At 54.5% G+C, this 57671-nt stretch carries 51 protein-coding genes and 1 pseudogene (1 of these 52 running past the window's edge); 13 read left to right on the top strand and 39 right to left on the bottom strand.

Going from position 1 to position 57671, the window contains the following annotated elements; translation table 11 throughout:
• The 10 genes from sucD to dnaB all read right to left on the bottom strand — a co-directional run.
• Nucleotides 1–283: the 5' end (the start) of a succinate--CoA ligase subunit alpha gene (gene sucD, locus AC07UY_RS15575; RefSeq protein WP_162381770.1), read on the bottom strand. The gene continues 590 nt to the left of window position 1, outside the view; only the first 283 of its 873 coding nucleotides appear in the window; its start codon is at nucleotides 281–283; its stop codon lies beyond the left edge, outside the window.
• A 12-nt stretch (nucleotides 284–295) separates the two neighbouring features.
• Nucleotides 296–1465 carry an ADP-forming succinate--CoA ligase subunit beta gene (sucC, locus tag AC07UY_RS15570; RefSeq protein ID WP_494701508.1) on the bottom strand — a complete coding sequence of 390 codons (1170 nt, stop codon included), beginning with the start codon at nucleotides 1463–1465 and terminating at the stop codon, nucleotides 296–298.
• A 24-nt stretch (nucleotides 1466–1489) separates the two neighbouring features.
• Nucleotides 1490–2908, bottom strand: a complete 1419-nt coding sequence (gene lpdA, locus AC07UY_RS15565) for a dihydrolipoyl dehydrogenase (RefSeq protein WP_494660385.1) — start codon at nucleotides 2906–2908, stop codon at nucleotides 1490–1492.
• 11 nt (nucleotides 2909–2919) lie between these two features.
• Entirely contained in the window at nucleotides 2920–4089 is a 1170-nt protein-coding gene (gene odhB / locus AC07UY_RS15560) for a 2-oxoglutarate dehydrogenase complex dihydrolipoyllysine-residue succinyltransferase (protein WP_494701507.1), read from the bottom strand.
• A gap of 23 nt (nucleotides 4090–4112) precedes the next feature.
• Entirely contained in the window at nucleotides 4113–6857 is a 2745-nt protein-coding gene (locus tag AC07UY_RS15555) for a 2-oxoglutarate dehydrogenase E1 component (RefSeq protein ID WP_494660383.1), read from the bottom strand.
• Between the two features lie 200 nt (nucleotides 6858–7057).
• The gene (gene tyrB, locus AC07UY_RS15550) at nucleotides 7058–8251 is read right to left on the bottom strand and encodes an aromatic amino acid transaminase (RefSeq protein WP_494701506.1); all 1194 of its coding nucleotides are present in this window, start codon (nucleotides 8249–8251) and stop codon (nucleotides 7058–7060) included.
• Nucleotides 8252–8326: 75 nt separating this feature from the next.
• Nucleotides 8327–9337 (bottom strand): AAA family ATPase, encoded by a 1011-nt coding sequence (locus tag AC07UY_RS15545; RefSeq protein WP_494701540.1) that lies wholly within the window; start codon nucleotides 9335–9337, stop codon nucleotides 8327–8329.
• Entirely contained in the window at nucleotides 9334–9891 is a 558-nt protein-coding gene (pnuC, locus tag AC07UY_RS15540; protein WP_494701505.1) for a nicotinamide riboside transporter PnuC, read from the bottom strand. The genes AC07UY_RS15545 and pnuC overlap by 4 nt, the downstream gene beginning before the upstream one ends.
• Nucleotides 9892–9913: 22 nt before the next feature.
• Entirely contained in the window at nucleotides 9914–10993 is a 1080-nt protein-coding gene (alr, locus tag AC07UY_RS15535; RefSeq protein WP_494701504.1) for an alanine racemase, read from the bottom strand.
• Between the two features lie 146 nt (nucleotides 10994–11139).
• Complete coding sequence (gene dnaB, locus AC07UY_RS15530) at nucleotides 11140–12555, bottom strand: replicative DNA helicase (protein ID WP_192613774.1); 1416 nt, start codon at nucleotides 12553–12555, stop codon at nucleotides 11140–11142.
• 81 nt (nucleotides 12556–12636) lie between these two features.
• Here dnaB and AC07UY_RS15525 point away from each other — a divergent pair, with 81 nt between their 5' ends.
• Nucleotides 12637–13620: a quinone oxidoreductase gene (locus tag AC07UY_RS15525; RefSeq protein WP_203359293.1), complete on the top strand. Its 984-nt coding sequence runs from the start codon at nucleotides 12637–12639 to the stop codon at nucleotides 13618–13620.
• Between the two features lie 174 nt (nucleotides 13621–13794).
• Here the strand turns inward: AC07UY_RS15525 and pspG are convergent, their stop codons facing one another.
• From pspG to AC07UY_RS15510, 3 genes are all read right to left on the bottom strand, one after another.
• Nucleotides 13795–14037 (bottom strand): envelope stress response protein PspG, encoded by a 243-nt coding sequence (pspG, locus tag AC07UY_RS15520; RefSeq protein WP_494701503.1) that lies wholly within the window; start codon nucleotides 14035–14037, stop codon nucleotides 13795–13797.
• Nucleotides 14038–14170: 133 nt separating this feature from the next.
• Complete coding sequence (gene dusA, locus AC07UY_RS15515) at nucleotides 14171–15166, bottom strand: tRNA dihydrouridine(20/20a) synthase DusA (RefSeq protein WP_494701502.1); 996 nt, start codon at nucleotides 15164–15166, stop codon at nucleotides 14171–14173.
• A 151-nt stretch (nucleotides 15167–15317) separates the two neighbouring features.
• On the bottom strand, nucleotides 15318–15806 hold the full coding sequence (locus AC07UY_RS15510; RefSeq protein ID WP_203359296.1) for a cupin domain-containing protein: 489 nt from the start codon (nucleotides 15804–15806) through the stop codon (nucleotides 15318–15320).
• Between the two features lie 114 nt (nucleotides 15807–15920).
• On the opposite strand from AC07UY_RS15510, the gene zur reads away from it, so the two are divergent.
• Nucleotides 15921–16436: a zinc uptake transcriptional repressor Zur gene (zur, locus tag AC07UY_RS15505; RefSeq protein ID WP_494701501.1), complete on the top strand. Its 516-nt coding sequence runs from the start codon at nucleotides 15921–15923 to the stop codon at nucleotides 16434–16436.
• A 66-nt stretch (nucleotides 16437–16502) separates the two neighbouring features.
• Here the strand turns inward: zur and AC07UY_RS15500 are convergent, their stop codons facing one another.
• From AC07UY_RS15500 to AC07UY_RS15485, 4 genes are all read right to left on the bottom strand, one after another.
• Nucleotides 16503–16712 (bottom strand): CsbD family protein, encoded by a 210-nt coding sequence (locus tag AC07UY_RS15500; RefSeq protein ID WP_192614421.1) that lies wholly within the window; start codon nucleotides 16710–16712, stop codon nucleotides 16503–16505.
• 130 nt (nucleotides 16713–16842) lie between these two features.
• The gene (dinF, locus tag AC07UY_RS15495; protein WP_494701500.1) at nucleotides 16843–18168 is read right to left on the bottom strand and encodes an MATE family efflux transporter DinF; all 1326 of its coding nucleotides are present in this window, start codon (nucleotides 18166–18168) and stop codon (nucleotides 16843–16845) included.
• A gap of 67 nt (nucleotides 18169–18235) precedes the next feature.
• A complete protein-coding gene (lexA, locus tag AC07UY_RS15490; protein WP_162381749.1) occupies nucleotides 18236–18844 on the bottom strand; it encodes a transcriptional repressor LexA in 609 nt (202 codons plus the stop codon).
• A 109-nt stretch (nucleotides 18845–18953) separates the two neighbouring features.
• On the bottom strand, nucleotides 18954–19322 hold the full coding sequence (locus AC07UY_RS15485) for a diacylglycerol kinase (protein WP_203359298.1): 369 nt from the start codon (nucleotides 19320–19322) through the stop codon (nucleotides 18954–18956).
• A 165-nt stretch (nucleotides 19323–19487) separates the two neighbouring features.
• Between AC07UY_RS15485 and plsB the strand changes: the two genes are divergently transcribed.
• Nucleotides 19488–21908 (top strand): glycerol-3-phosphate 1-O-acyltransferase PlsB, encoded by a 2421-nt coding sequence (plsB, locus tag AC07UY_RS15480; RefSeq protein ID WP_203359299.1) that lies wholly within the window; start codon nucleotides 19488–19490, stop codon nucleotides 21906–21908.
• Between the two features lie 95 nt (nucleotides 21909–22003).
• Here the strand turns inward: plsB and ubiA are convergent, their stop codons facing one another.
• From ubiA to malK, 5 genes are all read right to left on the bottom strand, one after another.
• Nucleotides 22004–22876 (bottom strand): 4-hydroxybenzoate octaprenyltransferase, encoded by an 873-nt coding sequence (ubiA, locus tag AC07UY_RS15475; protein ID WP_203359300.1) that lies wholly within the window; start codon nucleotides 22874–22876, stop codon nucleotides 22004–22006.
• An 11-nt stretch (nucleotides 22877–22887) separates the two neighbouring features.
• Nucleotides 22888–23385 carry a chorismate lyase gene (ubiC, locus tag AC07UY_RS15470; RefSeq protein WP_203359301.1) on the bottom strand — a complete coding sequence of 166 codons (498 nt, stop codon included), beginning with the start codon at nucleotides 23383–23385 and terminating at the stop codon, nucleotides 22888–22890.
• A 180-nt stretch (nucleotides 23386–23565) separates the two neighbouring features.
• Nucleotides 23566–24519, bottom strand: a complete 954-nt coding sequence (gene malM / locus AC07UY_RS15465; protein WP_494701499.1) for a maltose operon protein MalM — start codon at nucleotides 24517–24519, stop codon at nucleotides 23566–23568.
• Between the two features lie 113 nt (nucleotides 24520–24632).
• Nucleotides 24633–25949 carry a maltoporin gene (locus tag AC07UY_RS15460; protein WP_203359303.1) on the bottom strand — a complete coding sequence of 439 codons (1317 nt, stop codon included), beginning with the start codon at nucleotides 25947–25949 and terminating at the stop codon, nucleotides 24633–24635.
• Between the two features lie 75 nt (nucleotides 25950–26024).
• A complete protein-coding gene (gene malK, locus AC07UY_RS15455) occupies nucleotides 26025–27134 on the bottom strand; it encodes a maltose/maltodextrin ABC transporter ATP-binding protein MalK (protein WP_203359304.1) in 1110 nt (369 codons plus the stop codon).
• Between the two features lie 371 nt (nucleotides 27135–27505).
• On the opposite strand from malK, the gene malE reads away from it, so the two are divergent.
• From malE to malG, 3 genes are all read left to right on the top strand, one after another.
• Nucleotides 27506–28696, top strand: a complete 1191-nt coding sequence (gene malE, locus AC07UY_RS15450; RefSeq protein WP_192613788.1) for a maltose/maltodextrin ABC transporter substrate-binding protein MalE — start codon at nucleotides 27506–27508, stop codon at nucleotides 28694–28696.
• Between the two features lie 126 nt (nucleotides 28697–28822).
• Nucleotides 28823–30367, top strand: coding sequence for a maltose ABC transporter permease MalF (gene malF, locus AC07UY_RS15445; RefSeq protein ID WP_494660372.1), 1545 nt, complete (start codon nucleotides 28823–28825; stop codon nucleotides 30365–30367).
• 156 nt (nucleotides 30368–30523) lie between these two features.
• Nucleotides 30524–31414, top strand: a complete 891-nt coding sequence (gene malG / locus AC07UY_RS15440; RefSeq protein WP_494660371.1) for a maltose ABC transporter permease MalG — start codon at nucleotides 30524–30526, stop codon at nucleotides 31412–31414.
• 118 nt (nucleotides 31415–31532) lie between these two features.
• Here malG and psiE read toward each other — a convergent pair whose 3' ends face one another.
• The gene (gene psiE / locus AC07UY_RS15435) at nucleotides 31533–31943 is read right to left on the bottom strand and encodes a phosphate-starvation-inducible protein PsiE (RefSeq protein ID WP_276293176.1); all 411 of its coding nucleotides are present in this window, start codon (nucleotides 31941–31943) and stop codon (nucleotides 31533–31535) included.
• Between the two features lie 141 nt (nucleotides 31944–32084).
• Between psiE and AC07UY_RS15430 the strand changes: the two genes are divergently transcribed.
• Complete coding sequence (locus AC07UY_RS15430; RefSeq protein ID WP_494701498.1) at nucleotides 32085–32537, top strand: acyltransferase; 453 nt, start codon at nucleotides 32085–32087, stop codon at nucleotides 32535–32537.
• 78 nt (nucleotides 32538–32615) lie between these two features.
• Here the strand turns inward: AC07UY_RS15430 and AC07UY_RS15425 are convergent, their stop codons facing one another.
• From AC07UY_RS15425 to pgi, 5 genes are all read right to left on the bottom strand, one after another.
• Nucleotides 32616–34712 (bottom strand): YjbH domain-containing protein, encoded by a 2097-nt coding sequence (locus AC07UY_RS15425; RefSeq protein WP_494701497.1) that lies wholly within the window; start codon nucleotides 34710–34712, stop codon nucleotides 32616–32618.
• Nucleotides 34712–35449, bottom strand: a complete 738-nt coding sequence (locus AC07UY_RS15420) for a capsule biosynthesis GfcC family protein (RefSeq protein WP_494701496.1) — start codon at nucleotides 35447–35449, stop codon at nucleotides 34712–34714. The genes AC07UY_RS15425 and AC07UY_RS15420 overlap by 1 nt, the downstream gene beginning before the upstream one ends.
• Nucleotides 35446–36084 carry a YjbF family lipoprotein gene (locus AC07UY_RS15415; protein ID WP_494701495.1) on the bottom strand — a complete coding sequence of 213 codons (639 nt, stop codon included), beginning with the start codon at nucleotides 36082–36084 and terminating at the stop codon, nucleotides 35446–35448. Before AC07UY_RS15415 ends, AC07UY_RS15420 begins: the two co-directional genes overlap by 4 nt.
• Nucleotides 36085–36147: 63 nt before the next feature.
• Nucleotides 36148–36390 (bottom strand): exopolysaccharide production protein YjbE, encoded by a 243-nt coding sequence (gene yjbE / locus AC07UY_RS15410; protein WP_494660366.1) that lies wholly within the window; start codon nucleotides 36388–36390, stop codon nucleotides 36148–36150.
• A 364-nt stretch (nucleotides 36391–36754) separates the two neighbouring features.
• Nucleotides 36755–38404 carry a glucose-6-phosphate isomerase gene (pgi, locus tag AC07UY_RS15405; RefSeq protein ID WP_494701494.1) on the bottom strand — a complete coding sequence of 550 codons (1650 nt, stop codon included), beginning with the start codon at nucleotides 38402–38404 and terminating at the stop codon, nucleotides 36755–36757.
• A gap of 407 nt (nucleotides 38405–38811) precedes the next feature.
• Between pgi and lysC the strand changes: the two genes are divergently transcribed.
• Complete coding sequence (gene lysC / locus AC07UY_RS15400; protein ID WP_203359314.1) at nucleotides 38812–40161, top strand: lysine-sensitive aspartokinase 3; 1350 nt, start codon at nucleotides 38812–38814, stop codon at nucleotides 40159–40161.
• Between the two features lie 92 nt (nucleotides 40162–40253).
• Entirely contained in the window at nucleotides 40254–41195 is a 942-nt protein-coding gene (gene panS, locus AC07UY_RS15395) for a ketopantoate/pantoate/pantothenate transporter PanS (protein ID WP_494701493.1), read from the top strand.
• A gap of 29 nt (nucleotides 41196–41224) precedes the next feature.
• Here the strand turns inward: panS and AC07UY_RS15390 are convergent, their stop codons facing one another.
• Both AC07UY_RS15390 and AC07UY_RS15385 read right to left on the bottom strand, forming a co-directional pair.
• Nucleotides 41225–41563: a helix-turn-helix domain-containing protein gene (locus tag AC07UY_RS15390; RefSeq protein ID WP_494701492.1), complete on the bottom strand. Its 339-nt coding sequence runs from the start codon at nucleotides 41561–41563 to the stop codon at nucleotides 41225–41227.
• Nucleotides 41560–41916, bottom strand: a complete 357-nt coding sequence (locus tag AC07UY_RS15385) for a type II toxin-antitoxin system RelE/ParE family toxin (protein ID WP_494660363.1) — start codon at nucleotides 41914–41916, stop codon at nucleotides 41560–41562. Before AC07UY_RS15385 ends, AC07UY_RS15390 begins: the two co-directional genes overlap by 4 nt.
• A 197-nt stretch (nucleotides 41917–42113) precedes the next feature.
• Here AC07UY_RS15385 and AC07UY_RS15380 point away from each other — a divergent pair, with 197 nt between their 5' ends.
• On the top strand, nucleotides 42114–42386 hold the full coding sequence (locus AC07UY_RS15380) for a YjbD family protein (RefSeq protein WP_494660438.1): 273 nt from the start codon (nucleotides 42114–42116) through the stop codon (nucleotides 42384–42386).
• Here AC07UY_RS15380 and rluF read toward each other — a convergent pair whose 3' ends face one another.
• Together rluF and AC07UY_RS15370 are read right to left on the bottom strand one after the other, a co-directional pair.
• Entirely contained in the window at nucleotides 42387–43256 is an 870-nt protein-coding gene (gene rluF, locus AC07UY_RS15375; RefSeq protein ID WP_203359318.1) for a 23S rRNA pseudouridine(2604) synthase RluF, read from the bottom strand.
• 168 nt (nucleotides 43257–43424) lie between these two features.
• Nucleotides 43425–45056 (bottom strand): Na/Pi cotransporter family protein, encoded by a 1632-nt coding sequence (locus AC07UY_RS15370; protein WP_494660362.1) that lies wholly within the window; start codon nucleotides 45054–45056, stop codon nucleotides 43425–43427.
• A 51-nt stretch (nucleotides 45057–45107) separates the two neighbouring features.
• Here AC07UY_RS15370 and AC07UY_RS15365 point away from each other — a divergent pair.
• A pseudogene (locus AC07UY_RS15365) lies at nucleotides 45108–45203 on the top strand (hypothetical protein); the annotation flags it as partial.
• A gap of 93 nt (nucleotides 45204–45296) precedes the next feature.
• Here AC07UY_RS15365 and metH read toward each other — a convergent pair.
• Nucleotides 45297–48980, bottom strand: a complete 3684-nt coding sequence (gene metH / locus AC07UY_RS15360; RefSeq protein WP_494660361.1) for a methionine synthase — start codon at nucleotides 48978–48980, stop codon at nucleotides 45297–45299.
• 195 nt (nucleotides 48981–49175) lie between these two features.
• On the opposite strand from metH, the gene iclR reads away from it, so the two are divergent.
• The gene (iclR, locus tag AC07UY_RS15355; RefSeq protein WP_203359321.1) at nucleotides 49176–50000 is read left to right on the top strand and encodes a glyoxylate bypass operon transcriptional repressor IclR; all 825 of its coding nucleotides are present in this window, start codon (nucleotides 49176–49178) and stop codon (nucleotides 49998–50000) included.
• Between the two features lie 16 nt (nucleotides 50001–50016).
• Here iclR and AC07UY_RS15350 read toward each other — a convergent pair whose 3' ends face one another.
• The 6 genes from AC07UY_RS15350 to metA form a co-directional block, all read right to left on the bottom strand.
• Nucleotides 50017–50310 carry a type II toxin-antitoxin system RelE/ParE family toxin gene (locus AC07UY_RS15350; protein WP_494701491.1) on the bottom strand — a complete coding sequence of 98 codons (294 nt, stop codon included), beginning with the start codon at nucleotides 50308–50310 and terminating at the stop codon, nucleotides 50017–50019.
• A 15-nt stretch (nucleotides 50311–50325) separates the two neighbouring features.
• Nucleotides 50326–50592: a type II toxin-antitoxin system Phd/YefM family antitoxin gene (locus AC07UY_RS15345; RefSeq protein WP_494701490.1), complete on the bottom strand. Its 267-nt coding sequence runs from the start codon at nucleotides 50590–50592 to the stop codon at nucleotides 50326–50328.
• A gap of 185 nt (nucleotides 50593–50777) precedes the next feature.
• Entirely contained in the window at nucleotides 50778–52508 is a 1731-nt protein-coding gene (gene aceK, locus AC07UY_RS15340; protein WP_494701489.1) for a bifunctional isocitrate dehydrogenase kinase/phosphatase, read from the bottom strand.
• Between the two features lie 105 nt (nucleotides 52509–52613).
• Entirely contained in the window at nucleotides 52614–53918 is a 1305-nt protein-coding gene (aceA, locus tag AC07UY_RS15335) for an isocitrate lyase (RefSeq protein ID WP_494660437.1), read from the bottom strand.
• A gap of 118 nt (nucleotides 53919–54036) precedes the next feature.
• Nucleotides 54037–55638 carry a malate synthase A gene (aceB, locus tag AC07UY_RS15330; protein ID WP_494660359.1) on the bottom strand — a complete coding sequence of 534 codons (1602 nt, stop codon included), beginning with the start codon at nucleotides 55636–55638 and terminating at the stop codon, nucleotides 54037–54039.
• Between the two features lie 269 nt (nucleotides 55639–55907).
• On the bottom strand, nucleotides 55908–56837 hold the full coding sequence (metA, locus tag AC07UY_RS15325) for a homoserine O-succinyltransferase MetA (RefSeq protein ID WP_494660358.1): 930 nt from the start codon (nucleotides 56835–56837) through the stop codon (nucleotides 55908–55910).
• 156 nt (nucleotides 56838–56993) lie between these two features.
• On the opposite strand from metA, the gene AC07UY_RS15320 reads away from it, so the two are divergent.
• Complete coding sequence (locus tag AC07UY_RS15320) at nucleotides 56994–57437, top strand: acetyltransferase (protein WP_494701488.1); 444 nt, start codon at nucleotides 56994–56996, stop codon at nucleotides 57435–57437.
• The last annotated feature ends 234 nt before the right edge of the window (nucleotides 57438–57671 follow it).

The raw sequence follows: 57671 nt of genomic DNA, 5'->3' as shown, positions 1-57671 counted from the left end.
CCACAATCAATTTAACGCCAGCCTCAACGGCCTCAACAACCGAATCCAGAACAAACGGCGCAGGCACATAAATCACGCTGGCATCCGCTTCTGTCTGTTTCATCGCCTCTTTCATCGAATTGAAAACGGGGCGATCCAGATGCAGTTGCCCGCCTTTCCCTGGCGTGATGCCGCCGACGATGTTTGTGCCATACGCGATCGCCTGCTCGGTATGAAACGTCCCATTTTTACCGGTAATGCCCTGCACCAGAACCCGGGTATGCTTATCAATCAAAACGCTCACGCTAACCTCCAGTTAATTCAGTAATGCGATAATGCGCTTAGCGGCATCATCCAGAGAGCCAACGGCTTCCACCGCGAGGCCGCTTTCCGCCAGCAAACGTTGCCCTTCAGCCGCATTATTGCCAGACAGACGTACAACGACCGGTAAGGTAATTTCCGTTTCCCGCAGGGAGTGAATGATGGCGCGGGCGATCATGTCGCAACGCACAATCCCACCGAAAATGTTGACCAGAATGGCCTGTACTTTGTCGTCAGAGACAATCAGCCTGAACGCTTCGCTGACGCGTTCCTGCGTCGCGCCGCCGCCCACATCAAGGAAGTTAGCCGGTTGCTCGCCATAGAGTTTGATGATGTCCATGGTCGCCATCGCAAGCCCAGCGCCATTGACCATGCAGCCGATATTGCCGTCCAGCGAGACGTAGTTGAGATCGAGTTTTGCCGCCTGGCTTTCGCGAGGATCTTCCTGCGTTTCATCGCGCATCGCCTGCAATTCCGGGTGGCGATAGAGTGCGTTGTCATCTAACGACACTTTCGCGTCAGCGCACATAAATCCACCGTCTTCACGCAGCACCAGCGGGTTAATTTCCAGCAGGGCAAAATCCAGCTCGTTAAAGGCCTTCCAGGCCTGGTTCGCTAAACGACTGAACGCCGGGAACAACGTATTTTCAAGGTTCAAAACCGTGAACATCTCCCGAATATGGCAGGGTTGAATGCCCGTCAGCGGATCCACGCTGACGCTGCCGATTTTCTCAGGCGTCTCATGAGCGACTTTTTCAATCTCGACCCCACCTTCCGCGCTGACAATAAACGTCACACACTGACTTTCACGATCCACCACCATGCCAAAGTAGAGTTCCTGGCGTACCGGGTAGATGTTTTCACACACCAGGATGCTGCTGACATACTGGCCTTCGGGTCCGGTCTGATAGGTGACCAGCTGCGAGCCGAGCATTTGCTCAGCAAAGGCTTCAGCCTGCTGGAACTGCGTCAGCACCTTCACGCCGCCCGCTTTGCCGCGTCCTCCGGCATGTACCTGCGCTTTCAGCACGGCGCCTTTGCTTTCGCTGGCGATGCGGCTCCACGCCTCTGGCAACTCCGTAATATGTTGAATAGCAACTTCTTTCGGGCATGGCATTCCCATGCCGGCCAGCAAGGATTTGGCCTGATACTCATGTAAATTCATAATGTCTCTCGGTGGTATTGAACGTTATCCGTGGAGCGCCTGTTTATTCAGCGCCATTGCCGCTTCGTGTATGACTTCACTCAACGTGGGATGCGCATGTACCGCGCAGGCGATATCTTCGCCCGAGGCGCTAAACGTCATCGCCAACCCAATTTCGTTAATCAGTTCAGAAGCCTGCGGGCCGACAATCGCCCCGCCCAGTACGCGATCGGTGCGTTTGTCGGCGTAGAGCGTACAGCGCCCGCCATCCTGCCCCAGCGCCAGCGCGCGACCGTTGCCCGCAAACAGTGAATGACCTTTGGTGAAGTCGATACCGGAGGCTTTCAGCGTCGATTCGCTTTCACCCACCCACGCCACTTCCGGCTGGGTGTAAATCACAGAAGGGATCAGCGAGAAGTTGACCGGCTCGACGGGCAGTCCCGCAATTTGATCGGCGACATTCAGACCTTCCTCCATCGCTTTATGTGCCAGCATCGGCCCACGTACGACATCGCCAATCGCCCACAGACCGGGTTTTCCCGTGCGGCACAGCGCATCAACCTCAATGCCGCCACGCCCATTCGATGCCAGCCCCAGCGCCGCCAGATCAATCCCGGACAAACGTGGCTCACGGCCAATGGCGACAATCAGCTTGTCGACGCGCGTTTCCTGTACTTTTCCGCCCTGCTGCCAGCGAATAACGACCTCGTCACCCTGGCGTTCGACCACATCAATGCTGACCCCGAACTGCATCTCCAGACCGCTGGCAACCATCGCTTTACGCACTTCGTTCGCCATTCTCGGCTCCAGTGCGGGCAGGAAGGTTTCCGCCATTTCCAGCAGCGTGACCTGTGCGCCCACGCGATTCCAGACAGAACCAAGCTCCAGGCCGATCACCCCCGCGCCAATCACCCCCAGACGCGCCGGGCATTCGGTTAATGACAGCGCGCCGCGATTATCCAGAATGTGCGTGTTGTCCGTCGCCACGTCCGCAAGCTGGCGCGGCTGTGAGCCAGTCGCAATCACCACATTTTTGGCGCTCACCGTCTGCTCGTTGACCTGCACCTGCCAGAGCCCCTCATGCTGTTCCCGCAGCGTTGCCTGGCCAGAAATATGCGTCACCTTATTTTTTTCAAACAGCAGGCGTATCCCCTGTGTCAGGCGACGCACGATGGCGTCTTTACGCTGGATCATCGAAGGAACGTCAAACGACACCTCTTTGACCTTAACGCCGTGGATCGCCGCTTCATGCTGGATCTGGGCAAACAGTTCGGACGATTGCAGCAGCGATTTTGACGGTATACAGCCGACGTTCAGGCAGGTGCCGCCCGGCGACGGTTCGCCTTGCGCGTTGACCCCATCATCAATACACACCACATTCAGCCCGCGCTGCGCCGCCCGGAGCGCCGCTACATATCCACCGGGACCGCCACCGATGACCGCGACGTCAAAAAATGCACTCATCACTCTTCTCCTTACAGATCCAGCAACAGTTGTTCTGGCGCTTCCAGCAGTTCACGGATCGCCACCAGCGTTTGCACCGCTTCTTGTCCATCGATAATGCGATGGTCATAGCTGAGGGCGAGGTACATCATCGGGCGAATCACGACCTGACCGTTTTCGGCAACCGGACGCGGGGTAATGGCGTGCATCCCGAGAATGGCCGATTGCGGCGGGTTGATAATCGGCGTGGACATCATGGAGCCAAACGTGCCGCCGTTAGTGATGGAGAACGAGCCGCCCTGCAACGCTTCCAGCGGCAGTTTTCCTGCACGCGCCAGCGCGGCGTAATCGGCGATTTGCCGTTCGATATCGACAAGAGAAAGGGTTTGCGCATTGCGCAGCACCGGCACCACCAGCCCACGGTTGCTGCTGACCGCAATCCCGATGTCGCAGTAGTCGCGCCAGACAATGTCATTGCCCTCAACGCTGGCATTGACGATTGGAAAACGCTCAAGCGCGCGGGTGACGGCTTTCACGAAGAACGACATAAAGCCCAACTTCACGCCGTGTTTTTCGGCAAAGCGGTCTTTCCAGCGGGCGCGCAAATCCATCACGTTCTGCATATTCACTTCGTTGAACGTGGTCAGAATGGCGTTATCCCGTTGCGAGGCCAGCAGACGTTCGGCAATACGCGCGCGCAAACGTGACATGGGTTCGCGACGTTCCTCGCGAGAACCGGCGGGGGCGACAGGACGCGGGCTAGCTGGTGCCATCGTCGGTGCTGGCGCTGGCGCCGGTGCTGGAGCGGCAGACTGCGCATGCTGCAGCACATCTTCTTTCAGGATGCGGCCCTGACGTCCGCTCCCGGCAACCTGTGCAAGATCCACATTGCTGCGCTGGGCTTCAAGACGCGCAGCCGGCATGGCGGTCGGTTCCACCTCTGCGATGACCACTTCAGCAGCAGCGGCCTGCGGCTCCAGATAAGCCAACAGTTGAGAAGAGCCCACCTCATTGCCTTCCTCGACCAGAATGCGCGTTAATACGCCATCCTGCGGCGCAGGGATTTCGAGGATCACTTTGTCCGTTTCCAGCTCTGCGACGACTTCATCACGGCGCACGAAATCGCCTTCTTTTTTACACCACGTCGTCAACGTGCCTTCCGACACAGACTCCGGTAATTGAGGGACAGTAATTTCAATCATCAGATATTTTCCTTGTTATTTTTTTATGGCTGGATGTGCGCAAACGCATCCGCAAGAAAATCGTCAATTTGTTGTTTATGAACGCGGCCATAACCCGTTGCCGGTGCAGCGGCGGCCGGACGCCCCGCGTAATGCCAGAACGGTTTATCCAGTGCCAACGCCGTCAGTTCATGGTGAATTTGCCGCCACGCGCCCTGATTCTCCGGTTCTTCCTGTAGCCAGACCCAGCGTGAACACTGCGGCCATTGCGCTAGGGCGGCGTTAAGCTCGTCGGTTGGGAACGGATAGAGCTGTTCTACGCGCACGATTGCCACGCACTCATCAAGACCGCGCTGTTTGCGGGCTTCCAGAGCGTCGTAATAGACCTGACCACTGCACAGAATGACCTGCTTAACCTGCGACGAATCGCGCGGGAAGGTGTCGGTAATGACCGGTTGGAAACTCCCTGAACTCAACGCGGAAAGCTCACTCATCGCACCTTTAAATCGAAGTAAGCGCTTACTCATAAATACCACCAGCGGTTTGCGCATTGGGCGTAACGCTTGCCCGCGCAGCAGGTGGAACATTTGCGCTGAATCCCCTGGCATCACTACGTGCATGTTTTGTTCTGCACAGAGTTGCAGCCAGCGCTCAGGACGGCCCGAAGAGTGCTCCGGCCCCTGTCCGTCGTAGCCGTGCGGCAACAGAATGGTTAACCCGCTGTAGCGTCCCCATTTGGTTTCGCCTGAGCAGATAAACTGGTCGATGGCGACCTGTGCGCCATTGGCGAAATCGCCAAACTGCGCTTCCCAAATCACCAGTTGCTGCGGTGCGGAGGTGGAATAACCGTATTCCCAGGCCAGCAGTGCCTCTTCGTTCAATACGGAGTCAAAGACCTCGAAAGGTGCCTGCCCCTCGCGGATATGCTGTAACGGCAGGTAGCGACCCGCTTGCGTCTGGTCATGCACCACGGCATGGCGATGGCTGAACGTGCCGCGCCCAGAATCTTCACCGGACAACCGCACGCCGATGCCCTGATCGACCAGCGAGGCATAAGCCAGGGTTTCTGCCATCCCCCAGTCCACCGGTTGGGTTCCTGCCGTCATCTCTTTGCGCAAAGCAAGCTGGCGTTTGATGGTGGGATGGGCGACAACGTCGTGTGGCAGTGTGGTGAGAAGGTCGCCGTAACGGGCCAGTTCTTCACCCGACAGGGCGGTTTCCGGCTGCGCGCTCCACTGCGGGTTGCTTAGACCCTCCCAGTTAGCGCTGAACGGATGCGTGGCATCCGGCACCGGCAGCGGATCGCGTTTCTGGCAGGCATCCAGCCAGTCGCGATAGGCACTGACTTTTTCATCCTGCTGGGCGGGGGTCAGAACACCACGGCGGGAAAGCATCTCACCGTAGCGGGTTCGCGTTCCCGGATGACTGTCTACCGCCTGGTACATCTGCGGTTGCGTCAGACGAGGTTCATCACTTTCGTTATGACCGTGCTTACGGAAACAGACCAGATCGATGACGATGTCGCGGTGGAAGGTATTTCGCCAGTCACAGGCCAGCTCAATCGCCTGACAAACGGCGTCGACATCATCGCTGTTAACGTGGATCACCGGTGCCGCCACCATTTTGGCGATATCCGTACAGTAGCGTGAGGAACGCATGTCCTGTAAACGGGCGGTGGTAAATCCGACCTGATTGTTGACAACCAGATGAACGGTGCCGCCGGTACCGTAGCCTGTGGTTTGCGACAGGTTAAAAGTGGTCTGGTTTACGCCCAGCCCGCCGAGCGCGGAATCGCCATGAATCAATACGCCCATGACGCAATCCTGACCATTTTCGCCACGCCGATTCTGCCGCGCCCGTACCTGCCCAAGCACCACCGGGTTAACAATTTCCAGGTGCGACGGGTTGTAGGCCAATGCAATGTGCAGCAATCCCGCCGGCGTCTGCATATTGGTGGAATACCCCATATGGTATTTCACATCGCCAGAACCGGTGCCAATCGTCTGTTTTCCTTCGAATTCCGCAAACAGTTGCGCCGGATCTTTACCCAGTAAATTGATCAGTACGTTCAGACGCCCGCGATGCGCCATACCGATAACCAGCTCATCAACGCCCTGCTCACGTACACGTTTCGCCAGCGTAATCAGCGCCGGGATTGCGCTTTCCCCGCCTTCCAGCGAGAAGCGTTTTTGACCGACGTAACGGGTATGCAGATAGCGTTCAAGCGTTTCTGCGGCCACCAGATTATCGAATCGCTCCAGGCAGGTTTGCGCATCCGCCTGTGGCGCATTGCTGCGCTCAATACGCGCCAACAGCCAGGTAATTTCGTCACGATTATCCAGATGCGCCAGTTCATATGCGCGACTTCCCGCCCATGCCTGTTCCTGCATGGAGATAATCTGCTTAAGCGGCATCTGGGTACTGTGTTCGCCAAAGGTGACGTTAAATTCCTGGCGTAAATCGTCCTCCGTTAAGCCCCAAAATGCGGGTGTCAGTTGCGGCACGTCGGGGAGTTCCACCAATGACAGCGGATCCAGCTTCGCTCTGAGGTGTCCGAAATGTCGCCAGGCATGAATCAACTGCGTTACCGCAGCCTGTTTTTTTAATGCCGGGCCAGACGCCATTACCGCTGAACAGGTTTCAGTGGAAGACAATTCCTGAGAAATAAAAAAACGCCGCCAGTCTTCCGGGAGCTGTTCGGGTGAGTGCAACCAGGTCTGGTAATACTCTTCAAGCCAGGTCGCATTGTCTCCATTGAGCAGCGTTCCGGGTGAGGTCATGTTCTCCATGTTGTTCTCCTGAGGGTCGTAGACTGCTGTTGTATTGCAGTATTCGTACCAACATGGAAAAACATTATTAATCAATACATTAATGATAATGAGAGGTGAGAAAGTGAGTGGAAACAGGAACAGTCATGCGAGGGGTGGCTGGAGTTAGAAACACCGGGAGAAAAAGAGGCTGGCCAGACGCCAGCCTCACAGGCAGGAGATTACATTACTGCGGCAAACGCCTTCGCGACACGCTGAACGTTATTGGCATTAAGACCGGCAACGCACATGCGTCCGCTGGCGATCAGGTAGACACCAAACTCATCACGCAGGCGATCCACCTGAAGCGCGCTGAGGCCGGTATAGCTGAACATACCGCGCTGTTGCAGCAGGTAGTCAAAGTTACGCCCCGGGATCTCGGTACTCAGAACCTTCACCAGCTCCTGACGCATTGCCAGAATACGGGTTCGCATCGCTTCCACTTCCGCCAGCCAGCTGGCTTTAAGCGCATCATCACCCAATACGGCAGCAACCACCTGCGCGCCAAAATTCGGCGGGCTGGAGTAATTGCGACGTACCGTGGCTTTGAGTTGACCCAGCACGCGAGTAGCAGCGTCAGCGTCTTCACACACCACGGAAAGACCGCCGACACGCTCGCCATACAGAGAGAAAATCTTCGAGAAGGAGTTACTGACCAGTGCGGGCAGCCCGGCGCTGGCGATCTCGCGAATGGCGTACACATCATCGTCCATGCCCGCGCCAAAGCCCTGATAGGCGATGTCGAGGAACGGGATCAGATCGCGGGCTTTCAGTATCTCAATGACCGCATCCCACTGCGCGTGGGTTAAATCTGCGCCGGTTGGGTTATGGCAGCATGGATGCAGCAATACAATGCTACGCGCCGGTAAGGTATCGAGTGTCGCCAGCAGGTCGTTGAAACGAACGCCGTTAGTCGCCTTGTCATACCAGGGGTAAGTACTTACTTCGAACCCGGCACCTTCAAAAATCGCAATGTGGTTTTCCCACGTCGGATCGCTGACCCATACGGCAGAGTCGGGAAAATAACGTTTCAGGAAATCAGCGCCCACTTTCAGCGCGCCTGACCCGCCCAGCGTCTGAATGGTCGCGACACGCTGCTGCGCAAGCACGGGATGGTCAGCGCCGAACAACAGCGGGGCAATGGTGTGACGGTAGGTATTCAGACCTTCCATCGGCAGATACAGCGAAGCGCCATGCGGCTGGGCATTGAGACGGGCTTCCGCTTCAGCAACCGCCTTCAGCTGCGGGATAATCCCTTCTTCGTTGTAGTACAGACCAATACTGAGGTTCACTTTGTCGCGACGCGCATCTTCTTTGAAGCGCTCCATGAGCGAAAGAATCGGGTCGCCTGCGTAGGCGTCAACTTTTTGAAACACGCGAAGGTTCTCCAGGTTTACAGGCAGGGGGTAAAGACACAATAGACCGGAAGTGAGAGAAGATCGAGAGGATGTTTAGGCGAACATCGCCAGATGCTGGCGGATCTGCGCGATACGTTCCGACAGCGAGCCATACACACGTAAAAAGGGGATCCCTCTGCGCGACAACTCAGCTTCGTACCACGCCTGCTGCCGTGTCCGAAAATTCACACCCTGGCGAGTGCCATCCTGCACAAACGGAAATTCATCCCCGCAAAGGATCACCAATGAATACGCCCGTTCTGCCAGGTCATACAGTTCCTGTGGCGCAATGCCAAACTGATCAAGCGTATAAAACAGCGTGGTTAACGGCGAAGTGTCGCAGACAAGATATCGATTCGGATGCGCCAGTTCCTCCCGGCGAACCTGTTCACGGGCGATATGCAGTAAGTCCTCATATTCCAGCAACCCGCGCTTTTCTTCCCAATATTCACGACCAAACTCTGCAATAAACTCCGTATCGAGCGCCGCCGCCAGCGCTTTTGAGAGCGTACTTTTGCCCGTAGATTCCCCACCCAGCAGGCAGAGACGAAAAACAAAGCTGCGATAAACATCAGCCGCCAGCAGGGTACGGTAACGGTGGACATCAGAGCGGATCAGCGTTCCGGAAGGCGCATCTGGCCCCACAGGGCGCTGCAGACGAACATGCGTCACTTGCTGCCCGAAACGCTGACTCAGCACGGCGGCAAACCCGTCGCCATACGCTTCTGCGGTAAAGACGGCCTGCGGCTGACAACACAAAACCTGCTGGCAGAGCGTCGCAACGTAATGGCGATGAACATCAGCCTCAGCATCATTATGTGGAACAGGAGCCAGCCCCTGGCGGGAGACAACCTCCGGCGAGAGCACCAGCGCTTCGCATTGGGGAAAACGCTGATGAAGCCACCGCCGCCGTTTTTCCGGCTCGCAGCCCGGCATTTCAGGCACCGAGTAGCTGATGATGAAGACCTTGTCACACTGCGCCAGCGCGGCGTTAATGAGTCGCTCATGACCCGAATGCAACGGGGCGAATTTGCCCACCACCAGTCCGCTGGAGAAAGGTTTCACGGTGTACGGATCGCCTTTCGCCACTGATACAGACCATGCCAGGCATTGAACCAGAACACCAGATATAAGCCTGCGGTCAGATTAAGCCCGCGCGCTGCGTACAAGGGCACCGCCAGCGTATTGACCGCCAGCCAGACGTACCAGTTTTCGATACGCCGCCCCATCAACATAAATTGCGCCAGAACGCTGAAGGTGAGAATGAGCGAGTCCAGCCAGGGGGCCCACGCATTCGTGAACGTATGCAGCAGAAACCCGTAACCGCCCGCAACCAGAACGGCGCAGGCCAACAGCATTAAAAAGTGTCCCGAGCGGGTACGGCGAATCGGCAGAACATCGCCATGATGACCTTTCAGCCAGTGTATCCAGCCAGTGATACTGGTCGCAATGAAGAAGAGTTGCAGCGTGACGTCGGCGTACAGCTGTACGGACCAAAATACCCAGCCGTACAGCGCGCTGCCAATAATCCCAATCCACCACGTATGCACACTATTTCTGGCCGCCAGTCCGACGGAAACAGCGTAAGCCAGGCACGCGGCGATTTCAGACGGTGACATTGTCCCTCCCTGGAACGGTTCGTTAGTCGATGTACTTCATCGCCACCCTTGAGGTCAGGCGCGTGATAAGTTCGTAAGCACTTACTTTTGTCATTTCAGCGATGTGTTCAACCGGCAATCCTTCACCCCATAAGATGACCGGATCGCCCGCTTTATCCTGTGCCTCTGGCCCCAGGTCAACGCAGATCATATCCATCGCCACGCGGCCCACAATCGGGACTTCGCGACCGTTGACCAATACCGGCGTTCCGGAAGGCGCGACTCGCGGGTAGCCATCGCCGTACCCCATCGCCACCACGCCCAGACGCGTGTCGCGTTCACTTCGCCAGGTTCCGCCGTAACCGACCGGCTCGCCCGCTTTATGCTCGCGTACGGCAATCAGGCTGGAGGTCAGCGACATCACCGGCTGGCATCCAAAATCGGCGCCCGTGGACTGGTTTTCCAGCGGCGAAACGCCGTAGAGGATGATCCCTGGACGCGCCCAGTCAAAGTGAGACTGCGGCCACAGCAGAATGCCGCCAGAGGCCGCAATGGAACGCTGACCCGGCTTACCTTCACAGAAGGTGTTAAAAATATCGAGCTGCTGCTCGGTCGCGCCGCATTCCGGTTCGTCTGCACGGGCAAAATGGCTGACGATGTTCACCGGCTGGCGCACGTTTTTACACTGCGTCAGGCGTTGATAAAATGCTTCGGCCTGTTCGGGAAGGACACCAAGACGGTGCATGCCGGTGTCGAGTTTCATCCACACGGTCACCGGTTCATCCAGCGTTGCTGACTCTAATGCAACGAGTTGTTCCTGATTATGCACGGCGGTATGCAGATGCTGCGCGGAGATGGTCGGCAGATCGGCGGCGTCAAAAAAGCCTTCGAGTAACAGGATGGGTTGCGTGATCCCTCCTGCACGCAGTCGCAGGGCTTCTTCGAGACGCGCGACGCCAAAGGCGTCGGCGTCGGGGAGCGTCCGCGCGGTCTCTAACAGACCGTGTCCGTAAGCGTTCGCTTTCACGACCGCAACCAGTTTGCTGGCAGGTGCCAGTTCACGCAGTCGTTGCAGGTTGTGTCGCAGAGCGCGGCGGTTAATCACAACAGTTGCCGCTTGCATTTCAAATCCTTATAAAAAGAATCGCCTAAATCGTTCGCGTGGCAGGACGGCGACAAGCCCAGGAATTCCCGGGAGCTTAGATAACTCAGTAACCGGGGATTCTCGGGCGTAGTCAACGCATCTGCGGCGTGAAGGATAACGGAGATTTATTCGTCGTCGTACTGCGGCCCCGCATAATTATCAAAACGCGACCACTGACCGTTAAATGTCAGACGTACCGTACCAATGGGGCCGTTACGTTGTTTACCAATAATAATTTCTGCGATGCCTTTTAAGTCGCTGTTTTCGTGATAAACCTCGTCACGGTAGATAAACATGATCAAATCCGCATCCTGCTCAATGGAGCCAGATTCACGCAAATCGGAGTTAACCGGGCGTTTATCGGCACGTTGTTCCAGTGAACGGTTAAGCTGTGACAGCGCCACGACCGGAACATGAAGTTCTTTCGCTAACGCTTTGAGCGATCGGGAGATTTCGGCGATCTCCAGTGTACGGTTGTCGGAGAGTGACGGCACGCGCATCAGCTGAAGGTAGTCGATCATGATAAGCCCGATACCGCCGTGTTCGCGGGCGATACGGCGCGCGCGGGAGCGCACTTCCGTCGGCGTCAGGCCAGAGGAGTCATCAATATAAATATTGCGCTTTTCAAGCAAAATCCCCATGGTGCCGGAGATCCGCGCCCAGTCTTCATCGTCCAGTTGCCCGGTACGAATTTTGGTCTGATCCACGCGTGAAAGCGACGCCAGAGAACGCATCATAATCTGTTCTGAGGGCATCTCAAGAGAGAAGATAAGCACCGGCTTATCCTGCAACATCGCGGCGTTTTCGACGAGGTTCATCGCAAATGTTGTTTTCCCCATCGACGGACGCGCCGCAACGATGATCAGATCCGACGGCTGCAAACCCGCCGTCTTTTTATTAAGATCGTCATAACCGGTATTCACACCGGTGACACCATCGTGCGGCTGCTGGAACAACTGTTCGATACGCGCAACGGTGGCATCCAGCACATCGGCGATGTTTTTCGGGCCTTCGTCTTTATTGGCGCGGCTTTCGGCGATTTTAAAGACGCGTGATTCCGCCAAATCGAGCAGATCTTCGCTGGAGCGCCCTTGCGGATCAAAACCCGCATCCGCAATTTCATGGGCAACAGAAATCATGTCGCGAACGACAGCGCGTTCGCGGACGATATCAGCATACGCGCTGATGTTCGCCGCACTTGGCGTATTTTTGGATAGCTCCGCCAGGTAAGCAAAACCGCCGACGCTGTCCAGTTGCCCCTGTACTTCCAGCGATTCCGCCAGGGTGATCAGGTCGATAGGCTTGCCCATCTCCTGCAAGCGGTGCATTTCGGTAAAGATGTGACGGTGCGGGCGGGTGTAAAAGTCTTCTGCCACCACGCGCTCAGCCACATCATCCCAGCGTTCGTTATCCAGCATTAAACCGCCCAACACCGACTGCTCCGCTTCAATCGAGTGCGGCGGCACTTTCAGCCCGGCAACCTGTGGATCGCGGTCACGAGCTTCAGTCTGTTGTTTGTTGAAGGGTTTGTTTCCTGCCATAGTGAATGGAGTTACCGAGATAAAGAGTGGGTCGAAAGATTACCATATAAGTAGACCCTAACGATACGTTCTGGAGGAAGCATGGCAACACGAATTGAATTTCACAAGCATGGTGGCCCTGACGTACTAAAGGTGGTGGACTTTATGCCCGCAGACCCGGCAGAGAACGAAATCCAGGTCGAAAATAAAGCCATTGGCATTAACTACATTGATACCTATATTCGTAGTGGTCTGTACCCGCCCCCGTCATTACCCAGTGGATTAGGCACAGAAGCGGCGGGGATTGTCAGTAAAGTCGGCAGCAACGTCAAACACCTCAAAGCAGGCGACCGCGTCGTTTATGCCCAGTCAGCGCTCGGAGCCTACAGTTCTGTGCACAATGTCCCTGCCGATAAAGCCGCCATTTTACCGAACGCTATCTCTTTCGAGCAGGCGGCGGCCTCTTTCCTCAAAGGCTTAACCGTCTTTTATCTGCTGCGCAAAACCTATGAAATCAAACCCGATGAGCCTTTTTTATTTCATGCTGCCGCAGGCGGCGTAGGGCTGATTGCCTGTCAGTGGGCGAAAGCGCTGGGCGCTAAACTTATCGGTACGGTTGGCAACGCGCAAAAAGCGCAACGGGCTTTGCAGGCGGGAGCCTGGCAGGTGATCAACTACCGTGAAGAAAACATTGTCGATCGGGTCAAAGAGATCACCGGCGGCAAAAAAGTGCAGGTCGTTTACGACTCAGTTGGCAAAGATACATGGGAAGCTTCGCTGGATTGTCTGCAACGTCGTGGACTGATGGTCAGTTTTGGCAACGCGTCAGGACCGGTCACCGGTGTGAACTTAGGTATCCTGAATCAGAAAGGCTCGCTGTATACGACCCGCCCTTCTCTGCAAGGGTATATCACCAATCGTGATGAACTCACTGAGGCCAGTAATGAACTGTTCTCGCTGATTGCCAGCGGCGTTATTAAGGTCGATGTGGCAGAGGATCAGAAGTATGCGCTGAAAGATGCACAGCGCGCGCATCAGGCGCTGGAGAGCAGAACGACGCAGGGTTCGAGCCTGCTAATTCCATAATGGTGTAGAAAGAAATTGGGCTTCCACATGGGAAGCCCTTTCTTTTTTTAGTTCGGCTGTATGTAGGGTACAGCTCGATGAATTCGTTAGACGCGCAATAGTGACAGATTTGATAATCAATTCCTAATGGGTTCTAAGAGCAAAGTTTCAGGTTGTGACCCATCCCTCACATCTTTAGTAACGCCAACGGTTATTGCGCTGATATTGTGGGATTTTCGGTGCTTTTATCGCCTTAATGACCCACACTACCGCAATGGCCAGTAACAGCCAGGGCAGCAGTTTAAACATCAGCGTAAACAGTCCCCCCAAAAACATCACCACCGTCGCCACGACCAACGCGGCGAGAACGCCCAACAGGGAAACCCCCGTCGCCATCAACATGATGAAAAATCCAATGACAAACAGTAGTTCCAGCATGATGCTCTCCCCTAATGAAAACTGCACAGATCATTACAAGAAACATGCCAAAAAGTAACACGTTGATTTTAAATAAAAACGCCCCGCAACATTGTGCAGGGCGTGGTGAATTTGACCAGGTTTTAGTGAAAAATTAACGCTTATCCGCCACTAGCTTCAGCGCGTGCTCCAGCACGTTGATATCGGCACCGGCTTTATGGGCATTTTCGCTCAGGTAGCGACGCCACTGACGCGCACCGGGAATGCCCTGGAACAGACCCAGCATGTGACGGGTGATATGGCCCAGGTAGGTGCCGTTACTGAGTTCGTGTTCAATGTACGGGTACATCGCACGCACCACCGCCACCGGATCGGCATCGGCCGTCGTCGCACCAAAAATCTCACGGTCGACAGAAGCCAGAATACCCGGATTTTGGTAGGCTTCGCGCCCGACCATCACGCCGTCCATGTGCTGCAGATGCGCTTTCGCATCCTCCAGCGATTTAATGCCGCCGTTGATCGACATCGTCAGATGCGGAAAATCACGCTTCAATTGGTAGACACGCGGGTAATCCAGCGACGGGATCTCCCGGTTTTCTTTCGGGCTAAGGCCAGAAAGCCAGGCTTTGCGCGCGTGGATGATAAACATCTCGCACTCGCCTTGACCTGCAACCGTCGTGATGAAATCGCAGAGAAATTCGTAGCTGTCCTGATCGTCAATGCCGATACGGGTTTTGACCGTCACCGGAATCGACACCACATCACGCATAGCCTTCACGCAGTCCGCCACCAGTTGCGCATTGCCCATCAGACAGGCGCCGAACATGCCGTTTTGTACGCGGTCGGAAGGACAACCCACGTTGAGATTGATTTCATCATAACCGCGCTCTTGTGCCAGCTTCGCACACTGCGCCAGAGCCGCAGGGTCGCTACCGCCCAGTTGCAGCGCGATCGGATGCTCTTCGTCGCTGTACGCCAGATAATCGCCCTTGCCATGAATGATCGCACCGGTCGTGACCATTTCGGTATAGAGCAGCGTCTGGCGGGAGAGCAAGCGCAAGAAATAGCGGCAATGTCTGTCCGTCCAGTCGAGCATCGGCGCGATAGAAAAACGATGGGCAGGAAAAACGGGGGACGAAGTTTCTGGCATGGCGATTAATTAAGCATTCTGAAAAAGGGGCGCTACTATAGCATAAAGCAAAACCAGAGAGGCAAGACCGCACGCAGATGGCTGCATTGCGTGTGAGCCGGGCCGACGGCGCAGACCGTCCCAGCCCGATGCTCAACGACGAAGAACGGTACTATTTTCGCCCTGGTTTTCCGTCGTGCGGGCCAAAAAACTGCGGCGGATGGTCAACCCAGCGGTCTTCTCGTGTGGCGGCATACACCGGATTAATCGGGTAATAGATGCGATTGTGTTTTTTATTCGCCTCCCCGACGACAAGCAGGCGAACCTCTGCGCTGGTGTTATTGATAAAGGTGTGACACACCCCGGTTCCCGCCGGAAAACCAACGCTGTCTCCGGGTTCTAATTTCCACAGATAGCCGTTTATCCAGACTTCGGGATAACCTTCCAGCACATAAATGAACTCCTCTTCGTCGCTTTCCGCATGCGGATAGGAGGTACGGCGACCCGGCGGGAGGCGTTCATGGTGAATGCCAAGCCGACGCAGTCCGAGCGTTCGCGCCAGCGGCGCGCCGATGGAAAATAGCTCATCGCTATCAGGATAGGTAGAGTCATCAGCGCCTTCTGCGTCGCGCCAGTGACGAATGCAATCAGGTCTTTTCATTTTGGTTTTCCAGTGTGCAATGGGTCAGGTATAGCACACGGTGGGGGATCTCGGTGTTTTAAGAAGAACATGATAAAGTAAGGGATTAACGTTTCACGTACTCCGGGGTGCCAAATGGAAAAGACCACAACACAAGACCTATTGGCGCAAGCTGAGAAAATCTGTGCGCAGCGCAATGTGCGACTCACTCCTCAGCGCCTCGAAGTGTTGCGTTTGATGAGCCTGCAACAAGGGGCCATCAGCGCCTATGACCTGTTGGATCTGCTACGTGAAACAGAGCCGCAGGCCAAGCCGCCTACGGTGTATCGTGCGCTTGATTTTTTGCTCGAGCAAGGCTTTGTGCACAAGGTCGAATCCACCAATAGCTATGTGCTCTGCCATCTGTTCGATCAGCCAACCCACAGTTCAGCCATGTTCATTTGTGACCGGTGCGGCGTGGTAAAAGAAGAAAGCGCCGAGGGCGTGGAAGATATTATGCATACGCTGGCGGCAAAAATGGGTTTTGCCCTGCGTCATAACGTAATTGAAGCACACGGATTATGCCCGGCGTGCGTCGAAGTTGAAGCGTGTCGCCATCCAGAAGAGTGCCAGCACGATCATTCGATTCTGGTGAAGAAAAAACCGCGTTAAGCGGGTTGGGCGGCAAAACCGCCCAATGGACTGTACATCCTTGTACTTTCGGGTCACCGCGGCTGATTACCAGCGGTATTTATTACGCGTTTCCCAGTCGCTCACTTCCTTTTCCGCCTTGTCTCTGGCGTAACCGTAACGTTCCTGGACCTTACCGACCAACTGGTCGCGCTTACCTTCAATGACCGTCATATCATCATCGGTCAGCTTGCCCCATTGCTCTTTCACTTTCCCTTTGAACTGTTTCCAGTTACCGCTGACTTCGTCTTTATTCATCATCGAGTCCTCATGATTAGTGGTGATTAGCGATATTGCTTCGCCCAAATACACTACGTTTTCTGCTGGACGTGAGATTAATTGTAGTCAGTGATCCCATGTTCATTTTGATATTCGGAACTTTTAACCATCACGCTCGGGCAAACCAGGTTCCATGCCGCCAGTGACGTCGCCAGATCCAGGCCAACGAGAGTCCACGAAGCGCCAGAAAAACGGCTAACGCCAGCCACAGCCCATGATTACCGAGCCAGGGCAACGCACACAGCGTGAGGGCAAATCCCAGCGCCGCAACGGCCATACTGTTGCGCATTTCCGCCGCACGCGTCGCCCCGATAAACATGCCATCCAGCAAATAACACCAGACACCGATTAACGGCAACACCACCTGCCAGATAAGGTAGCGATCGGCCAAAAGTTGAATTTGCGGCAACGATGTTAGCAACGCGATGATCTGCTCGCCCGCCAGGGCATAAACGAGGGCAAACAGCAGCGCCACAATCCCTGACTGCCGACATGCAGCACGCCAGACATCCAGCAACTGGCTGCCGTCACGTGCGCCATACGCCTGCCCGGAATGCGCTTCGACAGCATAAGCAAATCCATCAAGGGCATAGGCGGTAAAGGTCAGCAGGGTCATCAGAACAGCGTTCACCGCAATGATGTCGCTGCCCAGTCGCGCCCCGAGAACCGTGATCGCACCAAAGCACAGTTGCAACAGCAACGAACGCAGCATGATATCCCGGTTAAGTGCCAGCAAACGGCGGAAATTCCCCCGCCAGGCCTGTTTCAGCATCGTGGATGACACGCCGCGCAGTGTAAGCACTTTGCGCACCATCATCAGCCCAAGCAACAACGTGGCATATTCTGCAATCACCGTCGCCAGCGCTGCGCCCTGCACGTTCATATGCAAACCCATCACCAGCCACAGATCGAGCACAATATTGAGAACGTTGCCGACAACCAGCAGGATCACCGGTGCGCGGGCATACTGAACGCCCAGCAGCCAGCCCAGCAGCACCAGGTTCGCCAGCGATGCCGGAGCGCTCAGCCAGCGGATCTCCAGAAAACGTCGCGCCTGCACCAACACCGCTTCATTTCCACCGACGATATGCAATGCAAGATCGATGACTGGCGTGCGGAACAACGCGATCAAAGCTCCCGCCCCCAACGCCAGAATCAGTGGCTGCACCAGCGCGCGTGCCAGCGCCTGGGGATTTTTGGCACCAAACGCCTGAGCCGTCAGCCCGGTGGTGCTCATGCGTAAGAAAAGCAACAGCATGAAGAGAAAGCTGGTTGCCGTTGCGCCCACGGCAACACCGCCCAGATAAACAGGGCTGTCCAGATGCCCGATGACCGCAGTATCCACCAGTCCCAGCAAAGGAACGGTGATATTGGAGAAAATCATCGGTAACGCGAGACGCCAGAGTGCTTTGTCGGAAGAGGTAAAGAAAGGCATGCAGGAAAGCCTGAGAAGGAGTTAAAACAAACAGTGGCGCGAGATGCGCCACTGTATCAAAACAATATTACAACCACTCACCGTTACGGATGACGCCGACTGCCAGCCCTTCAATCGTGAAGTTTTGCTCGCGCAGGTCAACCACAATCGGTTTGAATTCACTATTTTCTGGCAGAAGTTCGATTTTATTGCCCTGTTTTTTCAGGCGCTTAACCGTGACTTCATCGTCGATACGCGCCACCACGACCTGGCCGTTACGCACGTCCTGGGTTTTGTGTACCGCCAGCAAATCACCGTCCATAATCCCAATATCTTTCATCGACATACCGCTGACGCGCAGCAGGAAATCGGCATTAGGTTTAAACAGCGACGGGTCGACCTGATAGTGGCCTTCAATATGCTGCTGTGCCAGAAGGGGTTCCCCTGCCGCCACGCGACCTACTAAAGGCAGACCCTCTTCTTCTTCCACCAGCAGGCGGATACCGCGAGAGGCACCGGAGACAATTTCAATGACCCCTTTACGTGCCAGCGCTTTCAGGTGTTCTTCAGCCGCATTTGGGGAACGGAACCCCAAACGCTGCGCGATCTCCGCACGCGTCGGTGGCATACCTGTCTGGCTGATGTGATCCCGAATAAGATCGAACACCTCTTGCTGCCTGGCCGTTAACGCTTTCATTCCGCCCCCTGGGTGTATATACAGTTATGCTGTGAGTATATACAGTTAAAGGCGATTTTGGAACCACAAGCGGCACAAAAAACAAGAGATTTATCGGATTATGGAAGCCTTATCTAAAATGCGACCACAGCAGGATTCCCCAGGTGATCATCGCGACAAAGATCGACAGCAATACTGCCGCTGACCCCATATCTTTCGCCCGCCCGGAAAGCTCATGGTGTTCAGAGCCAACACGGTCAACCACCGCCTCAATCGCGCTGTTGAGGATTTCCACTATCATCACCAGCATGACAGAACCAATCAACAAAACACGCGTGATGGCATCCACATCCAGCCAGCAGGCAATCGCCACGCCCAACAGCACAGCAACACTTTCCTGACGAAATGCCGCTTCATGAATCCATGCAGCACGAAAACCTTTCCAGGAATAACCAGCAGCTTTAATAATTCGGGTGAGTCCAGTGGTATTATTAGCCATCAAAAGAACCTTTTTGCATTATCAGCGTCAATGACATTATATCGTTAACCCACAAAATTCGGGTTACAGCGGCGCGAAGTATGACGGGATACACCAGAAATTCGCTAGACTTTCTGATATCCTTGCAGCGCATTTGCATTATTAACCAGAGGCTTTACATCGTTTATGTCTGGCTGGCCACGAATTTACTACAAATTACTGAATTTACCATTAACCGTACTGGTAAAAAGCAAGTCTATTCCGGCGGAACCCGCTCCGGAATTGGGGCTCGATACATCTCGTCCCATTATGTACGTTTTACCGTACAACTCAAAAGCAGACTTGCTGACGCTGCGTGCCCAATGCCTGGCGCACGATCTCCCCGACCCGTTAGAGCCGCTGGAGATCGACGGAACTCTGCTGCCGCGTTATGTGTTTATTCACGGCGGCCCGCGCGTATTCACCTACTACACGCCGAAAGAAGAGTCGATCAAACTCTTTCACAATTACCTCGACCTTCACCGCAGTAATCCAGATCTGGATGTACAGATGGTGCCGGTATCGGTGATGTTCGGCCGCTCTCCGGGGCGTGAAAAGGGTGAGGTAAATCCCCCTCTGCGTATGCTGAATGGCGTACAGAAATTCTTTGCTGTTTCCTGGCTGGGGCGCGACAGTTTTGTCCGTTTCTCGCCTTCCGTTTCCTTACGACGGATGGCTGACGAGCACGGAACCGACAAAATTATTGCCCAAAAACTGGCGCGTGTGGCGCGAATGCATTTCGCCCGTCAGCGTCTGGCGGCGGTCGGTCCTCGTCTGCCTGCCCGACAGGATCTGTTTAACAAGTTGCTGGCGTCAAAAGCCATTGCGCGCGCGGTAGAAGACGAAGCGCGCAGCAAAAAAATCTCCCATGAAAAAGCGCAGCAGAACGCCATTGCGCTGATGGAAGAGATTGCCGCCAACTTCTCCTACGAGATGATTCGCCTGACTGACCGCATTCTGGGTTTCACCTGGAACCGACTGTATCAGGGGATCAATGTCCACAACGCAGAGCGTGTACGCCAGTTGGCGCACGATGGGCATGAAATCGTCTATGTGCCCTGCCACCGCAGCCATATGGACTATCTGTTGCTCTCGTACGTGCTCTATCATCAGGGGCTGGTGCCGCCGCATATCGCTGCCGGTATCAACCTGAACTTCTGGCCAGCTGGCCCGATTTTCCGCCGCCTGGGCGCGTTCTTTATCCGCCGTACCTTTAAGGGCAACAAACTCTACTCCACCGTCTTCCGCGAATATCTCGGCGAGCTGTTTAGCCGTGGTTATTCCGTGGAATATTTTGTGGAAGGCGGGCGTTCCCGTACTGGCCGTCTGCTGGATCCGAAAACCGGCACCCTGTCGATGACCATTCAGGCGATGCTGCGCGGCGGTACGCGTCCGATCACCCTGGTCCCCATTTACATCGGTTACGAGCACGTAATGGAAGTGGGGACTTACGCCAAAGAGTTGCGTGGCGCGACGAAAGAAAAAGAGAGCCTGCCGCAAATGCTGCGTGGCTTGAGCAAGCTGCGTAATCTGGGTCAGGGCTACGTTAACTTTGGCGAACCGATGCCGTTGATGACGTACCTGAACCAACATGTTCCTGAGTGGCGTGAATCTATCGATCCGATCGAAGCCGTGCGTCCCGCCTGGCTGACGCCAACGGTCAATGGTATCGCCGCTGAGTTGATGGTCCGCATTAACAAAGCGGGCGCGGCAAATGCCATGAACCTGTGTTGCACCGCGTTGCTCGCATCCCGTCAGCGTTCGTTAACGCGCGAGCAACTGACAGAGCAGCTCGAGTGTTATCTGGATCTAATGCGCAATGTCCCGTATTCCACCGACTCTACGGTTCCGTCGGTCAGCGCCAGCGCGCTGATTGACCACGCGCTGCAAATGAACAAGTTCGAGGTCGAGAAAGATACCATCGGCGATATCATCATTCTTCCGCGCGAGCAGGCGGTACTGATGACTTACTATCGCAACAACATTGCGCATATGCTGGTTCTGCCTTCACTGATGGCGGCCATCGTGACCCAGCATCGTCGCATCTCCCGCGACGCGCTGCTTGAGCATGTTGAAATTCTCTACCCAATGCTGAAAGCAGAACTGTTCCTGCGCTGGGAGCGGGATGAACTGGCGGGCGTCATCGACGCACTGATAAGCGAAATGCAGCGTCAGGGACTGATTACCGTCCAGAATGAAGAGCTGAATATCAACCCGGCACATTCCCGTACGCTGCAACTGTTGGCAGCGGGTGCGCGTGAAACTCTGCAACGTTATGCCATCACCTTCTGGCTGTTGAGCGCAAATCCGTCGATCAACCGCGGCACGCTGGAAAAAGAGAGCCGCACCGTAGCTCAGCGTCTTTCTGTTCTGCACGGGATCAACGCGCCGGAGTTCTTCGACAAAGCGGTATTCAGCTCTTTGGTGTTGACCCTGCGTGATGAGAAGTACATCAGCGATACCGGTGATGCGGAGCCTGAAGAGACGATGAAGGTTTATCAGATGTTGGCTAATCTGATCACCTCAGATGTGCGTTTAACCATAGAAAGCGCAACGCAGGACGAGTGATGTTAAAAAGCCGGGTGGCGGCTTCGCCTTACCCGGCCTACGGTTCTGCGCAATAATGTAGGCCCGGTAAGCGCGAGCGCCACCGGGCTTTTTTATCAGAAGTGCCAGTAACTCATCGCAAGCCCCAGAAACAGCACCAGGCCAACATAGTTGTTATTCATAAATGCTTTAAAACAGGCTTCGCGTTCACGGTGCACAATCAGTTTTTGTTGATACACAAACAGGGCGCCAGCCACCAGCAGCGACCAGTAATACCCCAGTCCCAGACCGTTCATCCAGCCAATCAGCGCCATCAAGGCCAACACACCCACCTGCAGGATGCCAATGATCACCTTGTCATACTGACCGAACAGAATGGCCGTTGATTTAATACCGATTTTCAGGTCATCGTCCCGATCCACCATGGCGTATTGCGTATCGTAAGCCACTGCCCAAAGAATGTTGGCGAGGAACATCAACCAGCAACTCAGCGGAACTGACTCACTGACGGCGGCAAACGCCATCGGTATCGACCAGCCAAACGCCGCACCCAACACCACCTGCGGTAAATGCGTGTAACGTTTCATGAAAGGATAGACCCACGCCAGAGCCAGCGCGGCGACCGACAGCAGGATCGTCATCGTATTCAGCGTCAACACCAGCAGGAACGCGAGGAGCACCAGAACCACAAAAAGCGCCCGAGCTTCTTTCTCGGTGACTGCACCGCTGGGCAGCGGTCGGTTCGCCGTGCGTTTGACGTGCCCGTCAAATTTGCGATCGGCATAGTCGTTCACCACACATCCCGCCGCGCGCATCAACCAGACGCCCGCCACAAACACCAACAATATCCATAATTGCGGCATTCCGGGTGTCGCCACCCACAGCGCCCACAGTGTTGGCCAGAGCAGCAGTAAAGCGCCGATTGGCTTATCCGTACGCATCAAGCGGTGAAACGCCAGTAGCTTATTCTGCGTCAGACTCCACTCCATATCTTTTCCTCTCAGTACAACGGCGATGCAGGTAAAAACAATTCTGTCAGCAGGAGCGGCTTTCCGCTCAACCGCAGACGGGACCGACGTCCCCACAGCGCTGCATCGCGACCAATCTCAATAAAATCTCGGGTCAACGTCGATGATGTAAACAGGTAACGCCCAAGCGGGGTTTTACCCAGATTTTGCAACGCCAGCTCAGGGCCGCACAACGTTGACTCCGGCACCACAGTACGCCCGGCAAGCCAGGGTTCGCCATCCGCACATAACAGAATTTCACGTAACCAGTAACGGGATTCCGTCGGCAATAGCGGCAGTTCTTCCGCCACTTCATGTTGGCCAACAAATCCTTCCCGAATCATCGTCACGCTCACCTGTTTTCCCTGCTGCTCAAAACGTTTGGTCATGGAATCTTCCAGTAACAGCCAGTCCAGCTGTTGGGAGTCCAGCGCAGGGATCGCGTCAAAATAACGCAGCGCACGCAGTTGCGTTAACGCAGGGTGTGGCATGCCTTGCTCTCCAGTTCATAACGTGAGGGCATTGTATCGCAGAAAAGAGATTACGGGAGGCGTAAAGATAATTAAGTGAACTGTTGCGCAACAGGAGTGTAACAATTCGCATGGAATGATAAAAAAAGGTGCGTCAGGAGACGCACCAGTTGTTGCAAAATCAGCAATGCGGGGAGACGGTTACCCCTTGCCTTTTACACTGCTGATAAAGGTGGAACGGGCAGATGTGGACCCCAGGCGTTCAGCTTCATCAAGCAGTTTCAGCGCTTTATCCACGTCACCTGCGGCGACGGCATCTTTAATGGCTTTGTTGAAGTAGCTCTCGGTGTCGTTCAGCATGGGCTCACTTTTCTTCGCCGATGCTGGTGCGACGACAGGCGCGGCAGCAACCGCCGCCGGGGCAGCATACGCTGGCGCAGGTGCCGCCGTGTTGCCGACGGTAACCGGACCCGGTGCGGAAGAGCCAAACAGCGGCCCCACCAGCACACTGGAGCTGCTGTTGGTTTTCACTTTCAGTTTCAACAGGCCGTCGGTGGTATGACGCGCGATAGGATCAGGGATATCCGGAATGGCGTTACCGACGCCTTTTGCATATGCCTTAGCGGGATCGAGCAGCGTAGTGGTCTGCTGGAGATCTTTTTCGGTGGTGAAGACCAGAACATAGAGCTTCTGCTGACCCAGGGCTGGCGTGAGACGCATCACCCCTTCCAGGCTATCCGCACTCATCACGCCCGGTTCCTGGTAGGTAAAGTAGCTGCTGGGGAAGAATGCAGAAGGCGTCATGTTCTGATCAAGAATGAGAACGTTCGGCGCAAATACGCTGGTTTGCTTGTTCACTTCGCTGGTCAGTGTCAGCGTCAGCTCACCAATGTTTGCCGGTACGCTATAGGCAGCAACCGGGCCGCTAATACCAGCGACATCAAGGCGTTGACCGCCGGTGGCAAGTTGTGTGGACTGCGTTTTGCTCTGGTCGACAGGCGTCCAGGTTAATTGTTGTAACGCAGCGGTCGGAATCGCAGGCGCAGCGCTAATGTCTTGCGGAACATAATTCACGTCCGCCAGCGTCACGCCCGGTGCGCTTGCGAACAACCCTGCAGATAAACAAAGGGCAACGAGACTTTTCTTCATTTTCATTGTTATCACCTCAGATAGCATGGGTTCAGCGGTGGCCAGGCAATAGCGCGCTAAACTCCAGAACAGAGGGGCTTGCGCCCCTCTTTAGGTCTTTACGTCAGATTAGCGATGTATTACCACCAGATTTCCATCTGGGCGCCAAAGGTGACTTCATCATCGTCACCACGGCTGAAGGTTGTGGTGCTGGTATCGCTAACGGCAACACCATTGTCGTAGCCCCACTTCTCATCCCACTTCGCATAGGTTGCAAAGAGACGGATCGCCGGACGAGACCAGATGCTGTCGCCAGCCTGCCACTGTTGCGCCAGGGTGATTTTGAACTGGTCGTTGGTATCGTCGGTTTTCTGAGATTTGACGCTGTCGTAACCCACTTCAAGCAGGGTGCTCATGATTGGCGTCCACTTGTACATCGGGCGAACACCCACGGTGTACCATTCCGTACCGTTGTCGTTATCCCAGTCGATATTCTGGTACATCGCCACGTACATCAGATCCCAGCTATCGCCCAGAGAGATGGCACCGTGATCGAGAATACGGGTCAGGCTACCGTTGTTGTTGAGGAAGTCCTGATCGTTATCGAAATTACCGAAGATATCCTGGCTGCGGCTACCCTGCGGAATACCTTTACCCTGAGAGGTCATCGCGTCAGTGGCGTACTGCACCACAAACTTGTTGTAGCCTTTCAGCATGCTCTGCGTATGTTCAGCAGTGAACATCCAGCCATCTTTGGTGGCGCCATCGGCAAGGTCATAGCCGTCAGTCGTGTTGGCGCTACCGTAGTCAACGCCTAATTCCAGCGTGCCGCCTGGGTTAATTTCCATACCTGCCAGACGTACGTCGAACACATCGTTCGCGGTGTCTTTCGTGGCGTCATAAACTTCATCGCTGCTGAAAGCATAAGAACCGCCCGCTTCCTGAGAACGGGTCGCTGCCAGAGAGAGTTTACCGAAGCCCAGATCGATGTTTTCGATACCTGCACCAGGACCAGAGATATCCCAGTAGTAGAAGTCGATCATATGAACGTCGTGACGTTGGTAGAAACGCTTACCGGCCCAAATGGTTGAACCTGGCAGCCAGTCAATCAGGTTTTTACCCTGCACGTTCGCTTCACGGAAGGCGGGACTGGTTGCTTCCCAGTCGTTTTGCTGTGCTACGGAGTAGGCAACGTTAGTGTCGAAGTAGAAGCTCTTATCACCTTCCTTCCACACTTCCTGACCCAATTTTAATTCCGCATAGGTTTCACATTCGTTACCGAGACGGTATTTACTTTGAGCACCGGTTGCCTGAAAACATTGTTGTTCGCCGCCACTACCCGTCCAGCCAATGCCGGAACGAGCATAACCATGGAAATCCACGGCCATTGCCTGAGCAGACATAACGCCTGCTGCAACAGCAACTGCCAGAGGGAGTTTGCGCAGAGTAATCATCATTCTATCTCCTGAGATCATTGCTTTTCTTTTTTTACACATCGTCTTTTGCAGACTTCGCGTATTTAATGGGAGTGCTTAAACGCCCGGCTCTTGATGCAACCGACGACATGCAGTGCCATCCTCACGGAACAAATGGCAACGCTCTGGCGGCAGGCCGATAGCGAATGTGGCACCCTCTTCTACCAACACCACGTCATTCTGGCGGTACACCAGGTTTTGACGGATGGCGGGGATCTGGATATGAATTTGCGTTTCGTGACCAAGTTGTTCGACGACCTGAACCTCGCCTTCCAGGGTGACATCGGCGATATCACTGGGCAGCAGATGCTCCGGACGAATACCTAAAGACATATTTGCGCCGACCTGAACATCGCGGCTTTCAACCGGCAACCAGACGTGTTGGTGATTCGGCAACTCCACCTGAACCTGATCAATCGCCGTCGCGGTGACTTTCACCGGCAGGAAGTTCATCTTCGGAGAACCAATAAAACCCGCCACGAAGCGGTCTGCCGGATAGTGGTATAACTCCAGTGGTTTACCGACCTGCGCGACGCGACCGGCATCCAGCACGACAATCTTGTCGGCCAGCGTCATTGCTTCGACCTGATCGTGGGTGACGTAAATCATCGTGCGACCCAGGCGTTTATGCAGACGGGAGATTTCGATACGCATCTGCACACGCAGTGCGGCATCGAGGTTGGAAAGGGGTTCATCGAGCAGGAATACGCGCGGTTCAGCCACCAGCGTACGGCCAATCGCCACACGCTGACGTTGTCCGCCAGAGAGTGCTTTCGGTTTACGTTCCAGCAGGTGCGCCAGCTGCAGCACTTCCGCCACCTGATTGACGCGTTGGTTCATCACCTCTTTTTTGGCACCCGCCAGCTTGAGGCCAAATGACATATTTTCGGCAACAGAAAGGTGGGGATAGAGCGCATAAGACTGGAATACCATGCCGACGCCACGCTCGGCGGGCGGGATGTCGTTCATCCGGTGTTCACCGATGTACAGGTCCCCGCTGGTGATGGTTTCCAGACCGGCGATCATACGCAGCAATGTCGATTTACCGCAGCCTGAGGGTCCCACGAACACCACGAATTCCCCTTCGTGAATGTCGAGATTGATATCTTTCGATACCACCACGTCACCCCAGGCTTTCGTTACATTTCGCATCTGTACGCTCGCCATGCCCTTCTCCCTTCGTTACAACCTGTCATCGACAGCAACATTCATCATGCCCCGACTATGCGTCATCGATAGGTTGCGTAAATCCTCCACCCCCCGGCTTTTTTATGGGGGAGGAGGCGGGAGGATGAGAAAGCAGGCTCTGAGACCCAGGCTGCATGCTGCTGGGGAATTTCGTGATGTAGCCCGCAAAAAAGTGTGTGTTTTTATGTGCGCCAACACGCATTACTCACATTTATGCAACAGGTGTCACATAAAGCGGGGGTGGGGCGTAGTGGCGAGGAGGATGGAAAGAGGTTGCCGTATAAAGAAACTAAGAACCGTTAAGCCACCTCTGAGTATCCACGAGCACTTCACCAAAAAGGATGGGGAATATGAAAATCAAGACTGGCGCACGCATCCTCGCATTGTCCGCACTGACGACGATGATGTTTTCCGCCTCGGCTCTCGCCAAGATTGAAGAAGGTAAGCTGGTTATCTGGATTAACGGCGATAAAGGCTACAACGGCCTTGCTGAAGTGGGTAAAAAATTCGAGAAAGACACCGGTATCAAAGTCACCATCGAGCACCCTGACAAGCTGGAAGAAAAATTCCCGCAGGTTGCCGCAACCGGTGATGGCCCGGACATCATCTTCTGGGCGCATGACCGTTTCGGCGGCTACGCGCAGTCTGGTCTGCTGGCAGAAATTACCCCGGACAAAGCGTTCCAGGACAAACTCTATCCGTTCACCTGGGATGCCGTACGTTACAACGGCAAGCTGATCGCCTACCCCATCGCGGTTGAAGCACTGTCTCTGATTTACAACAAAGACCTCGTTCCAAACCCGCCGAAAACCTGGGAAGAGATCCCTGCCCTGGATAAAGAGCTGAAGGCGAAAGGTAAGAGCGCCCTGATGTTCAACCTGCAAGAACCGTACTTCACGTGGCCGCTGATTGCCGCCGACGGCGGTTATGCGTTTAAGTTTGAAAACGGCAAATACGACGTGAAAGACGTGGGTGTCGATAGCGCTGGCGCGAAAGCGGGCCTGACCTTCCTGGTTGATCTTATCAAGAACAAGCACATGAACGCGGACACCGATTACTCCATCGCTGAAGCGGCCTTTAACAAAGGCGACACCGCGATGACCATCAACGGTCCGTGGGCGTGGTCGAACATCGACAAGAGCAAAGTGAACTACGGCGTCACACTGCTGCCGACCTTCAAAGGCAAACCGTCTAAACCGTTCGTTGGGGTTCTGAGCGCCGGTATCAACGCCGCCAGCCCGAACAAAGAACTGGCGAAAGAGTTCCTCGAAAACTACCTGCTGACCGATCAGGGTCTGGACGTGGTGAACAAGGACAAACCGCTGGGCGCCGTTGCGCTGAAATCCTTCCAGGATCAGTTAGCGAAAGACCCGCGTATCGCTGCCACCATGGATAACGCCCAGAAAGGCGAAATCATGCCGAACATTCCGCAGATGGCTGCGTTCTGGTATGCAACGCGTACCGCTGTGATCAACGCGGCGAGTGGTCGTCAGACCGTAGACGCTGCGCTGAAAGACGCACAGGGCCGTATCACCAAGTAATGCTGTCTATGTGCCTGATGGCGGCATAAATGCCTTATCCGGCCTACAGAAAACCGTAGGCCTGATAAACGCAGCGCCACCCGGCGCATTTGCCACAAGATTTCAATGCTGTAGAGGAAGATCCCCATGGATGTCATTAAAAAGAAACATTGGTGGCAAAGCGACACACTGAAATGGTCAGTGATTGGTCTGCTGGGCTTGCTGGTGGGTTACCTTGTCGTTTTAATGTATGCACAAGGGGAATATCTGTTCGCCATCATGACGCTGATTTTAAGCTCAGCTGGCCTGTATATTTTCGCCAATCGTAAGGCCTACGCCTGGCGCTATGTTTATCCGGGTATGGCCGGTATGGGACTGTTTGTTCTGTTCCCGCTGATTTGTACCATCGCTATCGCATTTACTAACTACAGTAGTACCAACCAGCTTTCCTTCGAACGCGCTCAGCAAGTCCTGATGGATCGTTCTTATCAGGCGGGAAAAACCTACAATTTTGGTCTGTATCCGGCGGGTGACGAGTGGCAACTGGCCCTCACCGACGGTGAAAGCGGTAAAAACTATCTCTCCGACGCCTTTAAATTTGGCGGCGAGCAAAAACTGCAACTGAAAGAGACCGACGCCCTGCCAGTCGGTGAACGCGCGAATCTGCGTGTGATCACCCAGAACCGCCAGGCGCTGACCCAGTTAACCGCCATCCTGCCGGATGAAAGCAAAGTTATCATGAGCTCACTGCGTCAGTTCTCCGGCACACAACCGCTCTACTCGCTGGCTGACGACGGGACGCTAACGAACAACCAGAGCGGCGTGAAATACCGCGCAAATAACGACATTGGTTACTACCAGTCCGTCAACGCCGAAGGCGGCTGGGATACTCAGAAACTGAGTCCTGGCTATACCGTGACCATTGGCTGGAAGAACTTCACCCGCGTCTTTACCGATGAAGGGATCCAGAAACCGTTCTTCGCTATCTTCGTCTGGACAGTGGTGTTCTCCGTACTCACCGTGCTTCTGACCGTGGCGGTGGGCATGGTGCTGGCGTGCGTGGTGCAGTGGGAAGCGCTGAAAGGCAAAGCGATTTACCGCGTGCTGCTGATTCTGCCTTACGCCGTTCCGTCGTTTATCTCGATTCTGATTTTCAAAGGGTTGTTCAACCAGAGCTTTGGTGAAATCAACATGATGCTGAGCGCGCTGTTTGGCGTCAAACCGGCCTGGTTCAGTGACCCGACCACGGCCCGTTCGATGATTATCATCGTCAACACCTGGCTCGGTTATCCGTACATGATGATCCTCTGCATGGGCCTGCTGAAAGCGATTCCGGACGACCTGTATGAAGCCTCGGCAATGGATGGCGCAACCCCGTTCCAGAACTTCTTTAAAATCACGCTGCCGCTACTGATTAAGCCGCTGACGCCGCTGATGATCGCCAGCTTTGCCTTTAACTTTAACAACTTCGTACTGATTCAACTGTTGACCAACGGCGGTCCGGACCGACTCGGCACGACCACGCCAGCCGGGTATACCGACCTGCTCGTCAGCTACACCTACCGCATCGCCTTCGAAGGCGGCGGCGGCCAGGACTTTGGTCTGGCGGCGGCAATTGCCACGCTGATCTTCCTGCTGGTCGGTGCGCTGGCGATTGTGAACCTGAAAGCCACGCGTATGAAGTTTGATTAAGCCTGATTAACCAGGCGTTATTGGCGCAGCCAGTTTGGACACGGACTGCGCGGAAAAACCGGAGCGTACACGTAGTACGTGAGGATTTTGAGCACTGCCCGGGTTCAAAATGGCAAGCAAAATAGCCTGGAGCGATGCTAAGGAGTAATGAAAATTATGGCTATGGTACAACCGAAATCTCAGAAACTGCGCCTGTTTACCACGCATCTTCTGCTGCTGATCTTCATCGCAGCCATCATGTTCCCGCTGCTGATGGTTATCGCTATCTCACTGCGCGAAGGTAACTTCGCCACCGGGAGCCTGATCCCGGAAAACATCTCCTGGGAGCACTGGCGGCTGGCGCTGGGCTTCAGCGTTGAACATGCTGATGGCCGCGTGACTCCACCGCCATTCCCGGTACTGCTGTGGCTGTGGAACTCGGTGAAAATTGCGGGCATCACCGCGGTTGGTATCGTCACGCTCTCCACGACCTGTGCTTACGCCTTTGCCCGTATGCGTTTCCCAGGTAAAGCGACCCTGCTAAAAGGGATGCTGATTTTCCAGATGTTCCCGGCGGTGCTCTCTCTGGTGGCGTTGTACGCGTTGTTTGACCGCCTCGGCCAGTACATTCCGTTTATCGGTCTGAATACCCACGGCGGGGTGATCTTCGCCTATCTGGGCGGCATTGCGCTGCACGTGTGGACCATTAAGGGCTATTTCGAAACTATCGACGGCTCGCTGGAAGAAGCGGCCGCGCTGGATGGCGCAACCCCATGGCAGGCCTTCCGCCTGGTGCTGTTGCCACTTTCCGTACCGATTCTGGCCGTGGTGTTTATTCTGTCGTTCATCGCCGCCATCACCGAAGTGCCAGTCGCCTCTCTGCTGCTGCGAGATGTGAATAGCTACACCCTGGCCGTCGGTATGCAGCAATATCTCAACCCACAAAACTACCTGTGGGGCGACTTTGCCGCCGCCGCCGTACTCTCTGCGATTCCAATCACCCTCGTGTTCCTGCTGGCGCAGCGCTGGCTGGTTAACGGCCTGACGGCAGGCGGTGTGAAAGGCTAAGTTTCATCGAAGTACCTGTGTTAGACCCGCCCGGCAACGGGCAATGCCACTGCTACCCTCAACTTACGTTATCCCAACTTGTGACTGTGATTTGGCGCTCTACGGAGCGCCCTTTTTTTTATTCCCGTTTTAGCCGTTTTGAATTACACAGCCACAGGGTGATCACCAGCAGCAGGATCGCCGCCGAGTAGATCAATACATCCATGGGAGATTTATGATCGACGATGATCAACCGCACAATGGCCGTGATCCCGATATAGACAAAGTAACGCAGCGGAAAGTGAAAGCCTGACTGAAAATACTTCACAATCAGCGCGATAAACTCAAAATAGAGGAAATAGACCACCAACCCTTCCACCAGCTGATACTTGCTGGTTTGCTCAGGCGCGAACAGCGCATCCGCCAGATGCAGGGTCTCTTTGCCAAGAAAGACGACCAGGATCAGACCCAGGCTCAACAGTCCAAGATTCAGCACGGTCTGTAGGATCGTGGAGATAAACTCAACACGCGGACGAGATAGCGACGTCATAACAGCACCTCTTTCTCAGTAGCGAGGTTCCTGTATAACGCAGAAATGTGACAGAGATCTACATTTTTTGTTTATATTTTGTTCAGGCAGAGTCAACAGGCGATCATCATTGCTTCAACTGATTTCAACGGAAAATGAAAAATGCAGTTAAAACAGTCAACCGTCCGTAACGTTATCTGCGGCGAAAATGTGGTGATTTATGAACCCGCAAACCTCTACGACTGCACGCTCGGCGACAACGTCTTTGTGGGGCCCTTCGTTGAAATCCAGGCCAACTCGCAGATTGGCGCCGACACCAAAATCCAGTCGCACACCTTTATCTGCGAATATGTCACTGTCGGAAGCCGGTGCTTTATCGGGCACGGCGTGATGTTCGCCAACGATATGTTTCGGGAAGGAAAACCCAATGCCGACCGTAGCAGCTGGGGGCGAATTACCCTTGGCAATGAGGTTTCCATCGGCAGCGGCGCGACGATTCTGGCCGTCAGCATCTGCGATGGCTGCGTGATTGGCGCAGGCAGCGTGGTGACAAAATCAATTACCGAAAAAGGGGTGTACGCAGGAAATCCGGCAAAATTGTTACGCCATTTGTAAATCGTCCGGTGGCGCTACGCTTACCGGGCCTACAGGACCGTAGGCCGGATAAGCACAGCGCCATCCGGCAAATCCCCATCAACGGAAATTCACGCTGCGATCGCTGGTCATATTGTACAACTGGAACTTGCGACCCAGTTGCTGGCCGCCATCACGTGTCAACGGCGTCCAGCCGATCGCCGCGCGGCTACGGGTCGGTCCGGAAGAGAACAGATCCAGCGGAACGGAGATATAGACGCCTTTGGTGAAGTCCCCTTCCCCATACTCATCCGGCGATACATCAGTGATGGTCGCGTAACCGCCTACCACCACACCGCTATCAAAGCGTTTGGCTATTTCCAGCGTGCCGCCTTTATCTCCCGCCAGATACTGCCCGACGCTCGCCTTCACCAGCACATCCTGGGCAAACGACGGCGTCCAGTACGCCGTTAAATGACCGGTCTTCACACTGTAGTCGGTAAACTTCATCATGTCCTGCGCGCTGCGCCAGTCACGCTGTTTCACATAGTTAGCATCCAGACCAAACGCCCAGTTGCTGTCTACCGGACGATAGAGCACTTCTGCCCCGGCGCCGCCGAACATGGTCTCCAGATAACCGCCGTAGACCTGCCCGTAGAAACCCTTCCCCAGATACTGGAAGTAGTTGGCCTGCAGATTATTAACGTAAATGTCATTCTCAACGTATTCACGCACGTGGGTACGCACGCGCGGCAGCTGAGAGTCGTTTGGCGGATTGGTGTAATTAAACTTGTCGTAGTTATTGGCGATATTCGCGAACAGGCTACCGGTGGTGAGCAGATGGTCCGTCACCCACAGATCTGCCGTTCCCATCACGCCCAACTGATACATATAGAAGTTTTCCGGGCCGCCAATGGATTGGTTCAACACCGGATCGATGTGGAAATCAAAGCGCGATTTATCGATATACCAACCCTGTTCCGTGGCTTGTGGCACCACCGGCTCCACGCGTTTTTGCGCCAGTGGGGTTTCGTGACCCAGAGGTTCGCCTTCCAGATGACGCTTCAGGCTGGAAACCTCGGTTTCGGTCGTCACCTGCGGCATATTGAGCCGATTTTCCGTCACCCGGATCGTGCGGATCCCCTCAGGCAGATCGTTCATGATGATCCGGTTAGCGCGCTCGATCCCTTCGCGGGAGTCGCGGTATTTCACCTGCTCGCCGGTGACGTACAGCGTGTCGCCTTTCACCTGAATGTTCGGATCCGTCAGCCCGGCATTGTATTTCAGCAATGTCAGTTGATTGGCCACCACCGAATGCTGGAGGATGGCGTCCTGCGGCTCTGGCTGGTATTTCGGTCGGGCGTTATCGTTGTAAGTGGGGCGCAGATCGTTAAAGTTGGTGCGCAGCGTGACGCCAAACATGAAGGTGTTGCCGCGCTCATAGCTGAGGTTAACGTCGGCCCAATCGGTAACGCGATAAATGGCGCCGACGTTAAACTTGCTTTTCTGTTCCAGCTTACCGGCAAAATCCTGTTGATAGTTATTGCCTTCGTATTCCAGTTTCAGGCGCAGCGGTTGCCAGGGGGTCTGGTATTCCACACCGCCAAACAGCGATGCCGGGCCGTGGAACATCTCGCTGCCATCGACAGAGCCCGCCTGTTTATAGCTGTTATCGCGATCGCAATATTTGTCGCTGACGGAACAAAATGGGTTGCTCACATTGCCGCTGGTGCCCAGGTAGCCCCAGCCGAGGCCCAGCGAGAAATCAAACGGTCCCCAGGCTTTGTTGGCGACGATGTATTCCGCATCGAACAGGCCGGTACCGCCAATATCGCGCGCGCCGACCGCCACCTGCGGCATCCAGTAGCTCTCTTCCCACAAACGCAATTTCACGTCGAAGGCTTTATCTTTATAGGTCTGATCGCCGGAAAACGACTCCACGCTGCTGTACTGTTTCGTGCGGACGTCGGTGTAGCGCAGCGTGGTTTCCAGCCACGGGAAAAGCTGCACGGAGGCGGAGTAGTAGCGGTACTGATCGTTATCACGGTAGTTCAGGCTCATCTCACCTTCCCGCGCCATGCGCGCCGTGGGCGTTTGCAACAGCCCCACGCCGCCAAAATCAGACTGTGACGGCCCAATGGGAGCGGGAAACGTTTCACCGTGACACGCCGCGCTGACGCCCAGCGCCAGTATGCTGAGCAGATGTATTTTTTTCATTATTCGGGTATCCGCTGCGTCAGGGTATGAAGAATGTCGGCATTAAGCGCATCGGGGGTGCTACTCCAGACGGAATCGGAAAGACCGACAAAAATAATGCTGCCGGGCATTGGCTCAACGTGGCGTTTATTCCAGTACGCCACCGGCGCTTTTTGTGTGCGTCCGTCGGGATAAACGACCCATGCATAGCTGCGATCCGCCCCAGCGATCAGGCTTTGTCCTTCGAGGTAGCTCACAACATCGCGACCGGGGGTAAACGGCTGGCTACCCGGTCGGCTCACCAGACCGAACAGCGTGACGCTCGTTGGCTGCGGCCCCACCCACAGGGTGTAATTTCCCTGCAGCGGCGGATTGCTCCGCTCACCGACGCGTACGGTGTCCGGATCGAGAGGAATAAATTGCCTGCCGGTCACCTTCAGTGCCTGAATTTGCTGGCTCAGCACGCTGATTGCCGCAGCATCTCCGCCGTTATCGTCTCTCCCATACGCCGCCAGACGCGCTAACAGCGCCTGCTGCTCACGTTGCGCCGTGGTGGTCGCCTGTTCTTCGCTGATGACCGCAGCAGGCCACCAGCTGTTCACCAGTCTGGGCTGGCCTACCAGGTCAATCAGATGTTCCGCACCGGCCAGTGTTTTCGGCTCTGTACTGCCTGTGGTGAAAACCTTAACGGTGCCCGCAGCAAACACAGATGACGCGCTCAGACTGAGGATCAGCGCCGCAATAGACTGTTTCATCATTGTTTCGCCGCCTTAATGAGCGTGGTTTTTACCGGGAAGAAATTTGCCCCCAGGTACTGCTCTGACTGGCGAATCTGTCCTTCGTTGTCAATCCAGTAGCGGTTATGCCAGCGTGTCTGATCGGTCGTGATGGCTTCATCCAGCACACGCACCGGCGTCACTTCACTGCCGAGTGTGAGGGTGTCGGTGCCAGCCCATGTGAAGACCGAGCGGGCGGTGGCGTAGCGCACCTGCTTATACTCGGTCCAGCCCATCGTGCGGGTCCACGTTGCGCCATCGCTAATCTGCGCAGGTTTTGCCAGCGGGTCAGCGGAGAGGTTATTCACGTCAATGAGGTTGTCACCGCCGAGCTGTGTTTTCACCAGACGGCCATGCTGGGTCACCAGAGTGGCCTGGTCCTGCGTCACCCATTTCTGCTGCCCGTTCTCTGCGAAAGCGAGCACCACAAACAGCTGAGGCCCGCCGTTAAGCTGCATATACTGGCTGGCGTAGGGCATGTTATGAATATCATCGTCCGTCAGTTGCACGCCCGGGGTGCCAAACAGACTTTCCCACAATGAATTTCCCAGCCCTTTGGTGGTGGCTGAACATGCCTGTAGCAGCAGGCAAATGACGATGAGTACAGGTCGCTTCACGACTCTTCTCCAGAGGGGCAAAATAACCACACCGAAGTGTGGTTAGAATTAAACGTACCGGTATTACTGGGTACGGGTGGTCGTGGTAGTGGTGGTCCCGGTATTAGAACCATCACCACCGCCGGTCGCCGCCAGTGCGACGCCCACCGCAGAACTTACGGTGCTTACGCTGGTGGCGGAGGAACTTCCCGCCGACACCGACGTTGCTGCCGCACCTGCCGCTTCTCCCACCTGAACGGGAGTTGCCCAGGCGGAGGCTGCCGTAAGCGCAGAGATGGCAAAAATGCCATACAGAACTTTTTTCATAGCTATTTCCCTTCATTGAATGAATGGAGATTTACCCAAAATAATTTCAGGCGGGATCGAGTATACACAATTAAGACAAGCCAACTGACGTGAGGGGAAATAGCAAGACTGTTTTAGGATGATTAGACTTTTAGAATAAAAACATTTTTAATTTAAATTAAAAAACACTTAAAAATCATTTATATGTGATTTTATTATTGCTTTTAATTATCCGTATTATCTGAAAATAGCAGAGTGTGATTTTCAGGTTATTGGTTATTTTAGGATTAAGCTCAATATAGGAATGAGCGCCAAAACACAGACAACAGGAATTATCCGATAAAAAAATGCCGGCATTTCGCCGGCATTCATTACGTAATATTAATTACCCACGCCATTGCTTATAACGGTTAATCAGACCGTTCGTCGAGCAGTCATGGCTGTCAATTTCTTTATCATCATTCAGCTCCGGCAGAATACGGTTTGCCAGCTGTTTGCCCAGCTCTACGCCCCACTGGTCGAAGGTGAAGATGTTCAGAATTGCGCCCTGAGTAAAGATCTTGTGCTCATACAGCGCAATCAGCGCGCCCAGGCTGAACGGTGTAATTTCACGCAGCAGGATAGAGTTGGTCGGGCGGTTGCCTTCAAACACTTTGAACGGCACGACATGATCCAGCGTAGCCGGATCTTTACCCTGGTCACGGTATTCCTGCTCAACCACGTCGCGGGATTTACCAAACGCCAGCGCTTCAGTCTGTGCGAAGAAGTTAGACAGCAGTTTCGGATGGTGATCCGACAGCGGGTTGTGCGTAATCGCCGGTGCGATAAAGTCGCAAGGAACCATTTTGGTGCCCTGGTGAATCAGCTGATAGAACGCGTGCTGACCGTTAGTGCCCGGTTCACCCCAGATGATTGGGCCAGTCTGGTAATCCACCGCGTTGCCGTTACGGTCAACGTATTTGCCGTTGGATTCCATGTTGCCCTGCTGGAAGTAGGCCGCGAAACGGTGCATATACTGGTCATACGGCAGAATGGCTTCGGTTTCTGCGCCGAAGAAGTTGTTGTACCAGATACCGATCAGCGCCAGCAGCACCGGCAGGTTTTTCTCAGCCGGAGTGGTGGAGAAGTGCTTGTCCATCGCGTGCGCGCCGGAGAGCAACTCAACAAAGTTGTCGAAGCCGACGGACAAAATGATCGACAGGCCGATCGCTGACCACAGGGAATAGCGGCCGCCCACCCAGTCCCAGAACTCGAACATATTTGCGGTGTCGATACCGAACTCGCCCACCGCTTTACCATTGGTAGACAGCGCCGCGAAGTGTTTCGCCACGTGCTTGTTGTCGCCAGCGGTCTTCAGGAACCAGTCGCGCGCACTGTGGGCGTTGGTCATGGTTTCTTGCGTGGTGAAGGTTTTAGACGCCACCAGGAACAGCGTGGTTTCTGGATTTACTTTTTTCAGCACTTCGGCGATGTGGGTGCCATCGACGTTGGAGACAAAGTGCATGTTCAGATGATTTTTGTACGGACGCAGCGCTTCGGTCACCATGAATGGGCCGAGGTCAGAGCCGCCGATACCAATGTTCACCACATCGGTGATCGCTTTACCGGTGTAACCTTTCCATTGACCGGAGATAATCGCTTCAGAGAAGGTTTTCATCTTCTCGAGCACCGCGTTGACTTCCGGCATCACATCTTTGCCGTCAACGATGATTGGGGTATTGCTACGGTTACGCAGTGCGACATGCAGTACAGCGCGGTCTTCGGTGCGGTTGATCTTCTCACCAGAGAACATCGACTTGATGGCACCCGCCAGGTCAGTCTCTTTGGCCAGCGCCTGTAACTTGCTCAGCGTCTCTTCGGTGATGCGGTTTTTGGAGAAGTCCACCAGCATCAGATCGTCGAACGTTGCAGAAAATTTAGAGAAACGATCGCTATCTTTCGCGAACAGATCCGCGATCGTAACGTCTTTCATCTCTTCAAAGTGTTTTTGTAGCGCCTGCCAGGCTGAGGTCTGCGTTGGATTGATGTTTTTCATTAGCAATACTCTTCTGATTTTGAGAATTGTGACTGAGATCGATTGTAACGCCAGTCACAGAAAAGTGTGATTGTTTTAGTGCCGTAACCCAGGCATGTGTCAAACGCGGATGAAAAGCAGCAAAAAGTAGGTACTCTCAATACCTCGAGTTGCAGGACGGTGGCACCCAAATCGCTGACTCAAGTAAGCGATTTGGACGTACGAGCGTAGTCAACACACAGGCAACGAGTATAGCTGTTATAAGCACCGTTACTCAGAGCCAGGACAGCATGAAAAATCCGCATAATCCCGTCGTTGACAGTGTCCTCCACACCTTTTATTTATAAATACGGTATTTGCGCCTGCACCGGTTTTTGTTTCGCCCTTGTGCCATGGTCGCTCTTTTCATTCCCTGACACGAGGTTGTAATGACAAATATTGTTGTCTCCAAGTTTGGTGGTACAAGCGTAGCCGATTTTGATGCCATGAACCGTAGCGCCGACGTGGTGCTTTCCGATACCAGCGTCCGTTTAGTGGTCCTTTCCGCCTCTGCCGGGATTACCAACCTGCTGGTTGCCCTGGCTGAAGGTCTGGAGCCGACAGCGCGTTTCGAGAAACTCGACGCTATCCGCAAAATTCAGTTCGATATTCTGGAACGTTTACGTTATCCCAACGTGATCCGCGAAGAGATCGAACGCCTGCTGGAAAACATCACCACGCTGGCAGAAGCCGCGTCGCTGGCTACCTCGACGGCACTCACCGACGAACTGGTCAGCCACGGTGAACTGATGTCTACCCTGCTGTTTGTGGAGATCCTGCGCGAGCGCAATGTCCAGGCACAGTGGTTTGACGTGCGTAAAGTGATGCGCACCAACGATCGTTTTGGTCGTGCGGAGCCGGATATCGCGGCGCTGTCCGAACTGGCCGCGCAACAGCTGGCTCCACGACTGAATGAAGGATTAGTGATTACCCAGGGCTTTATCGGCAGCGAAAGCAAGGGCCGCACGACGACACTGGGCCGTGGCGGCAGCGATTACACCGCCGCGCTGCTTGCAGAAGCGCTACACGCGACGCGCGTTGATATCTGGACGGACGTTCCGGGCATTTACACCACCGATCCGCGCGTCGTCCCTTCCGCGCAGCGCATTGATGAAATTGCCTTTGAAGAGGCGGCGGAAATGGCCACCTTCGGCGCGAAAGTGTTGCACCCGGCTACCCTGCTACCCGCCGTGCGCAGTGATATTCCGGTATTTGTCGGCTCGAGCAAAGATCCAAAAGCAGGCGGTACGCTGGTGTGCAACCAGACGCAAAATCCGCCGCTGTTCCGCGCGCTGGCGCTGCGTCGTAAACAAACCCTGTTAACGCTGCATAGCCTGAATATGCTGCACTCCCGCGGCTTCCTCGCAGAAGTCTTCGGCATTCTGGCGCGCCACAATATCTCTGTCGATTTGATCACCACCTCTGAAGTGAGCGTGGCATTGACGCTGGACACCACCGGTTCCACCTCTACAGGCGATACGCTGCTGACGCAGTCGCTGCTGATGGAGCTGTCTGCACTGTGTCGGGTAGAGGTCGAGGAAGGTCTCGCGCTGGTGGCGCTGATTGGCAACGATCTGTCAAAAGCCTGCGGCGTAGGTAAAGAGGTCTTCGGCGTACTGGAGCCGTTCAACATCCGTATGATTTGCTATGGCGCCTCCAGCCATAACCTCTGTTTCCTGGTGCCTGGCACCGAAGCCGAGCAAGTGGTGCAGAAACTGCATCATAATTTGTTTGAATAAAATTCGAACACACGATAAATAATAACAATAGCCGGGCTCGAACCCGGCTTTTTTATAACAAGCAAACACAACATTATCGCAAGGAATATAACATGCTCGCTGTACTGACCCGGCTGTTCCCGTTATGGGCGCTGCTACTCTCTGTTATTGCCTACAACACGCCAACCACCTTCACCGCCATCGGCCCGTGGGTCGCCACGCTGCTGATGCTGATTATGTTCGGCATGGGCGTGCACCTGAAAATTGACGATTTCAAACGCGTGCTTTCGCGCCCCGCGCCGGTTGCGGCAGGGATATTCCTGCACTATCTGGTCATGCCGCTCGCCGCCTGGGTGCTGGCGCTGTTGTTTAAGATGCCGCCGGAACTCTCCGCCGGGATGGTGTTAGTCGGCAGCGTTGCCAGCGGCACGGCGTCCAACGTCATGATTTACCTTGCGAAAGGCGATGTAGCCCTGTCGGTGACTATCTCGTCCGTTTCCACGCTGGTCGGCGTCATTGCCACTCCGCTACTCACGCGCCTGTATGTCGACGCGCATATTCAGGTGGATGTGATGGGCATGCTGCTCAGCATTCTGCAAATCGTGGTGATCCCGATTGGCCTCGGGCTTATCGTGCACCATCTCTTCCCACGCGTCGTGAAAGCGGTGGAACCGTACCTGCCCGCCTTTTCAATGGCCTGCATTCTGGCGATCATCAGCGCAGTGGTTGCCGGTTCCGCATCGCATATTGCGTCGGTCGGTTTTGTGGTGATTATCGCCGTTATTCTGCATAACACCATCGGCCTGCTTGGTGGTTACTGGGGTGGGAAACTGTTCGGATTTGACGAGTCCACCTGCCGTACGCTGGCCATTGAAGTCGGGATGCAAAACTCCGGCCTCGCGGCGGCGCTGGGCAAAATCTACTTCGGCCCGCTCGCTGCATTGCCTGGCGCGCTGTTCTCCGTCTGGCATAACCTTTCCGGCTCGCTGCTAGCAGGGTACTGGTCAGGAAAGCCGATCGATGAAAAGTCGCGTGATGTGGTGAACGAGGGATAAGTTTTGGCCCGGCAAGGTTGCCGGGCTTGCTAGCCTATCTGGAGCGTTACAGGCTTTCCCAGCTTAACCAGCATCATTACCAGCGCATCCAGCGTAAATTTGCTGGTTTTCTGATTCACCACATCCGAAACTCTCGGTCGCGAAATGTTTAACTTCATGGCGACCTCGGCCTGTTTTAGCTGATGCTCGCCAATCCAGCTCGAAATCTCCTGCATAAGTTGTTTTTTTAGGTTAATAAGTTGCTCTACCTCGCGCTCAGAATCCTGCTGAAGCATTTGCGCGGCGGGTTCAGCAAAACCCAGTTCAGTAAAAATATTGGTATCCGGCGATGTGATGTGCCGAATTTTACTGTCAATTGCGTTACTCATTGATGCCCCTTACATTGACGCATTACTGCCTGATAACGCACTTTTGCGATATGTTTGTCATGCTCAGAAGTGCGCTGTGTTTTCTTACAGAAAGAGTGCAGGACATACAAGGCAGCGCCAACACGAGCACAATAAATGATCCGGTAACTCCCCACAGTGTGTCGCAACCTGATCTCTTCAACGCCCCGCCCTATCTCTGGCATGGATTTCCAATCCATTGCTTCCAGACCTGCCTGTAAGCGGTGTAACTGATACCCCGCATCTTTACGTACCGTTTCAGGAAAGCTACATAAATCATCCAATGCACTACCAACCCAGGCAATGGGCTTTAACAAAGGCCTTTTAGAAAGCATACCACGTCCCTGTATAAAATTTTATACATAGATGAAAATATGCTGAGAGAGGCGCCTTCACAGCATTACCGGTACGCTAGTGGAGGGATGATGATTCGTCACGTCAGGAATAAATAATTTGCGAGGGTCTTTCAGGATTAGTTTCTTTTGTGCAAATTACCGTACACTGGGTCATCTGGCTGACTGAGGGCACACCTATGGCACTCCCCCGCATTACCCAAAAAGAGATGACTGAACGCGAACAGCGTGAACTGAAAACGCTGCTGGACCGCGCCCGCATTGCACACGGTCGTCCGTTGACTAACGCGGAGACCAACAGCGTGAAAAAGGAATACATCGACAAACTGATGGCGCTGCGGGAAGCAGAAGCAAAAAAAGCCCGCCAGTTGAAGAAAAAGCAGGCTTATAAACCGAATGCCGAGGCATCTTTTTCCTGGTCGGCTAATACGCCAACGCGCGGTAAACGCTAACTAGCGCCCTTTCTTCTTACGTCCCGGCGCCGTAAAACGTTTACCGTTTGACGCCGGGCGTGCTTTCTCGTTGGTTTTTTCCATCTTCACTACCGGGCGTTTGATGCCCGCCGTTTTCGGCTTCGCTTTCGCTTTTGGCTTCGCCTCGGAAGAGGATCCTTCGATAAGCTTGAAGAGGTCAATCAGTTCGTCATCGGTTAAATCACGCCATTCACCCAGCGGAATACCGCTTAAGCTGACGTTCATGATCCGCGTACGCTCCAGCTTTTTGACTTCGTAGCCAAAGTGCTCGCACATACGGCGGATCTGGCGGTTCAGCCCCTGCACCAGCGTGATACGGAAGACAAACGGGGCTTCTTTTTTCACTTTGCACTTCTTGGTGACCGTGCCAAGAATCGGTACCCCTGCCGCCATCCCACTGACAAACTCATCCGTCACTGGTTTATCCACCGTGACCAGATACTCTTTTTCGTGATCGTTACCGGCGCGCAGGATTTTATTGACCAGATCGCCGTGGTTGGTGAGGAAGATCAGCCCCTGTGAGTCTTTGTCCAGACGACCAATCGGGAATACGCGTTTGCTATGGTTAACAAAGTCGACGATGTTGTCACGCTCGCCATCTTCCGTGGTGCTGACAATGCCTACCGGTTTGTTCAGGGCGATAAGCACCAGATCTTCTGCTTCGCGCGGCTCAATCAACTGACCGTTAACTTTTACAACGTCGCCAGGGTTTACCTGATCGCCAATGGTGGCGCGTTTACCGTTCAGGAAAACGTTGCCTTGTTCGATATAACGATCGGCCTCGCGACGGGAGCAAATTCCACTTTCGCTGATGTATTTATTTAATCGGATGGATGAGTCGGGCAACATAAATTCTCCTGTAAAAGCGAAATATACCTCACCTTGCGGGCGAGAAAAAATAATCGTGGCGCAACACATTGGCGATAAATGTGATCTACGGCGCTTTTCAGTCGTGGGGGTTATTCGTGAGTGAGTCGGAAACCTGACAGCGCGATGCGTATCAGGTTTCCGGTTTTATCAATAATCATCCCGCTCGTCGTCTTCATCCGCCTGCTCCAGCACGTTATAGGCGACGGAACAGAACAGTGAATTGAGACGCTGCATATCCCCCAGCAGGCCCAGGTGCAGTGAGCTGGTTTCAATGCTTTGTACGTTCTGCTGGTGCAGACGGTCAACGTGAGCATGAGAGTAACGGCGATTGAGGATACGAAAACGATGTTTACTCCGGCGCAGACGACGCGCGGTCGTCACATCTCCTGAGAAGAAGACCGACATCGCCAGTCGCAGGTTATTGAGCAACTGGTCGTACAGTGCATCCAGTTCCTTCAGCCCTTCCACGGAGAAGGCCCGGCGCGCCGCCAGTGATTTGTCGGCAATCTCGCTCCCCATCCGTTCGACGATATCGGAGGCCTGCTCCAGGTTGAGTGACATTTCGATGATTTCAGCCCAGCGGCGAGATTCTTCTTCCGCCAGTTCCTCTTTTGGCATCCGCGCCAGATAGAGCTTGATCGCGGTATACAGCACGTTGATATCATCCGCCATCTTGCGAAGCTCTTTCTCTTCGCGCGGCTCACCGTGCATCACACGCTTAAGCCCTTCCATCATCTGCTCCATGGCATCGCCAATACGCAGCGCTTCACGCGCGGCATTGGCCAGTGCAAGGGTCGGCGTGTCCAGGGAGCTGACATCCAGATGTTTCGGTTTCAGGTGACCATCCAGTTCCGGTTCGTCGCGAATAATACGCTTACAAAATCGCGCCATCGACTCGGCAAAGGGCACCATGGCCAGACAACGCACCAGGTTGTAAAAGACGTGGAAGTAGATCACCAGTTCAGATTTAGGCAGCGGCAGTTCATCCATCGCGTTCGCCAGCATGTGCACAAACGGCAGAATCAGCAGACTCCCCACCAGCTTGAACAACAAACTGCCGAGCGCCACACGACGCGCCGCCGCATTAGCCGCGCTGTTGTTGAGCATCGCCAGCAGGCCGGAACCGAGGTTGGCGCCGATCACCAGACAGAGCGCCACCGGGAACGAAATAATCCCCGCCGCCGTCAGGGTTGCCGTCAACAGCACCGCCGCCAGGCTGGAATAACTGATAATGGCGAACAGTGCGCCAATCAGCGCATCCAGCATGATATCGCCGGTTAACGAGGCGAATATCACCTGTACCCCGTTGGCCTGCGTGATCGGCGTCACCGCCTGCACAATCAATTCCAGTGCCAGCAGAATCAGACCAAGGCCGATCCCTACCCTCCCCAGTTGCCCAACCCGGGACTGTTTACGCCCCAAAAAGAAGATCACGCCGATGAAAATCAGCAACGGCGACAGCCAGGACAAATCGAAGGTCAGGATACGCGCCATCAGCGCGGTCCCCACATCTGCGCCTAATACAATCACCAACGCGGGCGTTAGGGCGACAAGATCCTGGGCGACAAATGAGGTCACCAGCATGGTCGTGGCGTTACTGCTTTGTACCAGCGCAGTCACGCCAATGCCCGCGCAGAAGGCGAGCGGTTTCTTTTCAACGCTACGGCTGAGAACAGTACGCAGACGCGCGCCAAAAACACGCATCACGCCGGTACGCACAATGTGAGTGCCCCACACCAACAGAGCAACTGCAGAAAGTAGGTGCAACAGAGTTAACACGGAATCAGGTTCTCCTTATATTTATATGTTCCTGAGGTTCATGGCACCGGCATCATGCCTGATGGCGCTGCGCTTATCAGGCCTACAAATACCCCCGGTAGGCTGGATAAGGCGTTTACGCCGCCATCCGGCAAGCAACGCTCATGAACCTTCTTCCAGTATAAGGGTTTACCATCAATAAAGAGATAAGGCGCTCAAAGAGCGCCTTATAAGTGGTAAGGAAAGTAGATGTTTTATGAATTAATCTGCGTCATATCCCAGATTTGGTGCTAACCAGCGCTCGACCTCGGCAACCGGCATACCTTTGCGCAGCGCATAGTCCTCCACCTGATCGCGTTGAATCTGCGCGACGGCATAGTACTTGCTATCCGGATGGCTGAAGTACCAGCCCGACACCGACGCCCCCGGCCACATGGCGAAAGATTCGGTGAGCTTCATGCCGGTGTGTTTTTCCACCTCCAGCAGTTCCCAAATTGTGCCTTTCTCCGTGTGTTCAGGACAGGCCGGATAGCCTGGAGCCGGGCGGATACCCTGGTAGTTTTCGCGGATCAGCTCCTCATTGCTGAGGTTCTCGTGGGCCGCATAACCCCAGTAGACTTTACGCACGCGCTCATGCAGATATTCCGCGAAGGCCTCCGCCAGGCGGTCAGAAATCGCTTTCACCATAATCTTGTTGTAGTCGTCGTGCTGGGCTTCAAATGCATCGGCCAGCGCATCTTCTTCCAGCCCACCAGTGACGGCAAAGGCACCGATGTAATCCGCTTTACCACTCAGTTTCGGCGCCACAAAGTCAGACAAGCAGTAGTTGGCGAAACCCACTTTCTCGGTTTGCTGGCGGAGATGGTGGCTGACCGCCTGCACATGAGTACGCGTCTCGTCACGATAGATTTCGATGTCATCTCCGACGCGGTTTGCCGGAAACAGCCCCACCACGCCGCGCGGGTTAAGGGATTTCTCCGCACTTAACATATCGAGCATATCGTTGGCATCTTTAAACAGGCGCTGCGCTTCTTCGCCCACGACCTCATCTTCCAGGATACGCGGATATTTACCGGCCAGCGACCAGGTCATAAAGAACGGTGTCCAGTCGATGTAATTGCGCAGGGTTTCAATACTGGCTTCGACTTCCTGTACGCCCAGACGATGCGCCACTGGCGGCGTGTAGCTTGCCCAGTCGAACGCCAGATCGTTGTCACGCGCTGCCGCCAGCGTGACCGGCGGCGTGCGCGGTTTCTTGCGCCCGTGCTGGATACGCACGGTTTCGTACTCTTTACGGGTACGGGCGACAAAGTCATCACGCTGCGTGTCGGAGAGTAGGGCCGCCACCACGCCAACGGTGCGCGACGCGTTCTGCACATAGACCGTCGGACCGCTGTAGTTCTGCTCGATTTTCACCGCCGTGTGCGCTTTCGAAGTAGTCGCGCCGCCAATCAGCAGCGGAATGGTAAAGCCCTGACGCTCCATCTCCTTCGCCACGTTGACCATCTCATCGAGCGACGGAGTAATCAGCCCGGAAAGACCAATCAAATCCGCGTTCACTTCTCTGGCGGTTCTGAGGATTTTCTCCGCCGGAACCATCACGCCCAAATCAACAATTTCGTAGTTATTACACTGCAACACCACGCCGACGATGTTTTTACCGATGTCGTGTACGTCGCCTTTTACGGTGGCGATGACCATTTTACCGTTGCTGGAGCCTTTCTCTTTGCTGGCCTCGATATACGGTTCAAGGTAAGCCACCGCTTGCTTCATCACGCGAGCGGATTTCACCACCTGCGGCAGGAACATTTTCCCTTCGCCGAACAGGTCGCCGACCACGTTCATGCCATCCATCAGCGGGCCTTCAATGACTTCAATCGGGCGTGCCGCCTGCTGGCGCGCTTCTTCAGTATCCAGCTCAATGAACTCGGTGATACCTTTCACCAGTGAATATTCGAGGCGTTTTTTTACGTCCCAGCTACGCCATTCGGCCTGCTGGACGTTAGCAGAATCATCCGTTTTGCTGCCGCGGTATTTTTCCGCCAGCTCCAGCAGACGTTCGGTGCCGTCGTCACGACGGTTGAGGATCACATCTTCCACCGCGTCGCGCAGGTCGGCAGGCAAGTCGTCGTAAATCGCCAGTTGCCCGGCGTTGACGATCCCCATATCCATCCCGTTACGAATGGCGTAATAGAGGAATACCGCGTGGATCGCTTCGCGTACCGGGTCATTTCCACGGAACGAGAACGAGACGTTAGAGACGCCACCGGAGATCAATGCATGCGGCAACTCGCGTTTAATGTCTTCGCAGGCGCCAATGAAATCCTGCGCGTAGTTGTTGTGCTCTTCGATACCGGTCGCCACCGCGAAGATGTTCGGGTCAAAGATGATATCTTCTGGCGGGAAACCGACCTCTTCGGTGAGGATTTTGTACGCCCGACGGCAGATCTCGATTTTGCGCGCGCGGGTATCGGCCTGGCCCTGTTCATCAAAGGCCATCACAACTACCGCCGCCCCGTAACGACGCAGCAACTTCGCGTGATGGGTAAAGGTCTCTACCCCCTCTTTCATCGAGATGGAGTTAACGATGCCTTTGCCCTGAATGCACTTCAGCCCTTTTTCGATGACGTCCCATTTCGAGGAGTCGATCATGATCGGCACGCGAGCGATGTCCGGCTCTCCGGCGATCAGGCTAAGGAAACGCACCATCGCCGCTTCGGCGTCAAGCATCCCCTCATCCATGTTGATGTCGATAATCTGTGCGCCGCTTTCCACCTGCTGCAACGCCACTTCCAGCGCTTCGCTGTATTTCTCTTCTTTGATCAGGCGTTTGAATTTAGCGGAACCGGTCACGTTGGTCCGTTCGCCCACGTTGACAAACAGGCTGTCCGCGCCGATGTTGAGCGGCTCAAGCCCGGCAAGACGGCAGGCCACCGGAATTTCCGGAAGCTGGCGCGGCGGTAACCCTGCAACCGCACGACTCATCGCCGCAATGTGTTCCGGCGTGGTACCGCAGCAGCCGCCGACGATATTCAGGAAGCCCGCTGTCGCCCATTCGCGAATCTGAACCGCCATCGTGTCAGCATCAAGGTCATATTCGCCAAAGGCGTTCGGTAGTCCGGCGTTCGGGTGCGCAGTGACGTAGCATTCGGCGATACGCGACAACTCCTGCACATACTGGCGCAGTTCGTCCGGCCCCAGCGCACAGTTGAGGCCAAAGGTGAGCGCTTCGGCATGGCGCAGGGAGTTGTAGAACGCTTCCGTCGTTTGGCCGGAGAGCGTGCGCCCGGAGGCGTCGGTGATGGTGCCGGAGATCATAATGGGCAGTTCAACGCCCAGCGCTTCAAACTCTTCTTTCACCGCAAAAATAGCGGCTTTGGCGTTGAGCGTATCAAATACGGTTTCAATCAGGATCAGGTCACTACCGCCCTCCACCAGCGCTTTGGTGGATTCACGGTAAGCCGCCACCAACTGATCAAAGGTGATATTACGGAATGCCGGATCGTTAACGTCTGGCGAGATGGACGCCGTACGGTTGGTTGGGCCGAGAACGCCCGCCACATAGCGTGGTTTTTCCGGCGTGCGCGCCGTCCACTCGTCGGCGCAGGCACGCGCCAGTTTTGCCGCGGCAAAGTTGATTTCCGCTGACAGGGATTCCATCTGGTAATCCGCCATCGCGATAGTCGTGGAGTTGAAGGTGTTGGTTTCGATGATATCCGCGCCCGCTTCAAAGTAGGCGTTATGAATCGCGGTTATCACCTCCGGTTTGCTCAGCACTAACAGATCGTTGTTGCCTTTGAGGTCGCACGGCCAGTCGGCAAAACGTTCGCCGCGGAAATCCTCTTCACTCAGACGATAGCCCTGGATCATGGTGCCCATACCGCCGTCCAGCACCAGAATACGTTCTTTTAACTGCTGACGTAATTGTTCAACTTTGCTGCTCACACTCGCTCCCGACAACGCTCAACCCAGACCAGAAATGGCCAACAAACCATACTGGCACAAACTGATGTGACGGAAAAGCAAACAGCGGGCAACATGAGACATGTTCAGCTTCACTCATCCGATCAGTACAGGAATTCTTGCATTATAATTAAATAAAACGAAAATGATTTCCACGATACAGAAAAGGAGACGGCTATGGTTGCCCCTGTTCCCGCAAAACGCGGTAGAAAACCCGCGGCTGCTACGACCCCCGCGACCGGACAGGTTCAGTCTCTCACCCGTGGACTGAAGCTGCTGGAATGGATTGCTGAGTCTAACGGTAGCGTTGCGCTAACCGAACTGGCGCAACAGGCGGGTTTACCGAATTCAACCACTCACCGTTTGTTAACCACCATGCAGCAACAGGGATTTGTGCGCCAGGTCGGTGAACTGGGCCACTGGGCAGTAGGCGCTCATGCGTTTACCGTTGGCAGCAGTTTTTTGCAAAGCCGGAATCTGCTGGCAATTGTCCACCCGATCCTGCGCAAGTTGATGGAAGACTCCGGCGAAACGGTCAACCTGGCGGTGCTTGACCAGAGCGACCATCAGGCGATTATCATCGACCAGGTACAATGTACCCAACTGATGCGTATGTCTGCACCTATCGGCGGCAAACTGCCGATGCACGCGTCCGGCGCGGGTAAAGCATTCTTATCGCAGTTGAGCGAAGAACAAGTCACCGGCTTACTGCACCGTAAAGGGCTGCACGCGTATACCCATGCCACGCTGGTGTCGCCCGTGCATCTTAAAGATGACCTTGCCCAGACGCGTAAGCGCGGGTATTCGTTTGATGATGAAGAACATGCGCTGGGTTTACGCTGCGTGGCGTCGTGCATTTATGACGAGCATCGCGAGCCGTTTGCCGCGATTTCCATCTCCGGACCGATTTCGCGCATCACCGATGACCGGGTAACTGAGTTCGGTGCCATGGCGATTAAAGCCGCGAAAGAGGTGACGCTGGCGTACGGTGGATTCCGCTAGCCAACACAAGGCAGACCTAAAGATAATTATTGGGGTCCTGCCTTTCATGCAGCACCGCTAAAATCACGATGCCCGCGGGGATCTCCCGATAGTAAATCACGTGGCTTTCGACGGGAAAACTGCGAACGCCGGGGAAAAGGTCGTCGCTACGGTCGCGGCCTGACGAAGGGCTGCGATCAAGTACTCCTGTTATGGCAGCACGTAATACACTCGCATACGCTTCAGCGACCTCTTTCCCCCATCTTTGCGTAGAGTAGATCCGGATCGCCCGAATATGCTCCTTCGCCTTTGCAGTAAACCTGGCGCTCATCCTGTCGCGGTATCCTTAATCTGCCTTTAACTCATCATCGGTCAATGGGCCAAACACATCATCGACGTTATAGAGTTCACCTTTCTCTGCCTGCGCGATGGACTCTGCCAGAACGGCTTTCAGACTCTGTAGCTTAAGCTGGATGTAATGGTCGTACTCTTCAGGCGAGATAACCACCGCCACACGTTTTCCATGCTTGCTGATTTCGACGGGTTCACGCTGGGCTTTCATCAGTAACTCACCAAACTGGTTCTTTGCTTGCTGTGCGGGCATGACCTGCATACCGCCTCCTTCCATCTAAAATGGCTCGAATAGCTATTTTCGTTATCATAGAAAGAAGGCATCGGTTGCTCCAGCGAATTCGATATTGAACAGGTCATTATTCAAACGGAACCCACAATATGACGACAAATCACTGGGCACAAACGGCTTAATTCATTACTGGAAAGCGGTTCGCATATGCGTGATTACGGTGCCCCGTAACGCACGCTAAACCGCTGACGGCGGCGGTAGGCGTAAACATCTTCCACGTGCCCCTCACGAATTCGCGTCTGTAATGCACGCCAGTAGTCGGCGCGAAACAGGTCGGCGTGCATCTCTTCAAACAACGGCCCAATTCTGGGGTCTGCGCAGAGCCAGTAACGAAACTCCTCCGGAAAAACATCGCCCGGCGAAACGCTGTACCACGGTTCGCTGGCCAGCTCATCTTCCGGATAACGCGGCGGCGGAATAGTGCGGAAATTCACTTCTGTCATATAGCAAATTTCATCGTAGTCATAAAACACGACGCGCCCGTGGCGGGTGACGCCGAAGTTTTTGAACAACATGTCACCGGGAAAAATATTGGCGGCAGCAAGCTGGCGAATCGCGTTGCCGTACTCCTCAATCGCATCACGCAGCTGTTGGCCTTCTACCTGCTCCAGCCAGATATTGAGCGGCACCATACGGCGTTCAATGTACAAATGGCTGATGACAATGCGATCGCCAAGATCGGTGATTTTCTCTGGCACCTCCTGCATGAATAGAGCCATTAATGCCGGATCAATTTGCCGCTTCTCGAGGACGAAATTCTCAAACTCCTGGGTGTCTGCCATACGCCCCACGCGGTCATGCTCTTTAACCAACTGATAGCAGGCGCGCACGTGGGCGGCAGACATCTCTTTTTGCGGAGCAAACTTGTCTTTGATGATTTTAAAGACCCGGTCGAAGCCTGGCAGGGTAAACACCAGCATGACCATACCACGTATGCCTGGCGCTTCAATAAACGACTCATCGCACTCTGCCAGATACCACAGGTACTCGCGATAGCTTTCGGTTTTCGCATGTTTCTGGCAGCCGATCGCCATATACAGCTCCGCGGTCGTTTTGCCCGGCAGGATCTCGCGTAGCCATTCAACCAGCGCGGCAGGCAGTGGCGCGTACACCATAAAATAGGAGCGGGCAAAACCAAATACGATGCTGGCTTCTGCTGTGGTAGTCAGGCAGGTATCGACAAACAGCTCGCCTTCATCGGTGCGGTGAATCGGCAGTAAAAAGGGCAGCGTGCCTGTCGGGGTCATCAGCTTCCCCACCAGCCAGGCGGCTTTATTGCGGTAAAACAGCTCGTTTGCCACCTGCAGATGACAATGGTGCAGCCCTTCCGCGCCGCAGGCCTCTGTCAGATGCTCAATGATGTAGTGAATATCACGACTTTTGTTCTGCCAGGGTAAGCGAAGTGGAAGATCGCTCAGCACGCGCGTTAATAGCGGTTCCCAACCATTCACAGGAAAAAAATCTTTTGCCAGCGGACGAGGAATCGTGCGGAAACGGCGTTCCGGCTGAGAACTAAAAATAAATAACCGCTCGGGGGTCAGTGAGCGGTGGTCAAATAACCGGCAATAGACAGAGTTAAAAAAGCTCTCCGCAATTTCGAAGCGCGGGTAATCCGGCAACAGCCGGGTGTAATGTTCTTTGACGCACAGCAAAAACGCCGCATCGGTGGTTTTGCCGCCAGTGATACAGCGTAGCTGTTCCACGACCAGACCCACATGGTGATCGTAAAGGTGGATACGGCTTTTCATCGCCTGCTGCACGGCATGCCAGTCGGCCTGTTCAAAGCGCTGTTGAGCGCCGGACGTCACTTCCAGAAATCGACCATACTGCGCGTCAAAGCCTTGCAGGATGGTTTGAGCAATCAGTAATTCCAGGCCACGCGACATCTTTTGTCCTCAGTTCGGCGCTGAGTTTTGCCGGATGGCGCATTCGCTTATCCGGCCTACACGTTTCTCCAGGCCCGGTAGGCAATGCGCCACCGGGCAATTGGATCAGAACTGAGATTCTTCAGTGGACCCCGTCAGCGCGGTGACCGAAGAGGCGCCCCCCTGAATAATGGTGGTGACTTTGTCGAAGTAACCGGTACCCACTTCTTGTTGGTGCGAGACGAAGGTATAGCCGTCTTTGCCTGCGGCGAACTCCGGCTGCTGGACCTTCTCGACGTAGTGCTTCATGCCTTCACCCTGCGCATAGGAACGCGCGAGGTCGAACATGTTGAACCACATGCTGTGGATACCTGCCAGCGTGATGAACTGGTATTTGTAGCCCATATCCGACAACTGCTGCTGGAAGCTGGCAATCGTTTTGTCGTCCAGCTTCTTCTGCCAGTTAAACGACGGAGAACAGTTGTAGGCCAGCAGTTTGCCCGGATACTTCGCATGAATGGCATCAGCAAAACGTTTAGCCAGCTCGAGGTCCGGCGTGGAGGTTTCGCACCACACCAGATCCGCATACGGCGCATAGGCCAGGCCACGGCTGATTGCCTGTTCGATACCGGCGTGCGTACGATAGAAACCTTCACTGGTACGCTCACCGGTAATGAATTCGCTGTCATAGGGATCGCAGTCTGAGGTGATCAGGTCTGCTGCGTCTGCATCGGTACGCGCAATCACCAGCGTCGGTACGCCCATCACATCGGCCGCCAGGCGCGCAGCCACTAGTTTTTGAATCGCTTCCTGCGTCGGCACCAGAACCTTACCGCCCATGTGACCACATTTCTTCACTGACGCCAGCTGATCTTCGAAGTGAACAGCCGCTGCACCGGCCTCAATCATCGATTTCATCAGTTCAAATGCGTTCAGCACGCCGCCAAACCCGGCTTCCGCATCGGCGACGATCGGCAGGAAGTAATCCACATAGCGAGGATCGTTGGGTTCAATACCGGTGGACCACTGGATCTGATCCGCACGACGGAAAGTGTTGTTGATCCGATCCACCACGGCCGGGACGGAGTTCGCCGGGTACAGTGATTGATCCGGGTACATGCTCGACGCCAGGTTGGCATCCGCCGCCACCTGCCAACCAGACAGATAGACCGCTTCAATACCGGCTTTCGCCTGCTGCAATGCCTGACCACCGGTCAGCGCGCCGAGGCTATTGATGTAGCCTTTTTTCGATTCGCCGTGCAGCAGACGCCACATTTTGGCGGCACCCAGCTGTGCCAGCGTGCATTCCGGATTGACCGAACCGCGTAATTTCACCACTTCCTCCGCGCTATAAGGACGACGAATGCCTTCCCAGCGCGGTTGTGTCCATTCTTTCTGTAATTCTTCGATTTGTTGAGTACGGGTTTTCATGTGCAGATGCTCCATATTATTCTCCTGGTTTTCCAGGCGTTATTGGTGAAAGCAGTTTGGTCACGGGCAGTTTGCGCACTGCCCGGGTACAAAATGGCGAACAAAATAACCAGGGCATTTACGCCAGCAGGCGGTAGCCTGGCAGGGTCAGGAAGTCGATTAACTCCTCAGAGGTGGTGATCTGCTCCATCAGACGAGCAGCTTCATCGAAACGCCCGCTGCTAAAGCGGTGCTCGCCGAGTTCCTCCTGAATCACCAGCATCTCTTCTGCCAGCATCTGGCGGAACAGCGCTTTGGTGACGGCTTTGCCATTGCTGAGGGTTTTCTCGTGATGGATCCACTGCCAGATAGAGGTACGGGAGATTTCCGCCGTCGCGGCATCTTCCATCAGGCCGTAAATCGGTACGCAGCCGTTGCCGGAGATCCACGCTTCGATGTACTGCACCGCCACGCGAATATTGGCGCGCATCCCCTCTTCAGTACGCTCACCTTCACAGGGTGCCAGCAGTTGTTCGGCGGTAATCGGCGCATCGTCATCACGCGTGACGAACAGTTGGTTTTTATGCTCGCCGAGGATTTCATCAAACACCGCCATCGCGGTATCCGCCAGGCCCGGGTGGGCAACCCAGGTGCCGTCGTGGCCATTATTGGCTTCCAGCGATTTGTCCGCTTTTACCTTGTTGAGCACCTGATTATTGCGAGCGGTATCTTTGCTCGGAATGAACGCCGCCATGCCGCCCATCGCAAATGCACCGCGCTTGTGGCAGGTTTTGATCAGCAGACGTGAGTAAGCGCTGAGGAACGGTTTGTCCATCGTCACCACCTGGCGGTCTGGCAGCACACGATCCGGGTGATTTTTCAACGTTTTGATATAGCTGAAAATGTAATCCCAGCGACCACAGTTGAGACCGACAATATGGTCACGCAGCGCATGCAGGATTTCGTCCATCTGGAACACTGCCGGCAGCGTTTCAATCAATAACGTCGCTTTGATGGTGCCCCGCGCCAGATTAAAACGATCTTCAGCGTAGCTGAACACTTCGCTCCACCACGCCGCTTCCTGCCAGGCCTGGGTTTTCGGCAGGTAGAAATAGGGACCGCTGCCTTTTGCCAGCAACGCTTTGTAGTTGTGGAAGAAATAGAGGGCAAAATCAAACAGGCTGCCCGGGATCGCTTCGCCACGCCAGGTGACATGTTTTTCCGGCAAATGCAGGCCGCGCACGCGGCAAATCAGTAACGCAGGGTCGGGTTTGAGCTGGTAGATTTTTCCGGCTTCATTGGTGTAGCTAATGGTGCCATTGACCGCGTCGCGCAGGTTAATTTGGCCATCGATGACTTTATTCCAGTCCGGCGCCAGGGAATCCTCAAAATCCGCCATGAAGACCTTCACGTTAGCATTCAGGGCGTTAATCACCATTTTGCGCTCAACAGGACCGGTAATTTCTACGCGCCGATCTTGTAAGTCCTCGGGAATCCCACGAATTTTCCAGTCACCATTACGAATGGAAGCTGTTTCCGAAATAAAATCAGGCAACTTACCATTGTCGATATCCTGCTGTTGCTGGATACGTGCGGCCAGCAGTTTATTACGCTTCGGCGTAAACCGCGTCACCAGCTCGGTCAGAAATTCCACCGCTTCTGCGGTCAAAACGTGCTTCTCTTGCTCGCCATATGGCCGGGTAAACAGCAATTCGTCAGTTGTCGTTGCCTGTTGATTCATTGTGCAGCTCCTCGTCATGGATCCGAATACTTCCCCCAATGCGAACGAAGGATCGTTGTGTGGTTTTCGTTCAGCACAACTAAGACTACTCAATTAAAAATCAAAATCAAAAACAATTTCCATTTTTAATTTAATTTATGATTAACTTATTGATAACAGTAAAAATAAAATTCAATTACACGATGAGGTGCATTTCGGAAATAAAAAAGGCACCCGAAGGTGCCTGATTCAACATGCTGAAACGCTTTAGGATCGTTAGCGACAGAAGATTAATCCAGCGTTGGATTCATGTGACGCAGATCATATGGCGTGATCTGATAGACGTAATAGTTGAGCCAGTTGATGAACAACAAATTGCCATGGCTACGCCATGTTGCGCGTGGCCTGTTTTGCGGATCATTTTTCGGGAAATAGTTGTACGGTACATCCGGGTTTAGCCCCGCCTCAACATCCCGAAAATATTCACTGCCCAACGTATTCGCATCGTATTCCGGATGACCCGTCACAAAGGCAATTCGCTTATCTTTACTGGCAAACAGGTAAGCATCACCATCCTCAGTTTCAGCCAGGATCTCAAGATCGGTATAATCATGGATCAGCACCGATGGGAAATCTGCATAACGTGAGTGCGGGGCGAGGAACGAATCATCGAATCCGCGAGTCAGCAACGCATGAGGATGAAGAATATGGTGCTCATAAACACCAGAAAGTTTATCTGTGCGCGTCTGCTTCGGGATCCCGTAGAGGATATTCAGCGCAGCCTGCACCGCCCAACAGACAAACAACGTCGAGGTGACGTGATCTTTCGCCCATTCCAGTACCTGCCTGATCTGCGGCCAATAAGCGACATCATTAAATTCAACCAGCCCCAGCGGCGCACCGGTCACAATCAGACCATCAAAGTTCTGATCGCGAATATCGTCAAAGTCACAGTAAAAGTTATTCAAATGTTCCGCTGGCGTATTACGCGACTCACGAGCATCAATGCGCAGTAATTGAACATCAACCTGAAGCGGTGAGTTCGACAACAGACGCAGGAACTGGTTTTCCGTTTCAATCTTCTTCGGCATCAGGTTGAGAATAAGCACCTTCAGAGGGCGAATTTCCTGACCGGAAGCGCGAGACGTCGTCATCACAAAGACGTTTTCCTCACGCAAGAAATTGACGGCGGGCAGCTCGTCCTGTACGCGAATCGGCATAACCTGATAACCTCACTACACACGTTTAAACGTTTAGACATCCAGATAGCTGAAGATACCCAGAAATTGTGCGGATGTCGAGCCTGCATGCTAAAGGTGAGAAAGTTTCACGACGGTATCTACGATAAAATATAAGCATAAATAAAAGGAGAAGATATGGTTATTAACATTCGCCGCTCGCGGCGTGATGAAGGCGAGAAACTGATTGCCATCTGGTGTCGTTCAGTCGATGCCACCCATGATTTCCTGTCAGCGGACTATCGCGTTGAGCTGGAAGAGTTGGTCAGTTCATTTTTACCGGAAGCACCATTATGGGTAGCCGTGACAGAACGGGATGAACCTGTAGGGTTTATGCTGCTCACCGGTGATCATATGGATGCATTATTCGTCGATCCTGATGTTCGCGGCTGTGGCGTGGGGAAATCGCTGGTCGAGCATGCGCTGACGCTGGCTCCCAGGTTAACGACCAACGTTAATGAGCAAAATGAGCAAGCCGTTGGGTTCTATAAGAAGATGGGATTTACAGTGACGGGACGTTCAGCGGTTGATGATCTTGGAAAACCGTATCCGTTATTGAACCTGGCGTATGCCGGAGAATAAGAAGTTTAGTACGGTTTGTATTGCTGGATAGCGCTGTGCTTATCAGGCCTACCGGTTATGCTCACTGATATCTGATCCACAGGTCTGATAAAACGCCGCCATCCGGCATTTCCCCGGACCACAGACGCAAAAAAGCCCATCCGTCAGGATGGGCTTTTTCACTTGTTTGATGCCTGGCAGTTCCCTACTCTCGCATGGGGAGACCCCACACTACCATCGGCGCTACGGCGTTTC

Source organism: Citrobacter sp. GW821-FHT02E08 (assembly GCF_059421685.1).
This window is presented reverse-complemented; position numbering and strand designations above follow the sequence as displayed.

Excerpts from the sequence above, each read along its gene's own strand:
- sucC (WP_494701508.1), bottom strand. The coding sequence starts at position 1,465 with ATGAATTTACATGAGTATCAGGCCAAATCCTTGCTGGCCGGCATGGGA.
- lpdA (WP_494660385.1), bottom strand. The coding sequence starts at position 2,908 with ATGAGTGCATTTTTTGACGTCGCGGTCATCGGTGGCGGTCCCGGTGGA.
- odhB (WP_494701507.1), bottom strand. The coding sequence starts at position 4,089 with ATGATTGAAATTACTGTCCCTCAATTACCGGAGTCTGTGTCGGAAGGC.
- AC07UY_RS15555 (WP_494660383.1), bottom strand. The coding sequence starts at position 6,857 with ATGGAGAACATGACCTCACCCGGAACGCTGCTCAATGGAGACAATGCG.
- pnuC (WP_494701505.1), bottom strand. The coding sequence starts at position 9,891 with ATGTCACCGTCTGAAATCGCCGCGTGCCTGGCTTACGCTGTTTCCGTC.
- alr (WP_494701504.1), bottom strand. The coding sequence starts at position 10,993 with ATGCAAGCGGCAACTGTTGTGATTAACCGCCGCGCTCTGCGACACAAC.
- dnaB (WP_192613774.1), bottom strand. The coding sequence starts at position 12,555 with ATGGCAGGAAACAAACCCTTCAACAAACAACAGACTGAAGCTCGTGAC.
- AC07UY_RS15525 (WP_203359293.1), top strand. The coding sequence starts at position 12,637 with ATGGCAACACGAATTGAATTTCACAAGCATGGTGGCCCTGACGTACTA.
- pspG (WP_494701503.1), bottom strand. The coding sequence starts at position 14,037 with ATGCTGGAACTACTGTTTGTCATTGGATTTTTCATCATGTTGATGGCG.
- dusA (WP_494701502.1), bottom strand. The coding sequence starts at position 15,166 with ATGCCAGAAACTTCGTCCCCCGTTTTTCCTGCCCATCGTTTTTCTATC.
- AC07UY_RS15510 (WP_203359296.1), bottom strand. The coding sequence starts at position 15,806 with ATGAAAAGACCTGATTGCATTCGTCACTGGCGCGACGCAGAAGGCGCT.
- zur (WP_494701501.1), top strand. The coding sequence starts at position 15,921 with ATGGAAAAGACCACAACACAAGACCTATTGGCGCAAGCTGAGAAAATC.
- AC07UY_RS15500 (WP_192614421.1), bottom strand. The coding sequence starts at position 16,712 with ATGAATAAAGACGAAGTCAGCGGTAACTGGAAACAGTTCAAAGGGAAA.
- dinF (WP_494701500.1), bottom strand. The coding sequence starts at position 18,168 with ATGCCTTTCTTTACCTCTTCCGACAAAGCACTCTGGCGTCTCGCGTTA.
- lexA (WP_162381749.1), bottom strand. The coding sequence starts at position 18,844 with ATGAAAGCGTTAACGGCCAGGCAGCAAGAGGTGTTCGATCTTATTCGG.
- AC07UY_RS15485 (WP_203359298.1), bottom strand. The coding sequence starts at position 19,322 with ATGGCTAATAATACCACTGGACTCACCCGAATTATTAAAGCTGCTGGT.
- plsB (WP_203359299.1), top strand. The coding sequence starts at position 19,488 with ATGTCTGGCTGGCCACGAATTTACTACAAATTACTGAATTTACCATTA.
- ubiA (WP_203359300.1), bottom strand. The coding sequence starts at position 22,876 with ATGGAGTGGAGTCTGACGCAGAATAAGCTACTGGCGTTTCACCGCTTG.
- ubiC (WP_203359301.1), bottom strand. The coding sequence starts at position 23,385 with ATGCCACACCCTGCGTTAACGCAACTGCGTGCGCTGCGTTATTTTGAC.
- malM (WP_494701499.1), bottom strand. The coding sequence starts at position 24,519 with ATGAAAATGAAGAAAAGTCTCGTTGCCCTTTGTTTATCTGCAGGGTTG.
- AC07UY_RS15460 (WP_203359303.1), bottom strand. The coding sequence starts at position 25,949 with ATGATGATTACTCTGCGCAAACTCCCTCTGGCAGTTGCTGTTGCAGCA.
- malK (WP_203359304.1), bottom strand. The coding sequence starts at position 27,134 with ATGGCGAGCGTACAGATGCGAAATGTAACGAAAGCCTGGGGTGACGTG.
- malE (WP_192613788.1), top strand. The coding sequence starts at position 27,506 with ATGAAAATCAAGACTGGCGCACGCATCCTCGCATTGTCCGCACTGACG.
- malF (WP_494660372.1), top strand. The coding sequence starts at position 28,823 with ATGGATGTCATTAAAAAGAAACATTGGTGGCAAAGCGACACACTGAAA.
- malG (WP_494660371.1), top strand. The coding sequence starts at position 30,524 with ATGGCTATGGTACAACCGAAATCTCAGAAACTGCGCCTGTTTACCACG.
- psiE (WP_276293176.1), bottom strand. The coding sequence starts at position 31,943 with ATGACGTCGCTATCTCGTCCGCGTGTTGAGTTTATCTCCACGATCCTA.
- AC07UY_RS15430 (WP_494701498.1), top strand. The coding sequence starts at position 32,085 with ATGCAGTTAAAACAGTCAACCGTCCGTAACGTTATCTGCGGCGAAAAT.
- AC07UY_RS15425 (WP_494701497.1), bottom strand. The coding sequence starts at position 34,712 with ATGAAAAAAATACATCTGCTCAGCATACTGGCGCTGGGCGTCAGCGCG.
- AC07UY_RS15420 (WP_494701496.1), bottom strand. The coding sequence starts at position 35,449 with ATGATGAAACAGTCTATTGCGGCGCTGATCCTCAGTCTGAGCGCGTCA.
- yjbE (WP_494660366.1), bottom strand. The coding sequence starts at position 36,390 with ATGAAAAAAGTTCTGTATGGCATTTTTGCCATCTCTGCGCTTACGGCA.
- pgi (WP_494701494.1), bottom strand. The coding sequence starts at position 38,404 with ATGAAAAACATCAATCCAACGCAGACCTCAGCCTGGCAGGCGCTACAA.
- lysC (WP_203359314.1), top strand. The coding sequence starts at position 38,812 with ATGACAAATATTGTTGTCTCCAAGTTTGGTGGTACAAGCGTAGCCGAT.
- panS (WP_494701493.1), top strand. The coding sequence starts at position 40,254 with ATGCTCGCTGTACTGACCCGGCTGTTCCCGTTATGGGCGCTGCTACTC.
- AC07UY_RS15390 (WP_494701492.1), bottom strand. The coding sequence starts at position 41,563 with ATGAGTAACGCAATTGACAGTAAAATTCGGCACATCACATCGCCGGAT.
- AC07UY_RS15385 (WP_494660363.1), bottom strand. The coding sequence starts at position 41,916 with ATGCTTTCTAAAAGGCCTTTGTTAAAGCCCATTGCCTGGGTTGGTAGT.
- AC07UY_RS15380 (WP_494660438.1), top strand. The coding sequence starts at position 42,114 with ATGGCACTCCCCCGCATTACCCAAAAAGAGATGACTGAACGCGAACAG.
- rluF (WP_203359318.1), bottom strand. The coding sequence starts at position 43,256 with ATGTTGCCCGACTCATCCATCCGATTAAATAAATACATCAGCGAAAGT.
- iclR (WP_203359321.1), top strand. The coding sequence starts at position 49,176 with ATGGTTGCCCCTGTTCCCGCAAAACGCGGTAGAAAACCCGCGGCTGCT.
- AC07UY_RS15350 (WP_494701491.1), bottom strand. The coding sequence starts at position 50,310 with ATGAGCGCCAGGTTTACTGCAAAGGCGAAGGAGCATATTCGGGCGATC.
- AC07UY_RS15345 (WP_494701490.1), bottom strand. The coding sequence starts at position 50,592 with ATGCAGGTCATGCCCGCACAGCAAGCAAAGAACCAGTTTGGTGAGTTA.
- aceK (WP_494701489.1), bottom strand. The coding sequence starts at position 52,508 with ATGTCGCGTGGCCTGGAATTACTGATTGCTCAAACCATCCTGCAAGGC.
- aceA (WP_494660437.1), bottom strand. The coding sequence starts at position 53,918 with ATGAAAACCCGTACTCAACAAATCGAAGAATTACAGAAAGAATGGACA.
- aceB (WP_494660359.1), bottom strand. The coding sequence starts at position 55,638 with ATGAATCAACAGGCAACGACAACTGACGAATTGCTGTTTACCCGGCCA.
- metA (WP_494660358.1), bottom strand. The coding sequence starts at position 56,837 with ATGCCGATTCGCGTACAGGACGAGCTGCCCGCCGTCAATTTCTTGCGT.
- AC07UY_RS15320 (WP_494701488.1), top strand. The coding sequence starts at position 56,994 with ATGGTTATTAACATTCGCCGCTCGCGGCGTGATGAAGGCGAGAAACTG.